The following is a 41,934-nucleotide window of genomic DNA, read 5'->3' on the forward strand; positions in this document are numbered from 1 at the left end:
TTGTCCGCCGCCCATACCGCCGCCGTCGGGCTGACCACCACCCATACCGCCGCCCTCCGGCTGACCTCCACCCATGCCGCCGCCGCTGTCGGGCTGGCCTCCACCCATACCGCCGCCGCTGTCGGGCTGACCACCACCCATACCGCCGCCGGGGGCCTCCACGGGAACGCAGACCCACTTCGCGCCGGTCCACTGCCATTGCCCCTTGCCCGAGCCGTCGTACGGGCACGGGTCGCCCGCCTTGGGTTCGGCCTCGGCCGAGGGCTTGGCGGACGCGGATGGCTGTGCGGGACCGGTGGTTCGGTCCGGTGTCCCGGGACGCGACGGCTGACCGAGGGAAGGCGGGATCGCCCCGGCGGTGGTTGTGGTGGTCGAGGCCGCTGCGCTCGACGACGTCGTCCGGTGGTCCGATTTCCCGTCCGAGCCACCGCACGCCGTCATCGCGACCGCAGCCCCGGCCACCGCCGCGCCCGCGAATATTCGGGACACGGTCCGGCAGCGCTTTGCCGATGAATCCACACCAATCCTTCCGCCGTGCAGTGACAGTGGTCCGAATTCGTGAATGTTCGGTTGCCGACCGTAGTCCGTCCACCTTCGATTTCCGCAGGACTTGCGATCGTGTCGCACGTCGGTGTGAATCTCGCCCCGGGCGCAAAACGCCTTTTAGTTGAAAGAATTCCTCGGTTACCGCTATCGAGCGATTCCCAGCAATCGCATGATCATCGCGATCAGATTGCTCGCCGAACCCGAGCCCGTCCCCGGAATCTCGACGCTCGGATTCCCGCCCGGCTGGCCGCCGCCCATGCCGCCGCCGGGCTGACCGCCCTGCATACCGGAGATCGGTCGCGCGTCAGGCGTGTAATAGGCCCAAAGCTGTTGCTGCCCAGCGGGACCGTAGGTGCAGTCGATCCCACCGGCATCCTTCACGACTCCGACGAGGCGCTCATGCTCGGCCGAACACCAGGAGATGTCGTCGGTGAAGGCCTCGCTGACGAGCACGCGGTTCATGCCCGCGTACGGATCGGGGATATTGCCGCCCGCGTGCGCGGCTCCGGCCCCGGCGACCGCGCCCGCGGTCATCACGGTCGCGACAGCGGCGGCCGCACGATACTTCTGCATTTCGTTTTACTCACTCTCGCTTGTGTTTTCAGTGGTTCCCCAACCACTTCACACGTTATCGAGAAGCCGGTTAACCAGTGGTTAGCCAATAGTTAGCGATCGGTATGAAGATGGGCCGCCGCCCGACCGGGTCCGCTACCACGGTCCCGATTGCATGTCATACCAAGGTATTACAGCGAACGAGAATCCCGTCGATAGCTTCGAATCGTCAGCTCCGACTAGCTCTCAGGACGATTCATGACGATATCGGCTTCGGTTCCCGAGTCAGTTTCACGATCATCGCGGCGGGGCGGCGACGGTGATTACGCCCGCTTGTTGCGCCGGGTCACCGAGGCGGGACTGATGGATCGGCGGCCCCGCTATTACGCGGTCCGGCTCAGCCTCGTCGGTGTCGCTTTCACGGCCGGTTGGGCGGTGTTCTTCCTGCTGGGCGACTCGTGGTGGACGCTTCTGGTCGCGGCGTTCATGGCCGTGGCGTGCGCTCAGGTCGCGCTCGTCATGCACGATGTCGCGCATCGGCAGGTCTTCCGGCTGCGGCGGCCGACGGAGGTCGTGGGCCGGATAGTCGGCAATGCCGGGATCGGCCTGGGGTACGGGTGGTGGCAGGACAAGCACACCCGCCATCACGCCAATCCGAACCACGAGGAGCTCGATCCCGATGTCGCGCCGGACATTCTGGTCTGGTCCCAGCGGCAGGCGAGGAGCAGCCGGGGTCTGCCTCGTCTGCTCGCGCGGTCGCAGGCGTTCCTGTTCTTCCCGCTGCTGATGCTGGAGGGCCTGAACCTCCATGTGGCCGGTGTCCGGGCGCTCCGAAATCGATCGGTCAAGCGCCGCGGATTGGAGGGTGCGCTGCTGTTCGGCCACTTCATCGCCTATCTGGTAGCGCTTTTCGCGGTCCTGCCCGCCGACAAGGCGATCGCGTTCCTGGTGGTCCACCAGGCGCTGTTCGGCCTGTACATGGGCTGCATCTTCGCCCCGAACCACAAGGGCATGCCGACCCTGACCGGCGACGACCGCCCCGACTATCTGCGCCGGCAGGTACTAACCTCACGAAATGTACGGGGCGGCATGCTGATCGACCTCGCGCTCGGCGGACTCAACTACCAGATCGAGCACCACCTGTTCCCGAACATGCCGACCCCGAACCTGCGTCACGCCCAGGTGATCGTCCGCGACTACTGCGCGGAACTCGGTGTGCCCTACCACGAGACGGGATTGATCGCTTCCTACCGAGAGGCACTGCGACATCTGCACCACGTCGGAGCACCCCTCCGCGAGGGGCAGTGAGCCCCTGCCCGGCGAATATGCTTGGTATGTCAGGGTTTCCAGTGGGGATCGCGGCCGGTGAGGGCGACGATGCGGTCGATCAGCGAGCTGGCGGAGAGGACCGGGACTTCGGGGCCGTAGATGCCCATCTGGCGGCCCGTCTCGGCGGTGTTCTTGGTCTCGTCGTAGAGGTAGCCGAGCAGGTCGTTATCCCAGATCGGTTGCTGTGCCGTGGCTTTCGCCAGATCCCAGCCGTGGATCACCAGTTCGGTGATCACCATGCCGCCCGCCAGGTGGGCCGGGAGTTCGCCGGTGTCGAAGGGGGCCGACCCGGTCCACGCGGCGGGGGCGCTCCAAGCGTCGGCGGTGGCGGTGACTCGCGATTCGAGCACGCGCGCCCAGTCGTCCGGAGTGTGTCCGGTCTCGGGACCGTCGAGGGCGGGCGTGGGCTTCTTGTTCCCAGCGCCTTCCAGTACCGGACTCCAATGCAGGAGGTGGCTGATCAGCGCACGGACATCGAACTCCCGGCACGGGGTCGGAGCGTCCAGTTGATCGGGTTTGATCGCGTCGATAATGGTGCGCATGGTCTGTGCGGCGCGGGCGGGAAGTTCACTGGGGTTCATGGATTCGAGTCAATCAACCGCCCTGACCCGGGGGATTGAACAAACGCGACAGAATCCGGCCCGGCGGTGAGAGATTCTCGCGAACTGGCCGGCGCGTGGCAGCAGTCCCAACGCCATACCCGCCTCACCCCCTCCCCCGACCTCGCTCCGTACGTCTCGCACTTCTGGACGGTCGAATGGCACTACGAAACCCCCTACCGCCAACTGATCGTCCCGCTCCCCAACGTGCATCTCACGTTCGGTGACGACGGCGCGGTCCTGAACGGCGTGCGCACCCGCCACCAGACCAAGATTCTGGCGGGCGACGGCCGGGTCACCGGCATCGCCTTCCGTCCGGCGCGCTTCCGCCCCTTCCTCGATGCCCCGCTCGCCACCATCACAGACCGGGAACTGCCTGCGTCCCAATGCCTTCCGGTGCCGCCCCCGGAAGCACCGACCATCGCCGCGATCGAGGACTACCTCCGCGCCTGCCTGGTGGCCATCGCACAACCACAGCCGGAGGGCGCGCCGATAGCGGAGGCCGCCCTGGCCGCCATCACCGGCGACGCCCGCGTAACCACGGTCGCGGCCCTGTCCGAACGCTTCGGAGTCAACACCCGAACCCTGCAACGCGCCTTCGCCGAACATGTGGGCGTCCCGCCCAAATGGGTGATCCGCCGCTACCGCCTCCACGACCTGACCGAACGCCTGGCCCGAGGCGAAGAACCCCACTGGTCGGCGCTCGCCTTCGAACTCGGCTACGCCGACCAGGCCCACCTGATCCGCGACTTCAAGTCCATCTTCGGCGAATCCCCGGAGTACTACCGCCAGCGGTACTAGCAGTTCAGCTCGGCTGAATTTGGCGAAGCCGATGAACCGGCAGACGGCCCTCGAATCCGGTGGGCTGCAAGGCTTCCAGCACCCCCTGCGTACACCCGTTGGTGAATCCGGTCCACGCACCGGACAGCCCGCCCAGCGCAGCACCGGTCACAATCCCCATGGGCCCGCCGAGCACACCGGTCAACGCACCGGTAATCGCCCCGACCAGCGCGGGCACCACGGCAGCGGGCAGTCCACGCTCCAAACAGGCATCGCCGAGCACCCCACCCTGCCGCACCAAATCAGCGACAACGGTCGCCCCTGCCCGCAATCCCCCCTCGACCCTCGCCGCCAATTGCCGACCGCCACCGTCGATCACAAGCTTCAAGACGCGAGTCTCACCATCAACCCGCAGCCCCAACGGCAGTCGTTCGAGCCACCTCCCCGACTCGTCCACCACATCCACCGCATGACTGGCCTGATCCTCCACAAACCGGCCCGCCGTCAACGCGACAACCGCCCCGGCCCCCTCGAGATTGAGCGCAACGATCTCCGCGGCATCGGTCACCGGCCCGCCTTCGGCCTCCGTCGCCCTCACCGGGCCGACCATCATGGCGCACACGATCAGCGACGGCAGGATCACTGCCCGGGGCCACCGCACCTGACGCATCGCCTCCTCCGAGAAGATCACCGGGACGAGCACGAACCGACCCGACGCTATCGGAGGAACCACCGGTCCCGACCCCACCCAATTCAGCGTGTCGCCGATTTGCCACGGCGCCGAGCGCAATCGCCGGTCTCGGGCCGTTCGGGCAGGAGAGGTGGGCTGCCCGAACGGCTCCCGGGGGTCAGTTGGTTCGGGTGACGGCGGGCGGGTTCCAGGTGCCGTCGATGACGGCTTGGCCGGGCCAGTAGGTGCGGAGCAGGAGGTTGAAGGGGCCGGAGGCGGGGGCGGGGAGCCAGTTGGGTTCCTTTGCCGGGCCAGGGTTTTCGCGTTGGATGTAGATGTCGACGGAGCCGTCGGGGTTCTTGGTGAGGTGCTCGCCGCGCAGGGCGTAGCGGTTGATCGGGTTGGCGATGAAGAAGCCGCGGTCGTTGTACATGGTCAGCGACCAGAACCCTTGCACGGGCGGGATTTTGTCCGCCGCGAAGTGCAGGACATAGGGGTTGGCGGAGTCGAGTTGGGTGTTATTCGCGTCGACGGTGGTGGCGGGGTAGATCGCGTCCTGCGGCAGGTTCGCGCCCAGACCGATGTAGTCGACGGCCGCACGATTGGCGTAATCGGTTCCGTAGTCACCGATTCCGCTGCGGTTGATCTTCCAGCCGTTGACCTCGTCCTTGCCCGGGATGACCTCGATCTGCGAAAGCGCCTTGGGCCAGGCCTGTTCCCAGCGGGTGCGTTCGGCGGTCGGCAGGGAGTTCAGGTCCAGCTGCTTGTCCGGCGTCCAGCCGATCGAGGCCATCTTGTCGAGGAAGGCCTTGTCGTCGGGACGGGGTTGGTTGTGAGACAGGCTGCTGTAGTACAGATCCCAGTACTGCTGGGGCGTCAGGTCGTGAATGTACTTGGCGACCTCCACATTCTTGGGCCAGTCGGCGTGCGTTTCGCTGGTCTGCGGCGGGGTGTAGGCGGTGCCGTATGCGCTGAGCGGGACTATCGACATCTCGTTCTGGATGGCGACGACATTGGGGACGTCCTCGGGACCGTCGACCATGATGCGGCCGAGCATCCAGCCGGAGTCGGTGGGCAAACGATATTCGTGCACGCCCTCGGGCAGACTGCCGTGGAAATTCGGGCCGACAATGGCGAATTTGTAAGCGCCGACATTCGCGCCGAGGGTCCGCGAGCCCGGCGCGGCATCGACATTCGTCCACATATCCAGCAGCGGGAACAGGTGATACCGCCCGTGCATATCGGGCACGCTGACGATCAACGGCTCCTTGGACACGTCGAAGAGCATGGACGCGTAGAGCGTGTCGACATTCGGCCGCACCACCTTGGTGAAATTCGCGTCGGGCAGGAAGTTTAGCGGGGCAAGCTGATTCATCGGCGCGACGCCGAGCGACGGATTCGGGGCGGGCACATTGGTCTGCTGCCGCCGCGTCACCTCCATCGTCACCAGCGGATAGCTGTACACGTAGGCCTGCACCGCCAGATCATCGGCGGACGGCGGGGCGGACGAACTCGTCGTCGAGGACGAATCCGAGGAATTCGACGAGCAGGCCGCCGCGGCCACGGCGAGCGCGGCCACCAGCCCCACCGCCATGACAATCCTGATCCGCCGAGCATTCGAACTGCTGGACACCGCATCCTCCCGGTTTGGTTTCGCTGTGGGCACAGCAAGAACTACGGAGCGAAAGTCGCGATCTAGCGAATATCTAGCTACATACTGAGCCGATGGTCGGAGCTCGGCTTGACGTCAGGAGACAGGTTCTTGATTCACGGGGACATCGCGCTGATTCGCGGCACCGCGCTGCAGGGCTACCCCGAGCTCGTCACCGAGCTGGGCGCGAACCCGGACACACTGCTGACGGCCATGGCGATCTCCCGCGCGGCGATCGGCGACCACGAATCGTTCCTCAGCTTCCGAGCCGTGGCGGCGGCCCTGGAACTCGCGGCCGAAACCACCGGGACCATTGATTTCGGGCGCAGGCTGGCCGCCCGGCAGGGGATCGAGATCCTCGGCCCGCTGGCCGCGGCGGCCCGCACGGCGCCGACCACCGGCGCGGCCTTCGCGGCACTGAGCCGGCATCTGGCCGTCTACACCCCCGCGATCGCGGCGAGCATGGCGCAGCCCGCCGGAACATCGGCCGTACGCTGCGAATTCCGGGTGCTCGTGGAGGGATTGCCGCCGCACCCGCAGAGCATCGAACTCGCGCTCGGCGTCGCGATGCGCACCGCCCGGACCATCATCGGCCGGACCTACACCCCGATCTCCGTGCATCTCCCCCACCGTCCGCTGGCACCCGAACACGACTATCGCGAATACTTCGGCTGCCCAGTGCGTTTCGTCGAGCCGTTCAGCGGATTCCTGATGCGCCCGGAGGACCTCGTGCGCCCGCTGGCCGCCGACACCGCCGTCCGCACCGTCGTCGAGACCTACCTCGACTCGCTCACCCCGCCCCCGGGTCGCACCATCGCCGGCCCCGTCCGAGCACTCATTCGGCAACTGCTGCCCACCGCCAGCGTGGACCGCCATCTCATCGCCGCCCACCTGGCCGTCCATCCCCGCACCCTGCAGCGCCGCCTGGCCGAGGAGGGCACCAGCTTCACCCTGCTCATCGACGAGACCCGCCGCACCGAGGCCGAACGCTACCTCCGCGACACCGACCTCCCCCTCGGCCGCCTCGCGACCCTACTGGGCTTCAGCGAACAGAGCGCCTTCTCCCGCGCCTGCCACCGCTGGTTCGACACCTCGGCGACCAACTACCGCAACATCATTCGTACTCGGCAAGCACCGCGGGCACCCTCTACATGAAGCTGCTGTCCATGCTCAGGCCCAGGACGGGATCGCCGCCGGTGATGATGGGCTGGCAGTTGCCGTAGCCGATGCCGCCGCCCACCGGGTCGGTGACACGTACGACGGTGTCGCGGATCTGGTGCAGGCGGCGGGCGTTGTCGTAGGTGGAGCAGTCGGCGATGCGTTCGCCGTCCAAATGCGTTCCGGGGCCTTGCCATTCGCCGTGGTAGCGGCCGTCGAAGCCGTGGTAGAGGCCCGCGCCGAGGTGGAAGCCGGTGTCGGAGACGACCTCGATTTCGAGGGTGCGGGTGGTGCCGTCGACATCCGTGGCGTGGATGCGGCCGCCGAGGAGTCGGCGATTGTCCTTGTGGAAGCGCAGTTCCGGGGTGAGGTCGCGCCAGCGCACGGTGCGGCCGTCGGGGTATTGCAGGCCGCCCATGACGGTCTTGGAGGAATACCCGGTGACCTCGATGATCTGGTAGTGCAGGTGCATGCCGTAGCGGCTGCCGTCGGGTCGTTCCAGCAGGATCGGGGACCAGATCATGCGGAACGACACCTCCGGGGGCAGCTCCATCGCCTGCACGTCCGGGCGCGGCTGCCCGACGTCGTAGCGCACACCCCACGAGTGATCACGCGTGGAAACCCAAGCGTCCGGCGTGATTTCGGTGCGCTCGCCGTCGATCTCCACCCAGCCCGAGGCGACGCCGATCTGGTGGTAGCGCACCAGATCGGCCGACACCCGGTACCCGGTGCGCATATGCGTCCGGTCCTCCAGTTGCGGCGGCAGTTCCGCGGTGAAGGTCCAGTCGAAGGAGATCGGCTGAATATCGTTGGGCTCCAGAATGAATCGAATGCTCTGCAACGCCTCGACCACCTCGTACCGCACCGGCCCGACCACCGTGCGATCCGGTTCCGGTAGCAGTTCGCGATTGCCCCGCACGGTGATCTGCTCGACGCCCCGCGAGATCCCCGCGTACCCGTCCATGACATTGCGGTTGAGGTACTTGCCGAGCCCGAAACCCAACTGCAGACTGCCATCCCGCGCCGCCGCCATGGCGCACACCTTCTCCGTCCAGGACAGATCATTGCTGGCGACGGTGCCGAAGGTGTCCGCTATCTGATGGTTGAAACCCTCATCAGCGGGAAGCAGCGGGCCGATCGATTGAGTCATGAATCGGGCTTACCCGGCCGACCGGCGCCGGTCCATCGGCGATCCCGCTGATCGGCCGCAGCGCCGGGGCGATCTCCTCACCCAGGCGGTGCAGCGAGTCCTCGACCCATTGCCGGGGCAGGCCGCCCCAGTCGACCAGTGCCTGAACGCGATCGAAGCGCAGGACCTCGTACAGCTCGGCGAGTTTGGTGGCGACGTAATCGCTGGTGCCGATCATCAGATGTTGCCCCGGCCGCAGGCCGTGCTGGAATTGCGCTGGGGTGACGGTGAATCCGCCGCCGCCGGGGTGTTTGGGGCGGAGGAAATCGTAGTAGTAGGGGTAGGTTTCCGCGGCCGCGGCCATGGTCGGCGCGCCGAAGTAGTGAAGCGCCACACCGAGACGGAGCCGGTCGGCATTGCCGGACTGCTCACCGGCCTCGCGGTAGATCTCGGCCAGCGGGCGCAGGCGTTCGTACGGGCCGCCGATGTAGCCGAGAATCATCGGCAGGCCGAGCTTTCCGGCACGGGCGGCACTGGCGGGAGTGCCGCCGACGCCGAGCCATACCGGTAGCGGATCCTGTACCGCACGCGGGGTGATCGCCGCGTCGTCCAGCTCCGGCCGGAACTCTCCGCGCCAGCTGATCCTCGGCTCCGAGCGGATGCGCAGCAGCAGGTCCAGCTTCTCGGCGAACAGGTCGTCGTAGCGGCTCATATCCGCGCCGAAGAGCGTGAACGGTTCCGGATAGGCGCTGCGGCCGGCGGTGATCTCGGCCCGGCCCGCGCTCAACAGATCGAGGGTGGCGAAGTCCTGGTAGACGCGGACCGGGTCGAGCGCGCCCAGCGTGGTGACCGAACTCGTCAGCCGAATTCGCTTGGTGCGGGAGGCAATAGCGGCCAGTACCACCGCCGGCGAGGACACCGCGAAGTCCTCATTGTGATGCTCACCCACCCCCATGTGATCGAGTCCCAGCCGATCGGCCAGCACTCCGAGCGACACAATCTGCTCAATCCGCTCTGCGACGGTGCGGGGCGTCCCGTCCACGGTCCTCGGTTGCACATCACTCAGCGACGCGATCCCGATATCGATCCGACTCATACCGCCGACGCTATAGATTTCATAGCGCACTATCAAGTGTGATAGTAACTACGTCATGTAAAGATAGGGGCATGAGCGAGCCGGACTTCCACTCCGCGATCGAGCTGATCGGCAAGCGCTGGACCGGCGTGATCCTGCAGCACCTGCTGGCAGGCCCCGCCCGGTTCAATGAGCTGCGCGAGCGCATTCCGCGCATCACCGATGCGATGCTGTCGCAGCGGCTCAAGGAGCTCGAGGCCGCGGAGGTCGTCGAACGACAGGTCACCGTCGCCCGCCCGGTCGAGATCCGCTACGCCCTGACACCGATCGGAACGAAGCTGGAACCCGTGCTCGCCGCCGTCCTGACCTGGAGCAAGGAATGGGCGGCGGCGCACACGCGACCGGAACTATGAGGACAGCTTCGCCTCCCCGTTGGACGCGGCCGGCTCGACCTTCAAAGCGGGCAGCAGGGATTCCCGCGCCATCGAGGTGAGCGTGCCCGCCTGCTGGATGATCTCGGCCAGCGCCGAGGTGACACCCTGCGCGCCGTTGAGCACCGTGAACTGCCCCACGTGCTCGAACGGCTTCGCCGCCGCCGCAACGATTTCCGGCAGATTCTCCGCGACCTGCTGGGCGATCACCGCCTCCTGGTTCTTGCTCATCGCCTCGGCCCGCTGCTGGATACCCGCCGCCTCGGCGGCCATGCGGGCGCGCACGGACTCGGCTTCGGCCAGACCGCGCGCCTGAATCGCGTCGGCCTCGGCCTGACCGGTGAGCCGGGTCGCCTCGGCCTGCGCGGCCGCGCGCACCTTGATCGCCTCGGCCTCGGCGATGGCCTGCATCTTCGTCTGCGCCGCAGCGGCTTCCGCGCGCAACCGGGTCTCCTGCGCGTCCGCCTCGGCCTGGCTGATGCGGGCGTCGCGGCTGGCGGTGGCGAGCGTGGTCTGCCGGTAGGCCTCGGCGTCGGCGGGCTTGCGGATCTCGACCTGGAGCTGCTGCTCCTTCTGCTGCGCCTCCAACTGCGCGACCCGGGTCGCGACCTCGACCACCGCCTGGCGGGCGGTCGCCTCGGCGAGCGGGCCCTGCTGCTGGGATTCCTTGGTGGCCCGATCCACCTCGGCCTGGTATCCGGCCTTCTTGATCTGGGTGTCGCGCACCGCGAGCGCCACCTGCGCCTGGGCCGCCTGTTCGGAGGCGATGGCCTCGCGCTCGGCCTGGGCGCGCGCGATGCGGGCGTGCTGCTCGACCTCCACCTGATGCGGAACCGCCAGGTTGGCAATGTAATTCGACTCGCTGGCAATGGACTGGATCTGGAACGAGTCGATCACCAGGCCGAAGGATTCCATCTCGTGTGAGCAGCGGTCGCGGACCTGTTCGGAGAACTTGTCCTGATCACTGATCATGTCCTCCACGGTCATCGAGCCCGCGATGGCGCGCAGGTGACCGATGAAGACGTTCTGCACCTTGGTCTCCAGCTCGTCCGCGGGCCGGTCCAGGAAGCGGCGGGCGGCATTGGCGATCGAGCCGTAATCGTCGCCGACCTTGTACATCACCACCCCGGTGAGGGCCAGATTGATCTTCTGGCGGCTCACACACGGCACCACGATCTGGGATTCGTGCGCCTCCAGCGAGATTCGCCGCACCTTGGTCAGCCCGGGGGCGACCAGGCAGCCGCGCCCGGTGACGATGCGGAATCCCATGCTCTCCCCCGAGCCGCCCGGCCCGGTCCCGGCCCGGAAGCCCGAGATGATCAGCGCCTCATCGGGTTCGGCGACCCGCCAGGCCATGCGAAACAGAGTGAACAGCAATGCCAGCAAAAGGACTGCGGCCCCGACCACTACGAAGACCAGGACGTCCACGATGCACCTTCATTTCACGGGTACGACTTCGACAGTGCGACCACCCAGACTGTCGGTCACCAGCACCTGGGCATGCTTGGGAATCGTCGACTCACCGTCGGCGGCACGGGCCAGGAACCGCTCGGTCCCGAACCGCACCTCGATCACTACCTCGCCGAGATGGCCGGGCGTGATAGCGGCCGTAACCCGCGCGTATTTGCCGATCACGTCCGCCGCCATCAACCCCACCCCCTGGAACCGCAGATGTTCGACAACCACACGCTAGGCCCGCCGCGAACCCCCGACAACATCTTTACGAAATCCTTGCGGGGGCCGAATTCGCACCATTCGCACCGTGATCGAATTGTGTCGGCTGCCTTGGTTAACATCGGTCTCGATGCATGCCGACCTGATGCTCGACGCACTGAACGGACTCTCCGTGGGGGACGCGGTCGGGGCCGAATTCCCGGTGCTCCGCCGCCCGCTCGCCGATCTCCACACCGGGGATCTGCCGCCCGGCCGCTGGGAGTGGACCGATGACACCGAGATGGCCTGCTCGGTGGCCGCCGAGCTGTTCGAACACGGCGCGATAGACCAGGATCGGCTGGCGGCCGCCTTCGCCGAGCGCATCGACCAGCGCCGCGACTACGGCTTCATGACCGTCGATTCACTGGGCCGTATCCGCCGCGGCGCACACTGGCGGGAAGTGAGCGCGGCGGCGTTCGGCGGTCAGGGCTCGTGCGGCAATGGCGCGGCCATGCGGGTCGCGCCGCTGGGCGCCTTCTACGCCGGAGATCCGGAAAGGGTTGTGGCGGAGGCGATCCGGTCCGCCGAAGTGACCCACGCCCATCTCGAGGGGCTGATCGGGGCGATCGCGGTGGCCCTGGCGGCCGCCGGCTCGGCCCAAGCCCGCCTGACCGAGATCAGCCCGGCCCCGGACGAATTCATCACCACGATCCTCGAGCGCCTGCCCCGCAGCGAGACAGCCGGCCTGATCCACCGCGCCCGCGCGCTGCTCGGGGGTTCCGCCGAGCAGGCCGCCGCCGAACTCGGCACCGGCGTCCGGGTGACCGCACAGGACACCGTCCCCTTCAGCCTGTGGGTCGCCGCAACCCATCTCGGCAACTACCGCGCCGCGATCGCGACCTGCGTGGCCGCGGGCGGCGATACCGACACCACGAGCGCCATCGTCGGCGGCATCGTCGCCACCCACACCGGCGGCCCACCGCCCACCTGGCTGGCCGCCCGGGAACCCTTGCCCGACTGGCTGGAACAGGCCAGCCTGCGCCGACCCGCCCTCACCGCTCCGAAGCGGCGGTGGTGGCCGCTTCGCCGGTAGCGGTACCGCGGTCGAGTTGATCGCCGAAATGTTCACTGAGACGGCGTAGTTCGGCGGTGAAGGTCTCGTATTCGGCGGGGGCGTAGTCGGGTAGCAGGCGGGCCTCGTTGGCGAGGTGGAGGCGGAAGACGCGGTCCACCACCTCCATGCCGTGGTCGGTGAGGCGGACGCGGACCGAGCGGCGGTCGCGGTCGTCGCGGACGCGTTCGACCAGCCCCTTGGCCTCCATGCGGTCGATGCGGTTGGTGACCGTGCTCGAGGTGACCATGGCCGACTTCAGCAGCGCGCCCGCGGTGAGCTCGTAGGGCGGGCCCGAGCGGCGCAGCGTGGTGAGCACGTCGAACTCGAACACTTCCAGGTCGTGCTCTTCATAGAAGTCCTTGAGCGCCTTGTCCAGGACGCGGGCCAGGCGCTGGATGCGGCCGACGATGCCCACGGGCCACAGGTCATCGGCCAGATCGGGCGATTCCGCGCGCCACAGATCCATGATCAGGTCAACGCTGTCCATGCGATCGATCCTTATCTCGATGTCGAGAGAGTTGACATCGACATTGTTGGAGTGGTTTTATCTCGACATCGAGATTACCTGATGAAGAGGAGGCCGCGACACATGGTCGCCATCGCACACCCCACCGCTCCCACCGCCTCCGTCGCTCCCGCTCGCGTGCCGAGCTCCCTGCGCGATATCGCCCTCACCGCGCTCGCCCCCGCCGCCTTCGGAACCGTCTACGCCGCGACCTCCGAACTGCTGCCGCCCGATCGCCCGCTGCTGGCCGGCGCAATGCGCGCTCTCCCAGCCGGACTCGTGCTGCTCGCTTTCACCCGCACCCTGCCGCGCGGCGAATGGTGGTGGAAGACAACCGTTCTCGCCATGCTCAACTTCGGCGCGTTCCTGCCGCTGATGTTCTTCGCGGCCTACCGCCTGCCCGGCGGCCTGGCCGCCACCTTCGGCGCCCTGCAGCCGCTGATCGTCGCCGGGCTCGCACTCCCGTTGCTGGGCACCCGAACCCCGCGCACTGTCCTCCTCGCCTCCGTCGCGGTGATCGGCGGCGTCGCCCTGATGACCATGACCGCGAGCACCCTGCCCGACCCGATCGGCGTGGCCGCCATGCTCGCCGCGATCACCCTGGTCGCCCTGGCCATCGTCCTGGGCAAGAAGTGGGGTTCCCCGGTCCCGCCCCTGACCATGGCCGGCTGGCAGCTGACCGTCGGCGGCCTGGTACTCACACCCCTCACCCTCGCCGTCGAGGGCCTCCCCACCACCCTGACCGCCTCGAACCTCCTCGGCTTCGCCTACATCGGCCTGTTCGCCACGGTCATCGCCTACACCCTGTGGTTCCGAGGCATCCAGCGCCTGGCCCCCACCTCGATCTCCCTCCTTTCCGCCACCAACCCCCTGGTCGCCACAATCGTCGGCTTCCTCTTCCTGAACCAGACCCTGACCACCTGGCAGACCGTCGGATTCGCCATCACCCTCACCGCCCTGGTGGCCGGGCAGGCGATGCCCACGTGGCGTCCCAGCTGGAAGTAGGGAACTCACCCGATACCGCCCGGGAGCGCTGATTACTAGCGTCGGAACGGCAATGGGGCGAATGGATTCCGATACCCGCCGAACAGCTAGGAGCCGGTGATGACGACGATCGGACTGCCCGAGGTGAATATCGGTGGGCGGTGGAAGCACAAGGGAATCGGTCACTTTCGCGATGAGGCCGGATTCGAGCGGTACCGGGCCGCATACCTGGACGGGATGGCGGCGCTGCCCGAACCGACGCTGATCACGGATCTGCCGACCACGCTGGGCACGGTGCGTGCCTATCGGTTCGGCTCGGCGACGGGCAGGCCACTGGTACTGCTGCCCGGGCGGCAGGCGGCAACGCCCATGTGGGCCGCGAATCTGCCGAGCCTGATGGCGCTGCGGCCCATCATTACGCTCGATCTGCTCGGCGAACCGGGAATGAGTGTGCAGCGCGCCGAGATTGCCGATGCCGCGGATCAGGCGAGCTGGCTCGATGAGAGTCTCTACGGGCTGGGGCTGGACCGCGTGCACGTGCTGGGTGTGTCGATCGGCGGGTGGTCGGCGGTGAACCTGGCCATCCACTCGCCCCGCCACGCCGCCTCACTGACGCTGCTCGACGCCCCGATGGTGTTCGGTCCGGTCAGCTGGAAGATGATCGCCGTCTCCATGGGCTCGGTCCTGCCCGGCATGCCCCAACGCTGGCGAGATGCGTTGCTGAGCTGGATATCCGGCGGCGTCGAGGCCCCGCGCGACCTCCCCGAGGGCCGTCTCATCGCCTCCGGCATGCGCGATTTCCACGCCACTCTGCCGATGACGAAGATCCCCGCCGAATCCGACCTGGCCGCCATCGACATCCCGGTCCTGGCGATCTTCGCGGGCCGCAGCATCGTCCACAACCCCGACCGCATGGCCGACCGAGCCCGAACCCTTCTCTCCGACAGCCGGGTAGAAGTCTGGCCCGACGCCACCCACGCCCTCAACGGCGAATTCCCGCAACGCATAGCCGACCGCGTCGCAGCATTCCTCGCCGAGGTGGAGTGAGGCCGTCAGGCCAGGCCGAGGCGGGCCAGTTCCACGCGGCTGGTGACGCCAAGTTTGGGGAAGGCCCGGTAAAGATGATGGCCAACGGTTTTGGGGCTGAGGAACAAGCGGGCGGCGATCTCCTTGTTGGTGGCACCGGCGGCGGCGAGGCGGACCACCTGCAGCTCCTGCGGAGTCAGGGCGGAGGTCAGGTCGGTAACCGCTGCCGGGGTGGCGCCCTCGCCGGTGGCTCGGAGTTCGGTGCGGGCGCGGTCGGCCCAGATGGTGGCGCCCAGGCGGTCGAAAGTTTCGACGGCGCGGCGGAGTTGGACACGGGCGTCGGCGCGACGGCGTTCGCGGCGGAGCCATTCGCCATAGAGCAGGGTGGTGCGGGCGTGGTCGTACCAGAGATTGTCCGCCGCTTGGAGTTTCAGGGCGCGCTCGTAGGCGTCGCCGTCGCCTTCCAGGGCCGCCCGGCTGCGGAGCAGGATGGCCTCGGCGAAGGGGGCATCCAGATCCCTTGCCCAGTCCTCGATTTCGGCCATGGCGGGTGCGGCGCGTTCAGGGCTGCGCAGGCGTACGGCGGCCTCGACCAGGTCGCGGAGCAGGTGAAGCCATTGGCCGCGCACGCGGTCCGGGGTCCGGTGCAGGGTTTCCAGGCGGTCCAGGGCCGTCTCGTATCGGCCCAGACCGAGATCCAGCAGGCCGAGCACCCATTCGCAATGTGTGACGTCGATGAAGTTGAAATCGACTGCTGCCGAGCGCATTCCACGCTCGGCCAGTTCGCGGCAGCGCTGTTCGTCGCCGCGGATGGCCGCGAGCAGGGCCAGCAGCGCCTCGGCGTGGGCGACGCGGCTCTGCTGATCGATGTCTCGGGCAATGCGCAGACCCTCGTTCAGCGCCGCCTCCGCCTCGCGCAACCGGCCCAGCATGAGCTCGGCATTGCCGAGAAACACGGTGACGGCCGGAAACCAGCCGATCATGCCGCGCGCCCGCAGTTCCTCCGCCATCCGGAAGGTGATGTCACGGGCGTCGGCGGTGTCGCCGATGAGCATGGCCTGGGCCGCCAGCGCCAGCAGCAGCGACGGCTCGTCCGCGGTCATCGCGCGGCTGATCGCCACATTCGCGCGGATCATCCGGATGCCGTCCACGCGATTGCCCGCGACCAGTGAGAACGGGCCGTCCAAGGCACTTTTCAGCGGCGCTCGCGCGGCATCGGGCAGGCGTAGTTCGTCGAGCCGGTCCCGCGATCGGCGCGCTCCGCAGAGATCTCCCTGGGTGAACGATGCCCGCGTCGCCTGGATCAGCATGATCGCGGCCTGTTCGGGCGCGGTCTCCGCGGCCTCGGCGGCGGCCTGCGTCCACAGGTCACGGGCACGGCCCAGCGCACCGTCGTCGTACGCGATGAGGGCGCGGGCGGCATCGAGCCGGGCCCGGCACGTCGGCGCCAAGGGCAGCCGGTCGGCGGCCTGACCCAGCTTCAGCGCCCGGTCGGTGCGGCCCGCCTCGGCGGCCCATTCGGCGGCCAGCACCAGCCGCGCACCACGCCGATCCAGATCCGGGGTGAGCTGCGCCGCGCGCTCCATCGCCGCGGAGGCGGCCGAATACCCGGCCCGCTCCCGAGCGTGCTCGGCCGCGGATTCCAGTGCGGCAGCGGTTGTTTCGTCGGGCCCGGTGGCGATGGCGGCGAGATGCCATGCGCGGCGATCAGGTTCGTCACGCAGCGCCGCACCGAGCGCGGCATGGGCGGCGCGCCGCTGTGTGAAACCGGCGCTGTGATAGGCGGCGGCTCGCTGCAGCGGGTGCCGGAAGCGGACACCGCACTGATCGATGACCACCATCCCGGCCGATTCCGCCTGTGCCAGCGCCGATTCGGTGAGATCCAGCTCGGTCAGCGTTCGCAGCACCAGACCGAGATCACCGGTCTCCTCCGCGGCCACCACCAGCAGCGCGGTCCGCACGGCCTCGGGCAGCTCGGCGATCCGCCGTTCGTATCCGGCCCGCAGGCGGTCCGGCAGCGGCAGCGGTCCGACGGCCAGCACATCCGGCGCCATGCGCGGAAGTTCCTTCAGCGCCAGGGGATTTCCCATGGCCTCGGCGAGCACCCGTTCCAGCGCTTCGGTTTCCAGCTCCGGCCAGTGCTCGCGCAGCAATCCGCGCGCGGCCTCATCGGACAATGGCGCCGGATGCAGGGCGCACACGCCGGGCACCGGGAACTCGGGCCGGGCCGCGAACAGCAGCACGATGCCCTCCTCCCCGAGCCTGCGGGCGGCGAAGCAGAGGGCGTCGGCCGTCGCCTTGTCCAGCCACTGCGCGTCGTCGATCAGGCACAGTACCGGCCCGGCCGCGGACAACTCGGACAGCAGCGAGAGCGTGGCCAGCCCGACCTGGAAGCGATCGATCGGCGTTGCCGGGGGCGACAATTGGATGGCGGCGCACAGGGCGGCGGCCTGGGTCTCGGGCAGCGTATCGATGGGCAGCTTCGCCAGACCCCCGGGCGCGGAACCGAGCAGGCACTGCAAGCCGGCGAACAGCAACTCCGATTCGGTCTCCACCCCGATGCACCGCAGGATCTGCCAGGATTCGCCCACCGCGGCGGCGGCGTGGTCGAGCAGCGCGGTCTTGCCCTCGCCCGGCTGGCCGATCACCGCGGCTGTCCCGCTGCGACCGGCCTCGGCATTGCGCAGCAGGGTGTCGATCCGATCCAGTTCCCGCTCACGCCCGTACAGGCTGGTGACCCGCTCGCTCATGCGTCGGCCTCGCTCGCCGCGCTATGTCGGAACCGCAGCGTCAGGCCGTCGAGGACGCGCTCGAGCCCGTAGCGGAACTTGGCCTCCCGACCGGCGCGCACATCGGTCTCGCCCCGCGCCACGATCGCCGCCGCCACCCGGGGATGCGAGGCCACCGCGCGTTCCAGCACCGGCAGCAGCTGCTCGACGCACTCCTGCTCGGATTTGCCGCCCTGCTCGACCTTGGCCAGCCACGCCGCCTCCGCGAAGGACATCCCGACCACATAGCCGAGCACCGTCGCGATGGCGGTGTCGACCTCGTCCGCCGGATAGTCCACGGCGTCGAAGACCCGCATCAGACTCTCGTTGAGCCGCAGCACATTCGGGCCCAGGTAGTGCAGGCCCACACCCGGCATCACGCCCGCGATCCACCGATGCCGCAGCACCATGGTGCGCACGCTCTCCGCGCATTCGATAACGGTGGCGCGAAAGTGGCCCGGCGCGTCGCATGCCGGGACGTCGATTTCGCCGAAGACGTGATCGACCGCCAGCTCCAGCAATTCCTCGCGATTGGCGACGTGCCGGTAGACCGAGGTCGCGCCCGCCCGTAGCCGCACGCCGAGGGCGCGCATGGTCAGCGCCTCCAGCCCCTCGTCGTCCATGAGCGAGATCGCCTCGGCCACAATGCGCTCGACGGTCAGGCCGGGACGCTCACGACGCGGCGGGCGAGCCCACACCGTGGAAACCGCTGGTACTTCCGACATTCCGCTGTTCCTCCCCCTGCCGAGCCGACCTCACCCAAGGTAGCGCACACCGTTCACAGTTGCGAACAGCGTGCGCATTCGCTCGGCGCCGCCGGGCCCGAGCCGGTGTCAGCGGCGTATCAGCCCGGTGTCAGCGCGGCTGGCGACAGTAGCTCCCGTAACGACCTCAGCGACTCCAGCGTCCGGGTTGCCGCGGCTACCGCGACCGGCCAGTAGGAAAGGAAAGCCCCCAATGTTCGCTCTACTCGGGCGCATTGCCGTCAACCACCCGTGGAAGGTGATAGCCCTCTGGCTGATCGCCACCATCGCGGTGGTCGGCCTGGCGCCGAAACTCACCCCCACCACCGACCAATCCGCCTTCCTGCCTTCACATTACGAATCCGTGCAGGCGATGGAGCTGCAGCAGCAGGCCTTCCCGGATGATTCGACGCCGGCGGCCCTGATCGTGGCCGAGCGCGCCGACGGCGCCCCGCTCACCGCCAGCGACTCGGCCGCCATCACCGCCGCCGCGAGCGACCTGACCAGCTTGAACGTCAAGGGCGTCACCGGGATTCAGGTCACTCCCCCGTCGGAGAACCACCTGATCCAGGTCATCGCGGTGCAGATGACCAAGGTGACCGATCCCAGCGACAAGCTCCAGTCCGACGCGGTGAAAGCGCTGCGCGACGAACTGAAGAAGAAGGTCGACGGGACCGATCTGAAGGCCGGCATCACCGGCATCGCGGCCCAGACGCTGGACCAGACCGAATCCGCCGAGAAGGGCATGGCCATCATCGGCATCGCCACGGTGGTGCTGATCCTGGTGCTGCTGCTGATCATCTTCCGCAGCCCGGTCATCGCGCTGCTGCCGATCATCACCATCGGCGCGGTCTCCAGCATGGTCGGCGGCCTGATCGCCATGGTCGCCAAGTCCTTCGACCTGAAGGTGGACAGCTCGGTCAGCTCGCTGCTGACGGTCGTATTGTTCGGTGTCGGAACCGATTACATCCTGTTCCTGATGTTCCGCTACCGGGAGCGCCTGCGCGCCGGTGAGGATCCCAAGACCGCCATGATCAGCGCGGTCACCCGCGTCGGCGAGGCCATCGCCTCCGCCGCGGGTGCGGTCATCATCGCCTTCATGGCGCTGACGCTGTCCACCCTGGGCATGTTCCGGGCGCTGGGCCCGGCCCTCGCGATCGCCGTCGCGGTGACCGCCCTGGCGGGACTGACCCTGGTTCCGGCCATCGTCTCCAAGCTGGGCACCAAGGTGTTCTGGCCCTCCAAGGCCTGGAAGCGGGAGCCCAAGGGCTTCCTGTTCGCCGCCCTCGGCCGCGGTCTCGGCAAGCGGCCCGGCGTGTTCGCCGTCGCCTCCGGCGCGATCCTGGTGGCCCTGAGCGTCGCCGGTCTCGGCTTCCACCCGACCTTCGACATGAGCTCCGGCTCCACCACCGATACCGCCGAATCCTCGGTCTACAGCAAGGAACTGCTCAAGGGCATGCCCGCCGGCGCGACCCAGCCGTCGCTGGTCTACCTGCGCTCGGACGCCCCGGTCGGCCAGGCGCAGCTCGACACCTTCCGCAAGGCGCTGGCCGCCACGCCGGGTGTGGGTCAGGTCGCGGATCCGCGGCTGTCCAAGGGTGGCGAGGTCGCCGAATTCCAGGTGACGCTGACCGCTCAGCCGGAATCCGACGCGGCCCTCGACACGGTCCGCGGCCCGCTGCGCGAGGTGGCACACGCGTCGGCCCCGTCCGGAACCGTTGCCTACGTGGGCGGTCTGACCTCGGTCTTCGTCGACTTCAAGGCCGCCATGGAGCACGACTACAAGGTGGTCTTCCCGGTCGCCGCCCTGCTCATCGCCGTGGTGCTGGCGCTGCTGCTGCGCAGCGTGGTCGCACCCTGGTACCTGATGGCCTCGGTCGGACTCGGCTTCGCGGCCACCCTCGGCGCGGCGGTGCTGGTCTTCCAGAAGGCGCAGGGCAATTCGGGCCTGATCTTCTCGCTGCCGGTGATCATGTACATGTTCGTGGTGGCCCTGGGCACCGACTACAACATCCTCATGGTGGCCCGGCTGCGCGAGGAATCCAAGCAGGGCAACGATCCTCGCACCGCGGCGGCGCTGAGCCTGCGCCACACCGGCCCGACCATCGCGGCCGCCGGCGTCATCCTGGCGGGCACCTTCGCCTCGATGATGCTCGCGGGCAGCACCGTGATGTCGCAGATGGGCTTCGCCATCTCGGTGGGCATCGCCATCTCGGCCTTCGTCATGGCGATGTTCTTCACCCCGGCGATCACCGCCCTGCTGGGCCGCGCCGCCTGGTGGCCGGGCCGCACCGGCCGCAAGAAGAATGACAAGTACGCCCAGTGGTACGACGAATCCGACTGGCGTACAACGGAGCACACCTACAGCCGGTAGAGCGCACCTATAACCGGCAGGTGATCGACGAACCCGGGCGCGGCGATGAGGCCGCGCCCGGGTTCGTCAGTGTCTGGACTTGGCCAGCGCGACACCGTTGACCACGATCAAGCCGAGCAGGCTGACCGCGAACAGGATCGCCGGGACAGTGGCGGAATTGCCGCCCGCGGGCACCCCGGTGTCATCGAGATTCTGTCCCTGGGAATAGAGGAAGAAACAGATGGCCACGCCGCCGAGCGCCCAGCCCACGGTGAGCGAACGAAAGACATTGTGCGGGCGCAGGAATGCCGCGAGGGCCGGGAGCGCCGCCAGGACCGCGGCCGAGGTGATCATCCAGGTGTAGTCGTGGCGCAGGAAGTGCCATACGTCCCCGCCGGGCAGTTGAACGCGGCTCAGGACCGCGCACCCGAAGAGCGAAAGCACCAGGGTCGCAATCGAAGACGCGTCGCGCGGCAGCTGGAATCCGATGTCGTGGGAGTCGCCGAGCATGAGCGCGGTGGCCGCGACGACGCCCGCGACCACCAGGGCCCCGGCGCCGAGGGCGACCATCCCCTGACCGGACGCGCCGCGTATCGCATCCCCGACCAGCGCGTAGCTGTCATGGGTCCACAGGTGGTCGAGGCGCAGCAGCACGACGGTGACCCACGCCCCCGCCACAGCCGCGCCGAGGATGAGCGTGGCGCTGACCTCGCGGGGTAACCCCGGGAACAACACCCGCAGTCCCGCCGTCGATCCCGTGATCCAGGCGGCCGCCGCCAGGCATATCACGAAGTAATGTCCCTGGTAGATGGCGTAATCCACGTCCTGGTCGGCCTCGTTGTATCGAATGAACGGCGCCATCAGACCGGCCGTGAGCAGCACCGATCCGATGACCGCCAGCAATCCGGCCAGCAGCGTGACGAAATCCATGACCCGCTCGCGCAATCCGCGACCGTCGGGGGCCGGTTTCACCCGCGCCGCCCGCACCCGGGGCGGGTGTGCCGAGCGAATCGTCGTTTCCGAGTGGATATTCCGCGGCGATCCGGCACCGGCCGATAGCGGCGGGGCGTCGAGCGCGGCCCGCGCGGCCGCCGCGAACGTGGTGCAGTCGGGGTAGCGGTCCTCGGGGTCCTTGGCCATGGCCGTCGCGATAACCTCGTCCAATCCCGCCGGCAGATCCGGCCACAGTTCCGAGGGCCGCGGCGGCGGCGCGGTGAGATGGGCCGAGATGACGGCGGCCTGATCCGAACGCGCGAACGGCACCCTGCCCGTGAGGATCTCGAAGAACGCGCAGCCCAGCGAGTAGATGTCGGCCCGATGGTCGGCGGGCGTCTCCCCGAAACGCTCGGGCGCGGCATAGGCGACGGTCGCGGTGGTGCCGGTGAGGGTCAGCGTGTCGTCGAAGGCCCGCGCGATCCCGAAATCGGTGAGCACCGCGCGACCGGTCTCCCGATCCGACAGGTCCACCAGGATGTTCGCCGGTTTCACATCGCGATGCACGACGCCCTGTCGGTGCGCGTAGTCCAGCGCGCTGCCCGCGTCCTCGATCAATCGCACCGCGTCCGCCGCGGCCAGCCGCCCGCCCGCCCGTTCCATCAGCGCAGTGACATCGCCGCCATTGATGTATCGCATGCAGAGCCAAGGGATTTGGTCCTCCGGCGCGCTGCGGTCGTAGATCGGGACGATATCGGGATGCTCGAGCCGCGCCGCCAGCGCGGCCTCCCGATCGAATCGCGCCCGCCCCTTCGAGTCCAGCGGCATCGCCGAACCGATGGCCATGCCGCCGAATACCTTCAACGCGACATCCCGATCCAGGCGCGGATGCCGGGCCAGGTACACCACCCCCATACCGCCCGCCCCGAGGACGCGCTCGATCCTGAATCCAGCGAAATCCGCCCCGGGATCGAGTCGCATCGCCGATGCCCCTGTCACTTCGTGTCCGTCCAGCCGAATTCCCGTATACCAGCAGACCATTCGCAACGCCAGTGCACCGGCCCGCGCGGCCGTCCACGGCGGCGCGCATGATTGACCCATGCTTCCCACCGACCACCTGGATCGGGCGGACCGCCGTCCCGCCGTGATCGATACGCCCCTCGGCATCGTGGGGTTCTCGGTCGCGCTCGGCGACGAGGTGCTGCCCAGTGCGCCGGATACCGTGTGGCGCTTGCCGAACGGCCCGCAGCTGCACCGCTGGAAGCGTCGCGCGGCGACGGTCGATCTGCTGATCGGCAGGATCGAGCTGCCGGCCTGGGACGGCGGCGCCCCGGTCCCGATGTGGGCGGGCATCTGGCAGGTGACGGCACACACCGCGGTGCCCGGGCTGACGGTCGGGGCCGAACTGACCGATCTGCCCGCCGGCGCGCGCGGCGGCCCCGACTCCGGCGAATGCCTGGCCGCGGTCAGCGTCGAGAACGAGCACTTCATGGTGTCGATCGGCGGCGCGGACACCGAACTGCTGGCCATGCAGGCCGCCGACGGCCGCCTGCTGCCCGCCGACTGGGCCGATGTGCTGCCCGCAGACGGCGACGACGCCCACACCGAATACGGTGTGCGCTACCGCGATCCGGCCGCGATCGCCTGGCAACTGCCCGGGCTGGCCACCGGGGAGATCGCCCGCCTGTGCGTGGCGACCGCCTGGTGCCCGCGCGACGACGACCGCCCCGCCGCCTGGTTCGCGGTCGACATCCCGCTCGACACCGCCTACCTGCACCTCACCGGACACTGATTCCCGCCCGGGGAGGGGTTCGCGCTGTAGCCTGCCACCACGACGCACCCCACCAGGAGGCACCCATGCGCATCCGCCACGTCAAACTGCCGGTCACCGATCTGGCGCGCAGTGTCGCCTTCTACTGCGATCTGCTGGATCTGCGGCTCGCCGGGGAATTCCGGGAGCAGGGCGAACTGCGCGGCGCGCAACTCATGCATCCGTCCGGATTCGGGATCGCGGTGCGCGAGCGCGAATACTGCGCCGGGCAGCCGGATTTCGGGGGCTTCGACGTGTTCGCGCTGGAGGTGGAATCGGTGGACGAGCTGCACGCCTTCGCCGCCCGCGCCGACGAGCTGGAGTACACGCGCAGCGAGGTGTTCGACCGCGGTGAGTACGGGGCGGCGCTCGACATCATCGACCCGGACAACACCGTCGTCCGGCTGCTGGCCAACAACCCGTTCCACGCCGATCGCTTCCTCGGCGTGGACACCGACGGCAAGGGTGGCTTCACCCTCTACGACACCCCGACACTCGGCTGAGTCCCGAGCGAGGTGCTCGTACAAGCCCTCAGCCGAGGTGCTTGCGCAGGAAGGCCCCGATCTCCTCGGTGGCCGCGGCGGCCTCGGGGGTATCGCGCATCAGCGGATAGGCGTGCGGCAGTCCTTCACCGACATTCAGCGCCACATCGACCCCCGCGGCCTGCGCGGCCACCGCGAAGCGCTCCGAATCGCTGAGGATCAGCTCGGCGGTCCCGACCTGGATCAGCTGCGGCGGCAGCCCGGTGAGCTCGCCGAAAAGCGGTGAGGCAGCGGGATTCCGAGGATCGGCGCCGTCCAGATATCCGGCGTAGATGCCCCTGAGCATGTCCGGAGTGAAGATCACGTCCTGCCCGTCGCGCTCGGTCACGGAAGCGCCGGAAGCGGTCACATCCAGCACCGGGGACACCAGCACCGCCGCCGCTGGCAGTTCCGCACCCGCGTCGCGCAGCTCCAGCTGCAGCGCCGTGATCAGGTTGCCGCCCGCCGAATCACCGGCCAGGGCAATCGAACTCGCGGGCACGCCCTGCTCCTCGCGCAGCCACCGCCACAGCGCCCGGACATCCTCCAACGCCGCCGGGAACGGATGTTCGGGAACCAGTCGGTACTCCGGGAACAGCACCCGCACCCCGGCGGCTCGGCCCAGCCGTGCCGCCAGTTCGCCGTGGCTGGCCAGGGATCCGATCGAGAAGCCGCCGCCGTGCACGTAGACGAGCACGCGATCCTCCGCCACGCCCGGCGCGTCCACCCAGTAGGCGGGCACGCCCGCGTCCGAAACCTCGCTCACCCGAACATCTTCGGGAATGTCGTAGCGCTTGCCCGCGGGCAGGAAATTCGCCCGCAGCTCCTCGATCGACGGCCTGGTAGCGGGCCGGGCCGCCCGCTGCTGAACGAACAGCTCGATGAACTCCTGCATCTCCGGGCTCGGCATGACGATTCCTTTTCCGCTCGTTTCGTTCTCATGCTCGGCAACTTCGCGCGGCAGGCATTTGTTCCACCCCCGGAAACGGCACGACCCCGGTCATGGTGACCGGGGTCGTGGAATGCCCAGGGAGTCAGGCGGTGCCGTTGGTGGCTTCCGGTTTGGACTCGCTGCGCGGCTCGGCCGCGTCGTCATCCTCTCTAGCGGCCACACCGTGCTCTTCCAGTGCCACACCGGGCTCGGTGCCCTCGTCCGCCTCCTGATCCGGTTCCGGATGCTCCGGGGAGAACTCGGCGGGCAGGTTCTTGATGTGCTTGTTCATATTGCGAACCAGCAGGATGGTGCCCGCCAACAGCACCAGCACGATGACCAGACCCAGCGGCGAGGCCTTGCCGAATTCGGGTCCGGTGGGCGAATTGGAGCCCTGGGCGAGCAGCATCAACGTCATCGGTCGCTGTCCTCGGTGTCTACGTCATCGATCCCCGCGAACAGGTCGGTCTCCGGAATCGCGGTCTTGACCCGGGTCTTGGCCAGCTCGAACTCCTCGGTCGGCCACAGCCGCTGCTGCATCTCCGTCGGCACCGCGAAGAACGCGCCATTGGGGTCGATCTGGGTGGCGTGGGCGCGCAGGGCGTCATCACGCTGCGGGAAGTACTTGGCGCACTCGACCTGGGTGGTGACCCGGCCCATGATGTCGCCGCGCTCGGCGGCGTACTTGCGCATGCGATCCATCCACTCCTGCATGGGGAACGGTTCGCCGATGCGCTCGTACTCGTCGGCGAAGACCTCGAGGCGGGTCAGGCTGAAGCCGTGGTTGTAGTACAGCTTCAGCGGCTGCCACGGCGCGCCGGCCTCCGGGAACTTGTCCGGATCGCCCGCGGCCTCGAAGGCCGCGACCGAAACCTTGTGGCACATGATGTGATCGGGGTGCGGGTAGCCGCCCATCTCGTCATAGGTGGTCATCACGTGCGGCCGGAACTCGCGCACCACGCGCACCAGCGCCTCGGTCGCCTCCTCGAGCGGGACCAGCGCGAAGCTGCCCTCGGGCAGCGGCGGCAGCGGATCCCCTTCGGGCAGACCGGAATCCACGAATCCGAGCCAGGTCTGACGCACGCCCAGCGCCTCGGCGGCGGCGGCCATCTCCTCGCGGCGGACCTCGCTGATGCGGTCCTTGATGCCGGGGGTGTCCATGGCGGGATTCAGGATGTCGCCGCGTTCGCCGCCGGTGAGGGTGACGACCAGCACGTCATTGCCTTCCGCGGCGTAGCGGGCGGTGGTCGCCGCGCCCTTGCTGGATTCGTCGTCCGGATGCGCGTGCACCGCCATGAGGCGAAGACCACTCACTTCTCGTTCACCTCACCGATCACGTTTTTCACCTCGTAGCTATTCAGCTGCATCGAACATGGCACGTGCAGGGGCCCTACGTGGTTACGCAAGCTGCCTCCTCCGGACCCTGACTGCCCGTGCCAGGTCCAGGCACGGGCGTCAGATATGCATTCCCTATAGTTCCATCCGATCGTTGTTTGTTCCGACCTACCCCCCGGGAGCGTCCCCGATATGAGTGAAAGACCGGCCGACCGGTACGGGATCGCGCCTCGGAAGAACCGCCGCTGGCTGCCGTACGCGCTCGGAGCGGTCGTTCTGCTCGCCGGTCTCGGCGTCGCCTACATGGGGTATCGGACCTACGGCCCGCAGGCCATCGAACCGGAACGCCTCGGCTACGCGATCGTCGACGACTCCACCGTGAGCGTGGATTTCAAGGTGACGCGCAAGGATCCGGGCACCCCCGTCGTCTGCTTCGTGCGCGCCATGGACGGCGACACCGACGAGGTCGGCCGCCGTGAGGTTCTGGTCCCCGGCTCCGACGCCGGCACCGTCCGCGTGGTGACCGAGTTCAAGACCACCCGCCGGGCCGGCGCGGCCAATGTATACGGATGTACCGAAAAGGTGCCGGCGTATCTGCGTGCCGGGTGAAAAGTCCGGTACACGACCCGCTTTGACGCTTCTACCTGCGCCTTTCCGAATCGTGCTAAAATGACGCGATACACGGTTCCGGAGTTCGGAGCCGTGTTTGCTGCATTGACGGCCGGCGCTGTCGGGACTCTCCCCAGGGATCGCTCTGGCTGTCCACTGCTGTCGTGCCCGTCTTCGGATGGCCACGGTAGCGGGCATCAGGGAATCCCGGCTTGCCGGGGACAACTACTAGGGAGTGATCGAGATGACTGAGACCGTGACTTGGCTGACCCCGGAGTCGCACGAGAGGCTCACGAGCGAACTCGGCGCGCTCATCGCCAACCGTCCCGTCATCGCGGCCGAAATCAATGAGCGCCGTGAAGAGGGCGACCTCAAGGAAAACGGCGGTTACCACGCGGCACGTGAAGAGCAGGGCCAGCAGGAGGCGCGCATCCGCCAGCTGCAGGAACTGCTGAACAACGCCAAGGTCGGCGTCGCGCCCACCAAGTCCGGTGTCGCCCTGCCCGGCTCGGTCGTCAAGGTCTACTACGACGGCGACGAATCCGACACCGAAACCTTCCTCATCGCCACCCGCGAAGAGGGCCTCGGCAGCGCCGACCTCGAGACCTACTCCCCCAACTCCCCGTTGGGCGGCGCGCTCATCAACGCCAAGGTCGGCGAGACCCGCGAATACCAGCTGCCGAATGGCAACGTCATGAAGGTGACGCTGGTGTCGGCGGAGCCGTACCACAGCTAACCCGCCTCCCCGCGCCTTTAGCGGGCGGCAGAGAGCCGTAAACGGTCCCACACCCGTGCCGGCGGTTGGGAGCCGAACCGATTCTGGTCGTACCCGGTGAGTTACCCGGAACCTTGCGAAATCAGTTGTCGCGTTCCGAGAAACGACGAAGCGCCGCACCAATTCCTTGGTGCGGCGCTTCGCGTTTCAGCTGGTCAGACCAGTGCCCGCTCGATATCCGCGAGCAGGTCGCTGATGTCCTCGATGCCGACCGAGAGGCGGACCAGGTCGGCGGGGACCTCGAGGGCGGAGCCCGCGGTGGAGGCGTGCGTCATGGCGCCCGGGTGCTCGATGAGCGATTCCACGCCGCCGAGGGATTCGGCCAGGGTGAAGATCTTGGTCTTCGAGCAGAAGTCCAGCGCCGCTTCCTTGCCGCCGTGGACGCGGACCGAGATCATGCCGCCGAAGCGTCGCATCTGCTTCTGGGCGACGGTGTGGCCCGGGTGCTCGGGCAGGCCCGGGTAGATGACCTGCGCGATCTTCGGGTGGTTGGCGAGGAACTCGGCGATGGTCTCGGCATTGTCGCAGTGCCGATCCATGCGCAGGGCCAGCGTCTTGATGCCGCGCATGGTGAGGAAGGCATCCGTCGGACCGGGGACCGCGCCCGCACCGTTCTGCAGGAACGCGAACTTGGTGTCCAGCTCCTGGTCATTGGTGATGAGCGCGCCGCCCACCACGTCGGAGTGCCCGCCCAGGTACTTGGTGGTCGAGTGCAGCACGATGTCCGCGCCCAGCAGCAGCGGCTGCTGCAGGTAGGGCGAGGCGAAGGTGTTGTCCACCACCAGCTTCGCGCCACCGGCGTGCGCCACCTCGGCCAGCGCCGCGATATCGCCGATGTTCAGCAGCGGATTGGTCGGCGTCTCGACCCACACCAGCTTGGTGTTCGGCCGCATGGCCGCCGCCACCGCGTCCACATCCGAGACGGGCGCGACCGAGTACTCGATCCCCCACTGGGTGAACACCTTGTCGATGAGCCGGAACGTGCCGCCGTAGGCGTCGTTCGGAATCACCATGTGATCGCCCGGCCGCAGGTTCGCGCGAATCGCACAGTCGGTGGCCGCCATACCCGAGGCGAAAGCCCGCCCGTAGGTGCCGGATTCGAGCGCCGCGAGATTCGCCTCCAGCGCGGTCCGCGTCGGATTCCCGGTCCGCGCGTACTCGTAACCCCCGCGCATCCCGCCGACCCCATCCTGGGCAAAGGTCGAACTCGCATAGATCGGCACGTTCACCGCACCGGTCTGAGGGTCCGGATCGAACCCGGCGTGCACCGCCCGTGTGGAGAAACCCAGCTGATCGCTCATGCGAACAGCCTAGGGACACCTCCGCGACGTCCCCTCCCCGGGGTTTGCGGCAGAGCTATGGTGGGCCAATGGTCACCGTAGACGAGCTCTTCGCCATCGACTCCCTGCTCAATGAAGAGGAGCGCGCGATCCGGGACACCGTGCGCGCGTTCGCCGGGGAACGGTTGCGGCCGCATGTGGCGGAGTGGTTCGAGGCGGGCACGTTCCCGGCGCGGGAATTGGCGCCGGAGCTGGGAAAGCTCGGGCTGTTGGGGATGCACCTCGAGGGGTACGGGTGTGCGGGGACGTCGGCTACCGCGTACGGGCTGGCGTGTTTGGAGCTCGAAGCGGTGGATTCGGGTGTGCGGAGCATGGTTTCGGTGCAGGGGTCGCTGGCGATGACGGCCATTCACAAGTACGGGTCGGAGGAGCAGAAGCTGCGGTGGCTGCCAGAGATGGCGGCCGGGCGGGTGATCGGGTGCTTCGGGTTGACCGAGCCGGACTTCGGGTCGAATCCGGGCGGGATGCGGACCCGGGCGCGGCGGGACGGGGACGACTGGGTGCTCGACGGGTCGAAGATGTGGATCACCAACGGGTCCGTGGCGGATGTGGCGATCGTGTGGGCGCAGTCGCGGGAGGGTGAACGGGATGTGATCCGTGGATTCGTGGTGCCCACGGACACACCGGGATTCAGCGCGCGGGAGATGAAGCACAAGCTCTCGCTGCGGGCCTCGATCACCGCGGAACTGTCCCTGGACGGCGTGCGGCTGCCCGCCGACGCCCAGCTGCCGGAGGCGCGCGGCCTCGCCGCCCCGCTGGGTTGTCTGTCCGAGGCGCGCTTCGGCATCATCTTCGGCGCACTCGGCGCGGCCCGCGATTGCCTTTCCGCCGCAATCGATTACGCCCGCACCCGCGAGGTCTTCGACAAGCCGCTGGCGGCCTACCAGCTCACCCAGGCCAAGCTGGCCGACATGGCGCTGGAACTCGGCAAGGGCCAGCTGCTGGCGCTGCACCTGGGCCGGCTGAAGGACCGCCACGAGATCAGCAACGAACAGATCAGCGCGGGGAAGCTCAACAGCACCCGCGAGGCAATCAAGATCGCCCGCGAGTGCCGGACCATCCTGGGCGCGAACGGAATCACCCTCGAGTACCCGGTATTGCGGCACGCCAACAATCTGGAATCGGTCCTGACCTACGAGGGCACCGCGGAGGTCCACCAGCTGGTCCTCGGCGAGGCCCTCACAGGGTCGAAAGCCTTCCGCTGACCAGCACTTCCGACAATTGCGTGATATGTCACAGCGGATCCGCCGGGCACCGGTCGATTGTTAGCATCACCGGGTGTTTGTGCCCGGCTCCGCGTTGCTCGTCGTCTCAGCGCGCAAGACCCTGAACCGCCTGCAGCGCACCCACGGAGCCCCCGCCGCGGAAGCCGCGGCGATCTTCCCCGGCGTCAGCGCGGCAATCGACCAGCACGCCGCCGCCATCCGCGACATCCTCGACATGGGCGTGGAGAACTCCAGCCAGGTCCCCACCAGCGTCCTGCTGGCCGGCTACGCCCGAGGCATCCTCGAAGACCTCCGAGACGCCGAAGCAGACTTCCCCATGTCCCTCCTCGACTGGCAAGACGCCGACTGGCTCCACCTCCGCCTGGCCGCCATCTGCGCCCTCTCCCGCCCCGCCTGAAACAAGATCAGGGAGCCCTCACTGCACGAATTCGGACAGAATTCAGCACTGACAACTCCCTGATCTTGAAACAGCCTTGGGGACGAATCCCCAAGGCTGTCTTGTCTCTCTTTATCCAGGCACGCCGCATACACCAGCGGCTCTAGATCATCCCGCCCTGGTTACCCGAGTCCCGCTCACCGGTCCACGGCCCCTGACCCTCGGGCCGCGAAGGGTGCTGGCCGGGAGGCATCGGCTGCTGAGGCATCTGCCCCTGCTGCGGCATCTGCCCGTACCCACCCTGCTGCCCGTATCCCGGTGCCCCATAACCCATCTGCCCCTCCGGCTCCCGCCACTTCCCCGGAGGCATCTGACCCTGCCCGGCCATCATCGGCTGCCCCATCCCAGCCCGCTGCGCCATCATGGCTTCCTGCGCCTGCCGCTGCCGAGCCGCATCCTCCCGAGCCCGCTGATAAGCCTGCGCATGCCCCTTCACCTCAGGCATCTCCCCCTCGATGGCATCCAGCCACCCTTCCCACCGCTGCTGCATCGGCCGGACCAGCCCACCACCGAACCCGACAATGAGCACACCCGCGATAGTCGCCAAAACAGTGATGAGAATCGGCATGGTCACCGAGGTCCCCACCCCGATCTGATTCAACGCCGCGATAATCCCGATCCCCCAGATGAACACGGCCGCAACACGTCCCAGCATCCGGCCGTATTCCAGCCCGCTCAACATGTTCGAGACCATGTCCTGCACCACCCGCGCGATCGCGCCCGCGACGCACACGATGACGATCCCCACCGCCAGCCGAGGCAGCCAAGCCACGATCCCGTTCAGCATGGTGGACACCGGATTAGGCCCGAACACCCCGAACCCGAGCTGCAGCGTGATCAACAGAATCGCGTAATACGCCAGCTTCGAGATGATCCCGGTCGCGTCATACCGCCCCCGCGCCAGCATCTCCTTGATGCCGCCGCGCTCGACGAGCCGATCGAAGCCGACCCGGTTCAGGATCCGCGTCACCAGCCGGGCCACCACCTTGGCCACAAACCAGCCGATGAGCAGAATCACCAGGAATCCCACGAACTTCGGCACCCAGGTCGCGACGGAACTCCACGCGTCCGAGAGCCCCTTCTGGATATCGATAGCCAATACCGAGGTGTACATACCCCTGCCCTTCGCTATCTGTCCCGGCCGGGTGCCGGAAACTGCCCCAAGGGGTCGTTATACGCCTAGTTGATCTTCGAATCCGACTGTTTGCGAAAGTGTTGCCAAATCGGATGCTCCAGATTTGCCGCAGATATGAAAAGCGGCGATGGCCCACCCCTCATCAGGCAGGCCATCGCCGTCATACATCAAGCGGCTTCGTCGGCGCTCGCGTTACTCGGTACGCAACCGAGAGTCCTCAGTACGCGCTCGAGACGTTGTCCATCGAGCCGTACCGGTGGGCCGCGTAGTTGCAGGCGGCCACGATGTTGGCGACCGGATCCCAGATATCGGTCGAGGTGCCGTCCACGTGGTAGGCGTTGAAGGTCGGGTCGATCACCTGGAGCAGGCCCTTGGACGGGATGCCCATGGCCGCGTTCGAGTCGTACAGGTTGATCGCCTGCGGGTTGCCACTGGATTCGCGCAGGATGTTGCGCAGAATGCCGTCGTAGCTGCCCGGGATGCCCTTCTGGGACATGATGTCCAGCGCCTGCCGGATCCAGCCGTCGAGGTTGTTCTCGTAGACCGGGGCCGGAGCCGGCGCGGGCATAGGAGCCGGGGCCGGGGCCGCAGCGGCCGGAGCGGGAGCCGGGGCGGGCTGCTCGTTGGCCGGAGCGGCCTTCACACCCGGGACGGCAGGCGCGGCGGCGGCCAGGGTGGCCTGCAGCGAGACCGGCTTGACGTCGTCGCCGTTGGCGGAGCCGGCGGCGGTGATGATGGAGCCGAAGACCCCGAGGGCGAGGGCGGCGGCGCCGGCCGTACGCGCGGCGGCTACCACCTTGCTACGTCTAGCAGGGTCACTGAGAGCAGTCATAACATTCGTGGGCATGGCGAATTTGGATTCCTGTTCGGTTTCGGGCTCGCGGGCCTGAAGAAGGCAGCGCATTACCACGCGGGCGTCTCACGACGCTCGCCTGCGCACTGCGGGCTGTTGTGGTTGCTGTTGTGAAACCCGTTACGGGTCAATGGAATTGGCGTACTCCATGGAGAGCAGCGGAGACGTTCACGGCCTCCCGGCCGTCGAGCCTCATCACACCGAGGTGGTGTCTACGTTCCGCATATGTGTTCACATCTCCTTGCGCCATCCAGACTTGTGGTCTGTTTCCGACAAGGTCACAGCTTGATTGCGCATTGTTAACACAGTCTGAACCAAAGATGAACGAACGGTGAACTGACCCGTGTGGCAACTCCGGGACCTGCATTAATACAAGCGCTGACCTGGTCATTCAATTCGAAACACAAAGTGTTTCAGATCACAGAGAAATTTAGCCCCAAGATCGCGATATACGTTTATTTGCCCGATTTCCGCACGATTCATCGGCGTTTCGCATTCCATAAGTAACGGTCCAGCAAATCACATTTGTTAACTCAAATCACATTCGTCACATTTGTCACGCGGAGTAAAGACCTGCGGTGTAACGAACCCCGGATTAGGGTGCTGACCATGGCATCTATCCGGGTCACCGAGGTTTTGGCGGCCCTCTCGCTCACCACCGACCTGGCCACCGGAATGCCATTCGAGAAAGGCCTGGCGGTGTGCCTGGTGGCCGATTCGGTCGCCGCCCGCCTCGGCCTGGACGAGACCGACCGCCGGGTGGTCTTCCACGCCGCCCTGCTCGGCGCGGTGGGCTGCACCAGCCGGGCCTCGGAGAACGCCGACGCCTACGTCGACGACATCGCCTTCCAGCGGGCCTTCCACACCCTCGACCCGGGCGATCCGGGCGTCTTCGCCGCCCAGCTGAACACCTTCGGGGATTGGGCGCCCGGCAGCCAGGTCGCGCTGGCCCGCCGCTATGCCACCGAATCGCCCGCGGGCGCGCCGTTCGCGGTCCGGTCGGTGTGCGAGGTCAGCCGGGCGCTGGGCCCGCGGCTGGGGCTGCCCGAGGCGGCCGTACGGGCACTCACCGAGGTCAAGGAGCGCTGGGACGGGCTGGGCGCCCCGGATCGGCTGTCCGGCGACCAGCTCTCGTTGCCGGGCCGGATCCTGCATCTGGCCGAGCAGGCCGTGCTCGCCTTCCGCGGCCGCGATCGCGGCGCCAGCCTGGCCGAGCTGCGCCGCCGCGCGGGCGGGCATCTGGATCCCGATCTGGTCGCGGTCTTCGCCTCGGATCCGGACGCCGTGTGGGGCGTGCTGGAACAACCCGATCTGCTGGCCGCCGTGGTGAGCGCGGAACCCGGGCTGCCCACCGTGATCCGGCCCGAGGACCGCGACCACCTGTGCCGGGCGCTGGCCGTCGTCGTCGACCTGAAAGGCCGCTACCTGCTTGGACATTCGGCGCACGTGGCCGAATTATCCGATGCGGCAGGCGAACTCGCCGGGCTGTCGGCGACCGACCGGGCGAACCTGCGCGCGGCCGCGCTATTACACGATATCGGCCGCGCCGCGGTGTCCAGCTCGATCTGGGATCACCCGGGTCCGGTCGGCCCCGGCGACTGGGAACGCATTCGGCTGCACAGCTATTGGACCGAGCGCGTACTGCGCCGCTGCCCCAGCCTCACCGATCTGGCCGAGGTCGCCGCGGGCCATCACGAACGACTCGACGGCACCGGATACCACCGCGGCGTCCGCGTGCACGACCTGTCCCCCGCCGCGCGACTGCTCGCCGCCGCGGACGTCTTCGCCGCCATGACCGAGGAGCGCCCGCACCGGCCCGCGCACAAGCCCAGCGAGGCCGCCGCCCAGCTGTCCGCCGAGGCCGCGGCGGGCCGCCTGGACCGCGACGCCTGCGCGGCCGTGGTGGAGGCCGCCGGACTGCGCCCGCCGCGCACCGAATACCCGTGCGGCCTCACCGAACGCGAGGTCGACGTCCTGCGCCTGGCCGCACGCGGCCTGTCCAACCGCCAGATCGCGGCGGAGCTCGTGGTCTCCGAACGCACCGTCGGCCACCACCTGGCCCACATCTACGACAAGTGCGGCTACCGCACCCGCGCCGGGGCGGCGGTCTTCGCCATGGAGAACGGCCTGCTGCCGGGTTAGCGGGATAGGTCGATCGACCGATGTGAGCGGGGTGCGCCCGGACCGAACATGGTCGCACCCACTTCGGTTGTAACCCCAGGGAGTATCTCCAATGTCCCCTTCCGCCAACACCACTCACGCCGAGACTGTCGGCGCGCTCTACCGCGCCTTCGAGACCGGCGATATCCCCTTCATCCTCGATCAGCTCGCCGACGACGTGTCCTGGGACGCCGATTGGCCCGCCAATACCGCCCAGGCCGCCGGGGTTCCGCAGTTGCAGCCGCGGCGCGGACCCCGCGAGGTCGCCGACTTCTTCACGCTGTTGTCGGAGTGGAAGTTCCAGGAATTCGCGGTGCGCGACGTGATCGGCTCCACCGGCCAGGTGGTGGCCGAGATCGACCTGGATGTGGTGCTGCCCAACGGCAGTCGCATCGTCGATCAGAACCTGCACCTGTGGAGCTTCGACGACGCGGGCCGGGTGACCCGGCTGCGGACCTACGGCGACACCGCCAAGCTGATCGCCGCGCACACGGGCGGTACCCCGTGATGACCTGAACAGAGTCGAGATGTCCTTGCTGACAGACGTTCTCACCGTCTCACGGCGCCATCTGATCGCGGTGCCGGTGCTGCTCACCGGCGCCGCGGTCGCGGTGGCGCTGGGCCTGGCGGGCACCCACTTCTGGCCCGGCACCCAGCCCCTGCCCACCTGGGGCTTCTCCGCGCCACAGATCTTCAAGGCCTATCTGAGCAGTGCGGTGCTGGTGTTGATCATCGGCCAATTGCTCACGGCCGTATGGATCTACCGCTTCCGGGCACCGCGACCGGTGCGCGTCTTCCACCGCCTGTCCGGCGCCCTGGCCTTCCTGCTCAGCCTGCCGGTGGCCTTCTACTGCCTCTACAGTTTCGGCTTCCAATTCGGCACCGGCGTGACACGGCGGGTCATGGCGCATTCGGTCGCGGGCATCGTCTTCTACGGGGCCTTCGCCTCGAAAATGCTTACGCTGCGATTGAAACGGGCGCCCGGCTGGCTGTTGCCGCTGCTCGGGTCCGCCGTGTTCACAAGCTTCGTGCTGGCGTGGACGCTGGCGGCGTTCTGGTGGTTTCGTACCGTCGGATTCGCGAGATGAGCAGCGGCAGCAGGGCCATCATGACCAGCAGGCGGATGGTTTGGACGCTGGTGATGAGGGGCAGGTTGGCGTTCATCTTGTCGGCGGTCGCCAGGACGGCGTTGATGCCGCCCGGGGTGGTGGCCAGGTACAGGTCCGACAGCTCCAGGTCCACCAGGTAGGCCAGCCCGAACGCGAGTGCGGCGACGATCGCGGACAGTCCCAGCATGGCGGCGGTCATGGCCGGGATCATGCGGGCCATCTCCTTCACCACCTCGCGGGTGAAGCGGGTGCCGACCTCGAATCCGATGAGCACGAACAGCAGATCCTTGAACAGGTGCGTCGGCGCGTAGCCGTGGCTGACGCCGAGTGCGGTCACCACCGCGGCGAGCAGCATCGGCCCGAGCAGCGCGGCATTGGGCAGCCGCAGCCACCGGCCGACGCGAATTCCGATGAGGCACAGGACAATCGCGATCGACAGTCCGGCCAGCTGATCGCCGCGCCCGACGATCATCCAGTACGGCAGTGAGGGATCGGTGACCGAACCGCCGAGAGTGGCCGGGCCGTAGGCGATTCCCTCCTCCTTGTCGAGCAGGGCGGCGACCGCGGGCGCGCTCACCGCGACCAGCGCCACCCGCAAGTACTGCATGAACGCGACCCGCCGCGGATCGGCGTCGAGCTCATCGGCCGCCGCGACCACCGCTGCGGCGCCGCCGGCCAGCATCCCCAGCGTCGCCGTCGGCAACTCGACCTTGGTGGCCCGCGCGAAAACCATTGCGATGCCGACACTCACGACCACCGTGGCCGCGGTGACCGCGAGCACCGGCAGCAGACTCCATCCGATCGAGGTCAGCAGCGACACCTGCAGATAGCTCCCCATCAGCACACCGAGCATGCCCTGCACGCCCAGATTCACCTCACGCGGCAGCGGCGCGGGCAGCCGCCCGGCCAAGGCCAGGCCCGCGCCCACCACGATGGCGAGAATCATCTGCGGCGCGGGAAATCCGATCCGATCCAGCACTGCCGCGCCCAGCAGCACGGCGGCCGACAGTGCGACCCAGGCGACCAGCTGTCTCGGCTTCATACGAGCCGATCATGCTCGACCCTCGTGAACAGCCAGTAACAGCGCAGTTATCCGACCGGATCGCCGCTGTGATCTACGCCAGCGAGCCCGTGCTCAAGTGGCCCAGCAGGTCGTGACGGGTGATGACGCCGACCGGCTTGCCGTCCTCGACGACCATGAGCGCGTCGGTGGATCCCAGCAACTTGGTGGCGGCCGAGACCGGCTCGCCCGCGCCGATGAGCGGGAAGGCCGGGCTCATGTGCTTGGAGACCGGATCGGTGAGCTTGGCGCGGCCCTCGAAGACGGCCGAGAGCAGATCGCGCTCGTTGACCGAACCGGCGACCTCGCCCGCCATCACCGGCGGCTCCGCGCCGACGACCGGCATCTGCGAGACGCCGTACTCGTGCAGGATCTCGATGGCGTCGCGCAGGGTCTCCTGCGGGTGGGTGTGCACCAGATCCGGCAGCTCACCGGACTTGCCGCGCAACACCTCTCCGACGTGGACCTCGTCGGTCTTGCCGTCCAGGCGCGAACGCAGGAAGCCGTAGGAGCTCATCCACTGGTCGTTGAAGATCTTCGACAGGTAGCCGCGACCGCCGTCGGGCAGCAGCACCACGACCACGGCGTCCGGATCGCGCTCGGCGACCTTGAGCGCGGCGACCACGGCCATACCGCAGGAGCCGCCGACCAGCAGGCCCTCCTCGCGGGCCAGGCGGCGGGTCATCTCGAAGGAGTCCGCGTCGGAGACGGCGATGATCTCGTCCGGGATGGCCGGGTCGTAGGCCGAGGGCCAGAAGTCCTCGCCGACACCCTCGACCAGGTACGGGCGGCCGGTGCCGCCGGAGTAGACCGAGCCCTCCGGATCCGCGCCGATGATCTTGACCTTGCCGCCGGAAACTTCCTTGAGGTAGCGGCCGGTGCCGGTGATGGTGCCGCCGGTGCCGACGCCCGCCACGAAGTGGGTGATCTTGCCCTCGGTGTCGCGCCAGATCTCGGGACCGGTGGTCTCGTAATGCGATTCGGGGCCGCCCGGGTTGGAGTACTGGTTCGGCTTCCACGCACCCGGGATCTCGCGCACCAGGCGGTCGGAGACGTTGTAGTAGCTGTCCGGATCCTCCGGCGCGACCGCGGTCGGGCAGACCACGACCTCGGCGCCGTAGGCGCGCAGCACGTTCCGCTTGTCCTCGCTGACCTTGTCCGGGCAGACGAACACGCACTTGTAGCCGCGCTGCTGCGCGACCAGGGCGAGGCCCACACCGGTATTGCCGGAGGTCGGTTCGACGATCGTGCCGCCGGGCTTCAGCAGCCCTTCCTGCTCTGCGGCGTCGATCATCTTGACGGCGATGCGGTCCTTCGAGCTGCCGCCCGGATTGAGGTACTCGACCTTCGCCGCCACCAGTCCCGAGTTCGGACCCACCACGGAGTTCAACCGAACGAGCGGGGTGTTTCCGATCAGATCGACGACATGGTTAGCGATGCGCATACCCCTCATCGTTGCAGAAAGGTGACACGCGCCCGCGCGCACGTCTGACATATCACGATTGCCGGAAATTACCATCGGCCCATGAGGATGCCGCCGAGCTTGCCCGCCGCCTCCCTACTACTCCCCCTCACCACCGCGACCATGATCGTCGCCGCCGCGCCCGCGCACGCCGCGACCGTCGAATTTCCGCAGGTCCCGAGCATGTACCACGATGCCGCGCTGTGTGGCGGCAATATTCGGTCCTGGGCCGACACCGACCCGAAGTGGCCGGGGCGGGCCATCATCAACGTCCAGGCGCTACCGGTCGGCGGCTTCGATCCGGGCGAGTACAGCTTCGCCCCGATGTGCGAGAGCGTGGCCACCGTCGCCTGGCGGAACATGAACACCGGTGCCGCGGGCGAACTTCGAGTTCCGATCCTGGCGGGGTTCTACGGCAGCGAGCACTACGCGCTGTTCCAGGACACCGGGCCGGGCCACATCGTGGTCACCGTCTACACGGACATGCCGAACATCCCGGCGCAGAGCGCCTTCGACGTACCTGGCTGAGTTGCCTCGCTTCTCTTTTCTGCCCAGTTCGTGCCCCGCTGCGGCACGCAGCGGGGCACGAGAGCCGCGAGAGTGAGCGATATCCCACAGCTCATTGGTTGGGATTCCGGCATACCGGATGTTCGTCACGCCACAGGCCCGTCGTAAATTCGAAGAGGATCACCCCAGCAAAAAAGGAGTCCTCATGGCTGAGGCCGTCATCGTTTCGTACGCCCGCTCGCCCATCGGCCGCGCTGGCAAGGGTTCTCTGGTGAGCATGCGCCCGGACGACCTGGCCGCGCAGATGGTGCAGGCCGCCCTGGACAAGGTGCCGGGCCTCGCCGTGAGCGATGTCAACGACCTGCTGCTCGGCTGCGGCCAGCCCGCCGGTGAGGGCGGCTTCAATATGGCTCGCGCCGTTGCCGTTCAGCTCGGCTACGACTACCTGCCCGGCGTCACCGTCAACCGGTACTGCTCCTCGTCGCTGATGACCACCCGCATGGCGTTCCACGCCATCAAGGCGGGCGAGGGCGACGTGTTCATCTCCGCCGGTGTGGAGACCGTCTCGCGCTTCCCGAAGGGCACCGCCGATGGCTGGCCCGACACCCACAACCCGCTGTACGCCGAGGCCGAGGCCCGCACCAAGGCCACCGCCGAGTCCAACGCCACCTGGACCGACCCGCGCGAGAACGACATCCTCCCGGACGTCTACATCGCCATGGGCCAGACCGCGGAGAACGTCGCCACCTACACCGGCATCTCCCGCGAGGACCAGGACCGCTGGGGCGTGCGCTCGCAGAACCGCGCGGAGGAGGCCATCAAGTCCGGCTTCTTCGAGCGTGAGATCACCCCGGTGACCCTGCCCGACGGCACCATCGTCACCACCGACGACGGCCCGCGCGCCGGCACCACCTACGAGAAGATCTCGCAGCTGAAGCCGGTCTTCCGTCCCGACGGCACCATCACCGCCGGTAACGCCTGTCCGCTGAACGACGGTGCGGCGGCGCTGGTCGTCATGTCCGACACCAAGGCTCGCGAGCTGGGCCTGACCCCGCTGGCCCGCATCGTGGCCACCGGCGTCTCGGGCCTGTCGCCGGAGATCATGGGCCTCGGCCCGATCCAGGCCGTCCGCAACACCCTGAAGAACGCGGGCATGACCATCGACGATCTCGACCTGTACGAGATCAACGAGGCCTTCGCCGTGCAGGTGCTGGGTTCCGCCCGTGAGCTGAACATGGACGAGGACAAGCTGAACGTCTCCGGCGGCGCGATCGCCCTCGGCCACCCCTTCGGCATGACCGGCGCCCGCATCACCGCGACGCTGATCAACAACCTCCAGACCCACGACAAGCAGTTCGGCCTGGAGACCATGTGCGTCGGCGGCGGCCAGGGCATGGCGATGATCATCGAGCGCCTCAGCTGACGCGCGAGATTTCCGCGGCGAAGCCACGAAAGTGATTGGGCCGCCCGACCTTAACGGTCGGGCGGCCCAAATCGTCTGGGGAAGGTGGGGGTTACCCCCAAGCCCCCAGCGGGGGCAAGCCCCCGCACCCCCCAAGGTCGGAGCCAGCCCACACTCCCAGGGGTCGGTGCCAACCCACGTCCCCAGGGGTGCCAGCTCACGCCCCAGGGCGGAGCCAGCCCACGTCCCCGGGGGAGCCAAACGTCCGCGTCCCCAGTCGGAGCCAGACTCTGTATCCACATGCGTCAAGGTCGGAGCTGACGAGGTGACTAGAGGTAACTATCGGACCACGGCGGGCGAGATTGCCCATGCGACCGTGGCGATGACGGCTAGGGCACTGCCGCCGAGGATGAAGCCGAGGGCGGGGGCGGAGGCTATCAAGGCGGGAATGATTGCCATGCCCGCAGTTCCGGCCGCGCGCATGACGGTGTTGTTGACGGTGAGCAGACGCAGCCGTACGGCCTGGGGATGGGTTGCGAATTGGGTGCCCAGGGTGATCGCGATGAGCGGTGTGATGAGCCCGGACAAGGCCGCGAACAGCAGAACCAGCGGCAGGGTGTGAGACGCGCCGGTCGCGATCAGCGCGAGACCGGCTGCGGCCCAGGACAGGCAGAAGCGCCGGAGAAAGACCGGAGTGGGCCGAATTCTGGCGGTGATGAGGTTGCCCGCGAGTCCGGCCGCGCCCGTTGTGGTGAGCACCCAGCCGTAAGCCGAAGGGCCCGCGCCGATCTGGTGCACCAGGAGCAGGGGCAGGCCGATCGCTGGTAGCGCGTTCAGGAAAAGCCCCGCGGCGTGAACAACGAAAGCGACTCCGAGAGCGGGCTGTTCGCGCAAAAGTACGCGCGCCGACGCCGGTGGGGTCGACGGTTGCGAGGTCGCCCTCGCAGGTTGGCGCGTAGAGGTGACGACGGTCAGGTACAGCAATGCGGCCACCGAGATCGCGAATGTCATTGCGTCCACGATGAACAGCGTCGGTACCGGCACCGCCAGGAGCAGGACACCAGCGAGCGCCGGACCTGCGATGCGGGCGATGCGGCCGTTGAGATCCATGGCCGCAACCAGGGCGGGGCGCTCGGTCTCGTCGACCAGATCGGGTACCAACGCGCCGAGGGCGGGATCGAACATCGCGGCCAGGGCACCGAGCAGTGCGGCGATGGCGAGCATGGCCGCGGTTCCGCCGAGCGTCCACAGCAGCGGCATCGCG

The 41,934-nt window shown here is 67.9% G+C and carries 41 protein-coding genes; 19 read left to right on the top strand and 22 right to left on the bottom strand.

Going from position 1 to position 41,934, the window contains the following annotated elements; all coding sequences use genetic code 11:
* The coding region (locus ON43_RS45080) for a hypothetical protein (RefSeq protein WP_157514220.1) at positions 1–519 on the bottom strand (519 nt) is incomplete at its 3' end.
* Between the two features lie 171 nt (positions 520–690).
* Positions 691–1,119: a hypothetical protein gene (locus ON43_RS28305; RefSeq protein ID WP_040812380.1), complete on the bottom strand. Its 429-nt coding sequence runs from the start codon at positions 1,117–1,119 to the stop codon at positions 691–693.
* A gap of 342 nt (positions 1,120–1,461) precedes the next feature.
* On the opposite strand from ON43_RS28305, the gene ON43_RS28310 reads away from it, so the two are divergent.
* Positions 1,462–2,406, top strand: a complete 945-nt coding sequence (locus tag ON43_RS28310) for a fatty acid desaturase family protein (RefSeq protein WP_245568790.1) — start codon at positions 1,462–1,464, stop codon at positions 2,404–2,406.
* Between the two features lie 29 nt (positions 2,407–2,435).
* On the opposite strand, the gene ON43_RS28315 is transcribed toward ON43_RS28310, so the two are convergent.
* Positions 2,436–3,008, bottom strand: coding sequence for a TIGR03086 family metal-binding protein (locus ON43_RS28315; protein WP_051179377.1), 573 nt, complete (start codon positions 3,006–3,008; stop codon positions 2,436–2,438).
* Between the two features lie 66 nt (positions 3,009–3,074).
* Here ON43_RS28315 and ON43_RS28320 point away from each other — a divergent pair, with 66 nt between their 5' ends.
* Complete coding sequence (locus ON43_RS28320) at positions 3,075–3,827, top strand: helix-turn-helix domain-containing protein (RefSeq protein ID WP_040812384.1); 753 nt, start codon at positions 3,075–3,077, stop codon at positions 3,825–3,827.
* A 4-nt stretch (positions 3,828–3,831) separates the two neighbouring features.
* Here the strand turns inward: ON43_RS28320 and ON43_RS28325 are convergent, their stop codons facing one another.
* Positions 3,832–4,509, bottom strand: coding sequence for a DUF8020 domain-containing protein (locus ON43_RS28325; RefSeq protein WP_040812386.1), 678 nt, complete (start codon positions 4,507–4,509; stop codon positions 3,832–3,834).
* 145 nt (positions 4,510–4,654) lie between these two features.
* Positions 4,655–6,109 (bottom strand): DUF1254 domain-containing protein, encoded by a 1,455-nt coding sequence (locus ON43_RS28330; RefSeq protein ID WP_157514221.1) that lies wholly within the window; start codon positions 6,107–6,109, stop codon positions 4,655–4,657.
* A gap of 129 nt (positions 6,110–6,238) precedes the next feature.
* On the opposite strand from ON43_RS28330, the gene ON43_RS28335 reads away from it, so the two are divergent.
* Positions 6,239–7,282 (top strand): AraC family transcriptional regulator, encoded by a 1,044-nt coding sequence (locus ON43_RS28335; protein WP_245568791.1) that lies wholly within the window; start codon positions 6,239–6,241, stop codon positions 7,280–7,282.
* Here ON43_RS28335 and ON43_RS28340 read toward each other — a convergent pair.
* Together ON43_RS28340 and ON43_RS28345 are read right to left on the bottom strand one after the other, a co-directional pair.
* Positions 7,275–8,435, bottom strand: a complete 1,161-nt coding sequence (locus ON43_RS28340) for an Rv3169 family protein (protein ID WP_040812390.1) — start codon at positions 8,433–8,435, stop codon at positions 7,275–7,277. The two genes, ON43_RS28335 and ON43_RS28340, sit on opposite strands and share 8 nt — an antisense overlap.
* Complete coding sequence (locus ON43_RS28345) at positions 8,401–9,510, bottom strand: LLM class flavin-dependent oxidoreductase (RefSeq protein ID WP_083913793.1); 1,110 nt, start codon at positions 9,508–9,510, stop codon at positions 8,401–8,403. Before ON43_RS28345 ends, ON43_RS28340 begins: the two co-directional genes overlap by 35 nt.
* A 71-nt stretch (positions 9,511–9,581) precedes the next feature.
* Here ON43_RS28345 and ON43_RS28350 point away from each other — a divergent pair, with 71 nt between their 5' ends.
* Positions 9,582–9,902, top strand: coding sequence for a winged helix-turn-helix transcriptional regulator (locus ON43_RS28350; RefSeq protein ID WP_040812392.1), 321 nt, complete (start codon positions 9,582–9,584; stop codon positions 9,900–9,902).
* Here the strand turns inward: ON43_RS28350 and ON43_RS28355 are convergent.
* Positions 9,897–11,348, bottom strand: coding sequence for a flotillin family protein (locus ON43_RS28355; protein ID WP_040812394.1), 1,452 nt, complete (start codon positions 11,346–11,348; stop codon positions 9,897–9,899). The genes ON43_RS28350 and ON43_RS28355 overlap by 6 nt on opposite strands.
* Positions 11,349–11,357: 9 nt before the next feature.
* Positions 11,358–11,567, bottom strand: coding sequence for an NfeD C-terminal domain-containing protein (locus tag ON43_RS28360; protein WP_086008042.1), 210 nt, complete (start codon positions 11,565–11,567; stop codon positions 11,358–11,360).
* 157 nt (positions 11,568–11,724) lie between these two features.
* Between ON43_RS28360 and ON43_RS28365 the strand changes: the two genes are divergently transcribed.
* Positions 11,725–12,666, top strand: a complete 942-nt coding sequence (locus ON43_RS28365) for an ADP-ribosylglycohydrolase family protein (protein WP_051179379.1) — start codon at positions 11,725–11,727, stop codon at positions 12,664–12,666.
* Here the strand turns inward: ON43_RS28365 and ON43_RS28370 are convergent.
* Positions 12,626–13,174 (bottom strand): MarR family winged helix-turn-helix transcriptional regulator, encoded by a 549-nt coding sequence (locus tag ON43_RS28370; RefSeq protein WP_051179380.1) that lies wholly within the window; start codon positions 13,172–13,174, stop codon positions 12,626–12,628. The genes ON43_RS28365 and ON43_RS28370 overlap by 41 nt on opposite strands.
* Positions 13,175–13,276: 102 nt before the next feature.
* On the opposite strand from ON43_RS28370, the gene ON43_RS28375 reads away from it, so the two are divergent.
* Both ON43_RS28375 and ON43_RS28380 read left to right on the top strand, forming a co-directional pair.
* Positions 13,277–14,197 carry an EamA family transporter gene (locus ON43_RS28375; RefSeq protein WP_083913794.1) on the top strand — a complete coding sequence of 307 codons (921 nt, stop codon included), beginning with the start codon at positions 13,277–13,279 and terminating at the stop codon, positions 14,195–14,197.
* A 99-nt stretch (positions 14,198–14,296) separates the two neighbouring features.
* Positions 14,297–15,223: an alpha/beta fold hydrolase gene (locus ON43_RS28380; RefSeq protein ID WP_040812396.1), complete on the top strand. Its 927-nt coding sequence runs from the start codon at positions 14,297–14,299 to the stop codon at positions 15,221–15,223.
* 5 nt (positions 15,224–15,228) lie between these two features.
* Here the strand turns inward: ON43_RS28380 and ON43_RS28385 are convergent, their stop codons facing one another.
* Together ON43_RS28385 and ON43_RS28390 are read right to left on the bottom strand one after the other, a co-directional pair.
* A complete protein-coding gene (locus tag ON43_RS28385) occupies positions 15,229–17,952 on the bottom strand; it encodes a helix-turn-helix transcriptional regulator (RefSeq protein ID WP_040812398.1) in 2,724 nt (907 codons plus the stop codon).
* A complete protein-coding gene (locus ON43_RS28390; RefSeq protein ID WP_040812400.1) occupies positions 17,949–18,695 on the bottom strand; it encodes a TetR/AcrR family transcriptional regulator in 747 nt (248 codons plus the stop codon). Before ON43_RS28390 ends, ON43_RS28385 begins: the two co-directional genes overlap by 4 nt.
* A gap of 232 nt (positions 18,696–18,927) precedes the next feature.
* Between ON43_RS28390 and ON43_RS28395 the strand changes: the two genes are divergently transcribed.
* Entirely contained in the window at positions 18,928–21,087 is a 2,160-nt protein-coding gene (locus ON43_RS28395; RefSeq protein WP_083913795.1) for an MMPL family transporter, read from the top strand.
* A gap of 66 nt (positions 21,088–21,153) precedes the next feature.
* Here ON43_RS28395 and ON43_RS42855 read toward each other — a convergent pair whose 3' ends face one another.
* Positions 21,154–22,980, bottom strand: coding sequence for a serine/threonine-protein kinase (locus ON43_RS42855; RefSeq protein ID WP_051179381.1), 1,827 nt, complete (start codon positions 22,978–22,980; stop codon positions 21,154–21,156).
* Positions 22,981–23,098: 118 nt separating this feature from the next.
* Here ON43_RS42855 and ON43_RS45085 point away from each other — a divergent pair, with 118 nt between their 5' ends.
* Both ON43_RS45085 and ON43_RS45090 read left to right on the top strand, forming a co-directional pair.
* Entirely contained in the window at positions 23,099–23,791 is a 693-nt protein-coding gene (locus ON43_RS45085; protein WP_040812402.1) for a hypothetical protein, read from the top strand.
* Positions 23,792–23,856: 65 nt separating this feature from the next.
* On the top strand, positions 23,857–24,312 hold the full coding sequence (locus ON43_RS45090; RefSeq protein WP_051179382.1) for a VOC family protein: 456 nt from the start codon (positions 23,857–23,859) through the stop codon (positions 24,310–24,312).
* A gap of 28 nt (positions 24,313–24,340) precedes the next feature.
* Here ON43_RS45090 and ON43_RS28415 read toward each other — a convergent pair whose 3' ends face one another.
* From ON43_RS28415 to mca, 3 genes are all read right to left on the bottom strand, one after another.
* A complete protein-coding gene (locus ON43_RS28415) occupies positions 24,341–25,240 on the bottom strand; it encodes an alpha/beta hydrolase (RefSeq protein ID WP_040812404.1) in 900 nt (299 codons plus the stop codon).
* A 124-nt stretch (positions 25,241–25,364) separates the two neighbouring features.
* Positions 25,365–25,679, bottom strand: coding sequence for a hypothetical protein (locus ON43_RS28420; RefSeq protein WP_040812406.1), 315 nt, complete (start codon positions 25,677–25,679; stop codon positions 25,365–25,367).
* Positions 25,676–26,557: a mycothiol conjugate amidase Mca gene (mca, locus tag ON43_RS28425; RefSeq protein ID WP_051179383.1), complete on the bottom strand. Its 882-nt coding sequence runs from the start codon at positions 26,555–26,557 to the stop codon at positions 25,676–25,678. Before mca ends, ON43_RS28420 begins: the two co-directional genes overlap by 4 nt.
* Before the next feature lie 231 nt (positions 26,558–26,788).
* Here mca and ON43_RS28430 point away from each other — a divergent pair, with 231 nt between their 5' ends.
* Together ON43_RS28430 and greA are read left to right on the top strand one after the other, a co-directional pair.
* Positions 26,789–27,205 carry a DUF4307 domain-containing protein gene (locus tag ON43_RS28430; RefSeq protein ID WP_040812410.1) on the top strand — a complete coding sequence of 139 codons (417 nt, stop codon included), beginning with the start codon at positions 26,789–26,791 and terminating at the stop codon, positions 27,203–27,205.
* A 244-nt stretch (positions 27,206–27,449) separates the two neighbouring features.
* Entirely contained in the window at positions 27,450–27,941 is a 492-nt protein-coding gene (gene greA / locus ON43_RS28435) for a transcription elongation factor GreA (protein ID WP_040812412.1), read from the top strand.
* Between the two features lie 194 nt (positions 27,942–28,135).
* Here the strand turns inward: greA and ON43_RS28440 are convergent, their stop codons facing one another.
* The gene (locus ON43_RS28440; protein WP_040812414.1) at positions 28,136–29,281 is read right to left on the bottom strand and encodes a cystathionine gamma-synthase; all 1,146 of its coding nucleotides are present in this window, start codon (positions 29,279–29,281) and stop codon (positions 28,136–28,138) included.
* A 68-nt stretch (positions 29,282–29,349) separates the two neighbouring features.
* Here ON43_RS28440 and ON43_RS28445 point away from each other — a divergent pair, with 68 nt between their 5' ends.
* A complete protein-coding gene (locus ON43_RS28445) occupies positions 29,350–30,525 on the top strand; it encodes an acyl-CoA dehydrogenase family protein (protein WP_040812416.1) in 1,176 nt (391 codons plus the stop codon).
* A gap of 73 nt (positions 30,526–30,598) precedes the next feature.
* The gene (locus ON43_RS28450; protein WP_040812418.1) at positions 30,599–30,943 is read left to right on the top strand and encodes a DUF6401 family natural product biosynthesis protein; all 345 of its coding nucleotides are present in this window, start codon (positions 30,599–30,601) and stop codon (positions 30,941–30,943) included.
* Positions 30,944–31,085: 142 nt separating this feature from the next.
* Here the strand turns inward: ON43_RS28450 and ON43_RS28455 are convergent, their stop codons facing one another.
* Together ON43_RS28455 and ON43_RS28460 are read right to left on the bottom strand one after the other, a co-directional pair.
* Entirely contained in the window at positions 31,086–32,096 is a 1,011-nt protein-coding gene (locus tag ON43_RS28455) for a mechanosensitive ion channel family protein (protein ID WP_083913798.1), read from the bottom strand.
* A 238-nt stretch (positions 32,097–32,334) separates the two neighbouring features.
* Positions 32,335–32,949: a transglycosylase SLT domain-containing protein gene (locus ON43_RS28460; RefSeq protein WP_040812445.1), complete on the bottom strand. Its 615-nt coding sequence runs from the start codon at positions 32,947–32,949 to the stop codon at positions 32,335–32,337.
* A gap of 630 nt (positions 32,950–33,579) precedes the next feature.
* Between ON43_RS28460 and ON43_RS28465 the strand changes: the two genes are divergently transcribed.
* The 3 genes from ON43_RS28465 (at position 33,580) to ON43_RS28475 (ending at position 36,218) form a co-directional block, all read left to right on the top strand.
* Positions 33,580–35,112, top strand: coding sequence for an HD domain-containing phosphohydrolase (locus ON43_RS28465; RefSeq protein WP_040812446.1), 1,533 nt, complete (start codon positions 33,580–33,582; stop codon positions 35,110–35,112).
* 91 nt (positions 35,113–35,203) lie between these two features.
* Positions 35,204–35,638, top strand: coding sequence for a nuclear transport factor 2 family protein (locus tag ON43_RS28470; protein ID WP_040812420.1), 435 nt, complete (start codon positions 35,204–35,206; stop codon positions 35,636–35,638).
* Between the two features lie 19 nt (positions 35,639–35,657).
* Positions 35,658–36,218 (top strand): DUF6529 family protein, encoded by a 561-nt coding sequence (locus ON43_RS28475; protein ID WP_051179385.1) that lies wholly within the window; start codon positions 35,658–35,660, stop codon positions 36,216–36,218.
* On the opposite strand, the gene ON43_RS28480 is transcribed toward ON43_RS28475, so the two are convergent.
* Together ON43_RS28480 and ON43_RS28485 are read right to left on the bottom strand one after the other, a co-directional pair.
* Positions 36,148–37,281, bottom strand: a complete 1,134-nt coding sequence (locus tag ON43_RS28480) for an AbrB family transcriptional regulator (RefSeq protein WP_051179386.1) — start codon at positions 37,279–37,281, stop codon at positions 36,148–36,150. The genes ON43_RS28475 and ON43_RS28480 overlap by 71 nt on opposite strands.
* Before the next feature lie 73 nt (positions 37,282–37,354).
* Positions 37,355–38,743 (bottom strand): cystathionine beta-synthase, encoded by a 1,389-nt coding sequence (locus ON43_RS28485; protein ID WP_040812423.1) that lies wholly within the window; start codon positions 38,741–38,743, stop codon positions 37,355–37,357.
* 81 nt (positions 38,744–38,824) lie between these two features.
* On the opposite strand from ON43_RS28485, the gene ON43_RS28490 reads away from it, so the two are divergent.
* The gene (locus ON43_RS28490) at positions 38,825–39,289 is read left to right on the top strand and encodes a hypothetical protein (protein WP_040812425.1); all 465 of its coding nucleotides are present in this window, start codon (positions 38,825–38,827) and stop codon (positions 39,287–39,289) included.
* A 184-nt stretch (positions 39,290–39,473) separates the two neighbouring features.
* Positions 39,474–40,691 carry an acetyl-CoA C-acetyltransferase gene (locus ON43_RS28495; protein ID WP_040812426.1) on the top strand — a complete coding sequence of 406 codons (1,218 nt, stop codon included), beginning with the start codon at positions 39,474–39,476 and terminating at the stop codon, positions 40,689–40,691.
* A 318-nt stretch (positions 40,692–41,009) separates the two neighbouring features.
* Here ON43_RS28495 and ON43_RS28500 read toward each other — a convergent pair.
* A partial coding sequence (locus ON43_RS28500; protein ID WP_157514222.1) for an MFS transporter occupies positions 41,010–41,934 on the bottom strand: 925 nt, incomplete at its 5' end.

The organism is Nocardia concava NBRC 100430 (genome assembly GCF_000308815.1).
Taxonomy (GTDB): domain Bacteria; phylum Actinomycetota; class Actinomycetes; order Mycobacteriales; family Mycobacteriaceae; genus Nocardia; species Nocardia concava.

Excerpts from the sequence above, each read along its gene's own strand:
- ON43_RS28305 (WP_040812380.1), bottom strand. The coding sequence starts at position 1,119 with ATGCAGAAGTATCGTGCGGCCGCCGCTGTCGCGACCGTGATGACCGCG.
- ON43_RS28310 (WP_245568790.1), top strand. The coding sequence starts at position 1,462 with ATGGATCGGCGGCCCCGCTATTACGCGGTCCGGCTCAGCCTCGTCGGT.
- ON43_RS28315 (WP_051179377.1), bottom strand. The coding sequence starts at position 3,008 with ATGAACCCCAGTGAACTTCCCGCCCGCGCCGCACAGACCATGCGCACC.
- ON43_RS28340 (WP_040812390.1), bottom strand. The coding sequence starts at position 8,435 with ATGACTCAATCGATCGGCCCGCTGCTTCCCGCTGATGAGGGTTTCAAC.
- ON43_RS28345 (WP_083913793.1), bottom strand. The coding sequence starts at position 9,510 with ATGAGTCGGATCGATATCGGGATCGCGTCGCTGAGTGATGTGCAACCG.
- ON43_RS28350 (WP_040812392.1), top strand. The coding sequence starts at position 9,582 with ATGAGCGAGCCGGACTTCCACTCCGCGATCGAGCTGATCGGCAAGCGC.
- ON43_RS28360 (WP_086008042.1), bottom strand. The coding sequence starts at position 11,567 with ATGGCGGCGGACGTGATCGGCAAATACGCGCGGGTTACGGCCGCTATC.
- ON43_RS28365 (WP_051179379.1), top strand. The coding sequence starts at position 11,725 with ATGCATGCCGACCTGATGCTCGACGCACTGAACGGACTCTCCGTGGGG.
- ON43_RS28370 (WP_051179380.1), bottom strand. The coding sequence starts at position 13,174 with ATGGACAGCGTTGACCTGATCATGGATCTGTGGCGCGCGGAATCGCCC.
- ON43_RS28375 (WP_083913794.1), top strand. The coding sequence starts at position 13,277 with ATGGTCGCCATCGCACACCCCACCGCTCCCACCGCCTCCGTCGCTCCC.
- ON43_RS28380 (WP_040812396.1), top strand. The coding sequence starts at position 14,297 with ATGACGACGATCGGACTGCCCGAGGTGAATATCGGTGGGCGGTGGAAG.
- ON43_RS28385 (WP_040812398.1), bottom strand. The coding sequence starts at position 17,952 with ATGAGCGAGCGGGTCACCAGCCTGTACGGGCGTGAGCGGGAACTGGAT.
- ON43_RS28390 (WP_040812400.1), bottom strand. The coding sequence starts at position 18,695 with ATGTCGGAAGTACCAGCGGTTTCCACGGTGTGGGCTCGCCCGCCGCGT.
- ON43_RS28395 (WP_083913795.1), top strand. The coding sequence starts at position 18,928 with ATGTTCGCTCTACTCGGGCGCATTGCCGTCAACCACCCGTGGAAGGTG.
- ON43_RS42855 (WP_051179381.1), bottom strand. The coding sequence starts at position 22,980 with ATGCGACTCGATCCCGGGGCGGATTTCGCTGGATTCAGGATCGAGCGC.
- ON43_RS45085 (WP_040812402.1), top strand. The coding sequence starts at position 23,099 with ATGCTTCCCACCGACCACCTGGATCGGGCGGACCGCCGTCCCGCCGTG.
- ON43_RS45090 (WP_051179382.1), top strand. The coding sequence starts at position 23,857 with ATGCGCATCCGCCACGTCAAACTGCCGGTCACCGATCTGGCGCGCAGT.
- ON43_RS28415 (WP_040812404.1), bottom strand. The coding sequence starts at position 25,240 with ATGCCGAGCCCGGAGATGCAGGAGTTCATCGAGCTGTTCGTTCAGCAG.
- ON43_RS28420 (WP_040812406.1), bottom strand. The coding sequence starts at position 25,679 with ATGACGTTGATGCTGCTCGCCCAGGGCTCCAATTCGCCCACCGGACCC.
- mca (WP_051179383.1), bottom strand. The coding sequence starts at position 26,557 with ATGGCGGTGCACGCGCATCCGGACGACGAATCCAGCAAGGGCGCGGCG.
- ON43_RS28430 (WP_040812410.1), top strand. The coding sequence starts at position 26,789 with ATGAGTGAAAGACCGGCCGACCGGTACGGGATCGCGCCTCGGAAGAAC.
- greA (WP_040812412.1), top strand. The coding sequence starts at position 27,450 with ATGACTGAGACCGTGACTTGGCTGACCCCGGAGTCGCACGAGAGGCTC.
- ON43_RS28440 (WP_040812414.1), bottom strand. The coding sequence starts at position 29,281 with ATGAGCGATCAGCTGGGTTTCTCCACACGGGCGGTGCACGCCGGGTTC.
- ON43_RS28445 (WP_040812416.1), top strand. The coding sequence starts at position 29,350 with ATGGTCACCGTAGACGAGCTCTTCGCCATCGACTCCCTGCTCAATGAA.
- ON43_RS28455 (WP_083913798.1), bottom strand. The coding sequence starts at position 32,096 with ATGTACACCTCGGTATTGGCTATCGATATCCAGAAGGGGCTCTCGGAC.
- ON43_RS28460 (WP_040812445.1), bottom strand. The coding sequence starts at position 32,949 with ATGACTGCTCTCAGTGACCCTGCTAGACGTAGCAAGGTGGTAGCCGCC.
- ON43_RS28465 (WP_040812446.1), top strand. The coding sequence starts at position 33,580 with ATGGCATCTATCCGGGTCACCGAGGTTTTGGCGGCCCTCTCGCTCACC.
- ON43_RS28470 (WP_040812420.1), top strand. The coding sequence starts at position 35,204 with ATGTCCCCTTCCGCCAACACCACTCACGCCGAGACTGTCGGCGCGCTC.
- ON43_RS28475 (WP_051179385.1), top strand. The coding sequence starts at position 35,658 with ATGTCCTTGCTGACAGACGTTCTCACCGTCTCACGGCGCCATCTGATC.
- ON43_RS28480 (WP_051179386.1), bottom strand. The coding sequence starts at position 37,281 with ATGAAGCCGAGACAGCTGGTCGCCTGGGTCGCACTGTCGGCCGCCGTG.
- ON43_RS28485 (WP_040812423.1), bottom strand. The coding sequence starts at position 38,743 with ATGCGCATCGCTAACCATGTCGTCGATCTGATCGGAAACACCCCGCTC.
- ON43_RS28490 (WP_040812425.1), top strand. The coding sequence starts at position 38,825 with ATGAGGATGCCGCCGAGCTTGCCCGCCGCCTCCCTACTACTCCCCCTC.
- ON43_RS28495 (WP_040812426.1), top strand. The coding sequence starts at position 39,474 with ATGGCTGAGGCCGTCATCGTTTCGTACGCCCGCTCGCCCATCGGCCGC.